Source organism: Burkholderia sp. 9775_39 (assembly GCF_015712225.1).
In the GTDB taxonomy this organism is placed as follows: Bacteria; Pseudomonadota; Gammaproteobacteria; order Burkholderiales; family Burkholderiaceae; genus Burkholderia; species Burkholderia cenocepacia.
In genome coordinates this window covers 171,261-228,568 of the sequence record NZ_JACCQC010000009.1, presented here as the reverse complement: position 1 = coordinate 228,568, position 57,308 = coordinate 171,261, and the positions used below count along the sequence as shown (strand labels likewise).

Below are 57,308 nucleotides of genomic sequence, written 5' to 3'. Positions count from 1 at the left end.
GCAAAAAGAGAATCGGGATCACGTAAGGCTTGGCAAGCACAATTTTTTCGCGCTGATCTTCCGTGGAAGTCAGTGTCGCAATGCTGTACTGGTCACCGTTTTCGTCTACCACGCTATGATGCAAAACGGATGCGGCACCCGTCATGATGTTGCTCCGAAGAATAGGTCAGCGAATTTAGTCAAGCAGCCGAATGCGAACATGCTCGGTGAAGAGACTCTTCTGTTTTGGTGTCTTACCCGACTCGTCCGTCACCACCTTGAGCACACTGCCATCGTCCCGCTTGATTTCTGCCTGCACATTGGTAAGCGGCTCGCCGGTGGACGGATTTCGCACAACATAGGAATCGTCAAACTTCGCGTGCTTCCACGTGTTCATCGATTCAGCGAGTGAACTCGGCCCCTGCCGACTGAATGCAGCTGACTTGATCGTACGATTGCCACGCGTGCCGTCCTCAATGCCCGTCGGGCCGATGCGGACGTAAGATCCACCACACTTGAGGAGCAACTCCTCCTTCGCCTCGATCGTGACCCGCCCGTTCGCACTCGTGATTCGCATGTCCCTTGCGGAGAGCAAACTCATGTCGTCGCTTTGCGCCTGAATTTCGACTTTTCCCCGAGCCGCAAAGAGCTTCAAACCAAGTCTCTGCGCGAAGAGCGATACGAGTTCGCCGGCTGCTACGGTAAACCGCTTCATGACACCGAAATCGGCATTCCCGCCGGCGGTGGCGATCAAATTGTCATTCGCGGTGAGCTGAAGATCCGTTCCGGATGTAAGGCCCATGCCGTCCGGGGCGCACACGAGAACCCCTGCTTTCTTGAGTTCCTTCAACGTCTCGTCAAGCAACACGCGCTGGCGGTCATAATCGCTCGCCACGGCCTGCGCGGCTTGAGCGGCCTCTCCGAGCCCACGCATTTGCTCGAGCGCCAGATCGAGTAATCCTTGCGCCCGCTCCATCGCAAGCTGTTGACCATTGCCTGCCGGTTGGGCCTCTGCCGTGACCAGAACACCCTTTGCACCGCGAACGGCCACGTGGCCGTCCGTTCGGAGCTCCGTGCCGCGGCCGCGCTCCTTGCACTCCCCGTCGACCATGTGCCCAAGGTTCAGCTCACTCGTCTCAAACGGCGTCGTCAGGTGAATATGCTCGACACCCTCCTTATCCTCCATCCGCATTTCATTCCGCGCGGCGGTGCGGATCAGATTCCGGGTATGGTTCCGACTGGTGACGAGATCCGGATGCAGGCTGTCATGCATCGCTCCGATGATCACAGGCCGATCCGGATGACCTTGCGTGAAAACAACCGCCACCTCCGCCCCATCGATCAGCGGAAAATGATGCCCATAGTTGTCACCGCTGTACGGCTTCGCGAACCGCACCGGCCGGCTTGTCCCACCCGGGCTCCACTCATCGAGATCGAACGGCAGCTTGATCACATACCAGCCCTGTTCGGTCAGATATGCGTACTTGTAATCCCCGGGAGATGTAATGCGCGCAGGCAGAATGCCGTCGATCGCCGGTCGCTTGATCGCATCGATCGGCGTCCGCCAAGCACGATCGGACGGAATCCCCTCGAACGTCATCCAATACGACTGATCGCGACCACCCTGCGACTCCACAGCCGTGATGAATACCCCATGCTTCGCGTCGGCCGGGTTCGGCTCGATCCGCATGACTTCACCGGCTTCGAGCCAGAACGGATTACCCGCGCCATTGAACGTGATCTGCGCGGCAAGGTGCGCCTCGTGACGCCGGCGGGCCACACCCTCACCCTCTTCCGGCGTCTCGTAGTGCTCACCCCAGCGGTAATCAACACCGCTCGTCGTCTTGTCGTCGCGCGCGGTGTTTTCCTCGACGAGCAGCGATACCCCGGCCTGTCGATGGTTGTAGTCGTGCAGACGCACGGCTTCGGGCACGCGCCGGGTTCGCTTCTCGAGCGTCTTGATCGCGTCCACACCGGAACTCTCTAGCCCCGAGTCTCGCCGGTACGACACGGTGCGTTGCTTGCGCGCGTAGGCATCCAGATCATCGCCAAATACGATCACCGCGTGATCCTTCTTCTGCTCCCAGCGGAACCAGATTCCCTCTTCCGCGCAAAGGCGCCGAATAAAGGCGAATGTCGTCTCGTGATACTGGGTGACGTACTCGCGCCGCTTGTATTCGCCGCGCAACTGAAACAGGAAATCGACCCCAGCCCGGTAGCCGTAGTGCCGCAGCGTGTCGGTCACGATCTCCTCGACGGACTGCTTCTGGAACAGCCGGCTCGTCACACCCCGGTTCAAATCGGCGAGCTTCGGCTCGAGCCGCACGCGATAGTGGGTCTGATCGGTCGAACTGCCGAACTCGTCGAACTGCGTGATGACGCCGTGGATCGTATAAGCCGGCGACATCGTGCTGAACTGGCCGGCGTTCTCGCCGAACATCCTGCGCAGATAGTCGAGGTCCGGATCGACCGGCGCGACGATGAACTTGGCGGGACGGCCGATCACCTGATCCATCGGAATACCCGCCATCGGGCTCGTGAATTCGATGTCGTAGCGATACAGCTCGCTCACGGCGTCCCGGCCCGTAAACCGCAGCACGGACGTCGGCGCCGGATGAGGCGCCAGCTTCAATTCATAAGCCTGCGACGGCAGTATCATCGACATGGATTTTCTCTCAGGTGCACGAACACAACGGCGCCGCCGGGGGCAGCCATCAGCGCCCCGGCAGGTGCATGAAACGCCGGATCAGCCCTTCGCCTTCGGCATCTGCGACACGAGCGACAGGCCGATGTCCATGCCCTCTACCTGGAAGTGCGGGATGATGAAGAGCTTGATGCGAAAGAAGCCGGGGTTATCCTCGATGTCCTCGACCGTCACCTTCGCCTCGCGCAGCGGGTGCGACGCCTGCAGTTCGTCGCCCGGATCCTTCATCTCGGTCACGAGCCCCTTGATCCAGTTGTTCAGCTCGAGTTCGAGCAGACGCCGGTCCTTGGTCGTGCCGATGTTTTCACGCTGGATCAGCTTCAGGTAGTGCGCGATACGCGACAGCAGGAAGATGTACGGCAAGCGCGCGTTGATGCGACTGTTGGCCGTCGCCTCCTTCGTCTCGTACAACGCCGGCTTTTGCGTCGAGCTGGCCGAGAAGAAGCACGCGAAGTCGTGGTTCTTGTAGAACGACAGCGGGATGAAGCCGAGATTCGCGAACTCGAACTCGCGCGTTTCCGGGATCAGCACTTCGGTCGGAATCTTCGGTTGCACGCCGGTGCCGAGGTCATACAGGTGAACCGGCAGGTCTTCCACCTTGCCGCCCGCCTGCGGGCCGCGAATCTGCACGCACCAGCCGTTGCTGACGAAGCTGCGCACCATGTTGGCCGCGAACGCGAACGACGCGTTGACCCACAGATACTTGTCGTGGTCCGGTCCCTTCACCGCCTCTTCGTAGTTGAACGCACGCACCGGCGTCGTATCCTTGCCATACGGCAAACGGCCGAGCACGCGCGGCATCGTCAGGCCGACGTAACGCGCGTCGTCGGTGTCGCGAAAACTCTTCCATTTGATGTACTCGGCACGATCGAAGTAGTTGCCGATATCCTGGATGGACGCCACCTCTTCCATCGACTTCTTGCCGAAGAACGCCGCGCCCACCGAGCCGATGAACGGCATGTGCGCCGCAGCCGCCACCTTCGAAATATTGCGCAGCAGCGCGACATCCATCGGCGAGTTCGCAAATTCGAAATCGCTGATCATTGCACTGATCGGCTGGCCACCCGGCGTGTCGTATTCCTCGATGTACGTGAGGCGATACAGGCCGCTCTGGATCAGCTCCGGAGAATCCTCGAAGTCGCGCTGCAGCGCCTCCTTCGATACATCGAGCACTTCGATGCGGGCGTTCTTGCGGAAGTCCGTGCGCGACACGAGCATCTTGAGGCCGCGCCAGCGACCTTCGAGTGCCTGGAAATCCGGCGCATGCATGACCGCGTCGAGCTGGCGACTGATCTGCCGGTCAAGCTGTCCGATGTAAAAGTCGAGCAGCGACTTGTCGAGCCGGTCGACCGGCTTGCTTTCCTTCGCGATCAGGTTGAGCAGCGCGTCCATGCCGCGTGCGACGCGTTCGTCGGCCGACGCCTCCGACAACGCATCGTTGTCGCGGAATGCTTCCAGCGGCCGCGCCTCGGCGACCGGTTTCAGGTTGATCTTGTTGCACAGCGCGGCGTAGACACTGTCGTTTTCGAGCACGATCGTTTCCGTGGCGCTCTGGCGCGATTCATTCTGGTTCATGTTTCTCTCAGTCATGTTTGGTATGGCTGCGTGGTTGCGGGAAGCGATGACGGCCGTCTTGGGCCGACCGCGCTCACGCATGACCTTCCTGTTGCAGGGTTGCCGTGGCGATTTGTCCCAGTTCGCCGCGCAGCTTGTCGGACAGGCGCTTGTCCTTCAGGATCTTCTCGAACTCGCGGCGGAACATGCCGTTGTCGAGCAGGTTCGACTTGAGATCGCGCAACAGATTGCGCATCGCCAGCATCGCTTGCAGCTCGGGAATCTGGCGAGCCACCTGCTCGGGCTCGAAATCCTTCATCGAGCGGAACGAAAGACTCACCGGCAATTCCGAGCCGTCGCCGGCCAAGGTGTTCTCGGCGGCCACCTTGAGATCCGGCGCATGGTCGGCCAGGACGGCATCGAAATTGTTCTTGTCGATATTGACCTTCTTGCGTTCGGCCAGCGGCGCCTGTTCGCGGCCCGCGCTGAAGTCGCCCGCGACGAGCAGCTTCAACGGCAGCTCGACTTTCTTCTGGGCCCCGCCCGTATGCAAATCCAGCGTAATCGAGACACGGCTCTTCGGAATTTCTCTCTGGAAGCTATCCATTTGCAATCCTTATTTAGTGATGATCAAGCATTGGGCGGGCGCGCGGCGTGTTTGGCGCGATGGTCTCTTCGATATGTCACGCGTGGCTGCGGTGCGCAGCATGCCTCGATCGATACTTCATCGCATGGTTTCTGCTCGCACGGCGAAAAACGCATCGCACTTATACACGGCAAACTCCGAGTGAGTCAAAGCGCGTCGCCCGAAAACCACAACGATCAAATGCAAAAAATCGCAAACATCCAGAAACAATTTACAAAGTCAAAAGACGCCGAATATTTTCGATATAAATGACGACCGATCCGGACGATCGCTGCTCAAAGCCATCGATCATCCAGCCCCGCGTCTTGTCACACGGTCATTCGCATCATTTCCATCGTCCGCACGCCATCTTTTTCGGCATCTCTAAAATGTGCCAACAAACCAAATATCCCGAAAACAATCATTCGACGGATTGTGAAATTTGTTCACACTTCACATCTTTCCATTAGTAAACCAAACCACATGGTCTTTATAAAATAGGTTTCACATTCAAAAAGATGTCGTGTATAGGTTACGCCCTTGAACCGAATAACGAACAGAAACACCACACGAGAGACCATGCGAATCGCGAAACCGCTATGGCACGAGGGCCTCATCCTGACGCAGCAGCATTTTCAGCAACAGGATAGGTGGGCTGAATTTGCGCTACGTCAGTACACATCCGCTGCTATCGCTCAGCCGTGGGGAACGCTCGCCGTCGAGGTCGACGAAGAAGCGCTGTCGACAGGGCGCCTGAAACTCACCCGCCTGCGGCTGGTTTTTCCAGACGGTACGCCGATCGATACGGCCGTCGCCGATACGCTGCCGTCTGCACGCGATCTGACGCAAGGCGTGCCGGCGGACCTGCAGAGTGTCGTTGTCTTCGCAGCGCTCGCGCTGCCGGATGCGAATGGCAGCAACTGCCGCTTCGACGAGGTGTCGCTCGCCCGACCGCGGCGCGCTTACCGTGAATTCGTCAAGGTCACGGACCTGAATGGAACCGGCGAGACCGAAATTGCGGTCGAACGGCATGCAGTCCGGCTCGTGTTCGACTTCGAGTCGCACGCCGACGACACGGTTTGCGCGATCGCGCGACTGACGCGCGGGTCCGGCGGCCAGTTCGAGGTCGATCGCCAGTTCGTGCCGCCATGCCTCACGCTCGGTGGCCATCCGCTGCACATCGAACGGATCAATCGCCTGACGGATATCCTGCACGCCAAGACCCTCGCGCTCGGTACGCGTCGCAGTGAACGCATTGCCGAGGTCGCGGAATACGGCGTGGCCGACGTGCAACTCTTCTGGCTGCTTCATTGCATCCACGCGGCCTGGCCGCAGTTGCGGCTGTTTGGCGCCCACCCGAGCCGCCCTCCGGAGCATCTGTATACGACGCTCGCGCAGCTGACGAGCGCGCTGATGACGTTCTCCACCGAAGTGCAGCTCACCGACATTCCGGTGTACGACCATGGGCGAGCCGACGACGTGTTCGCGAAACTGGAATCGCTGATCCGCACGCTGCTCGACGCCATCATTCCGTCACGGGTCGTGTCGATCGGGCTCACCCGCAAGGGGCCGACCACGTGGACCGCCCAGTTCCTCGACGAACGGATCGTCGCGGATGCCGCCGACTGGTATCTGTCGGTCAACGCACCGGTGCCCGCGTTCGAGCTGGTCGAACAGTTTCCACGGCTTTGCAAGATCGGCGCGCCCGACGACGTCGAACACATCATCAATTCGGCGCTTCTGGGCGTCCCGCTCAAGACTGTCCAGCGCGTACCCGGCGCGATCCCGGTACGCCTGGACAATCACTATTTCGCGCTCGATGCGTCCAGTCCCCTGCACGCGAAGATGCTCGCCGCGCGAGCCTGCCAGATCTATCTGCCTGCATCGGTACCGGACGCCTCGCTCGAACTTTACGCGGTGTTGCGTTCATGAATACCCTGACTCCCAATCGAAGCGACACCGCCCTGATGCCGACCGCGACGGGCACCAGCACCCCGCGCAGCGACGGGATGCGCGATCTGCTGCGCGACACCGCGCTGCTCGTGACGACACTCACCTCGGGCGGACAGACGCAGGACGCGGTCGCGTTGCGGGCCCGGTGCAAGCAGCTTGTCGAGCAATTCGCGAGCGCGCTGCGGCACCGGGGCTTTCCGGATGACGTGCGCAACGACGCGCTGGTGGCGCAGTGCGGGCTGCTCGACGAAGCAGCACTGCGACACCTGCCCGGCGAATCCCGGTCCGCATGGGAGCGCGAGCCGCTGCAGGTGGAGCAGTTCAACCTGCACGAAGCGGGTGAACGCGTGTTCGAGCAACTCGAAACGCGCATGCGCGAACCCGCGCCACCCGTCGCGTTGCTCGAGTGCTACTCGGCCATCCTGGGAATGGGATTCGTCGGCCGGTACGCCCGTGACGGCGAAGCCAAGCGGATTGCGCTGATCGCGTCGTTGAATGCCAGACTGGAAACGCTGCGCCCTTCCCCGGATCGGCCATTCATCGCGGATCGCGCCGGACGACGTGTGTCCGACTGGTTCTACCGGCTGTCTCCCTGGGCGATCGCCGGACTCGCGTGCGTGGGTGCCGCGATCGTATGGGGCGTCTGGTCGGTCACGCTCGACGGACAGCTCGCACATCTCGTGGCGGCAAAGGCCGTTCGCCCGTGAAATCCGATCTGCCTGTTGTCTCCACGGAATCGCAGCGGCCGCCTGATCGCGGGCATGAAGGACTCGGGTATCCGTCCCGGTTCATGGTCGCGTTCGCAACCGTGCTGGGGCTCGCGCTGATCTGGCTGGTGCTTCCGCTGGGTCCCGGCGTCGCTTGGACACTCTCGATCGCCGTCGTGATTGCCGCGCTCGCGCTCATGGTGTGGTGCACGTGCAAGCTTGCCCGAGCGCGCCGCCAAAGCGCGCACGCGCTGACCGCACTGGGCGCCGCGACGGCCGACATTCCGGTGAAGCTGCGCACGCGCATGCCGCTCGTACTGGTGACCGGCGACGGACTGCCCGCCCTGTTCGACCGTACGGAAGGCGCTCGGCACGTCCACGTCGGCGATGGCGGCGTCTGGCTGCGCGTCGATCGCCCTCAGGATCTGCCGCGCCTGGCCGTTGCGGTCCGGCAGTGGCGCGATGGACGGGCCCCGGACGGCGTCGTGCTGTCGGTCGCGCCCGCTCTGCACGCCGAAGCCGACACGCTGACGCAGAACTTGCGTGCCGTACGGCAGGCCGTCGCCGATACGGCCCGCGTACTGGGTACGCGATTGCCCGGCTACGTCGCGGTCTATCAGCGGCTCACTACTGGCTCCGTCGACTGCTCGACGCCCGCGTGGTACGGCGTGTCGTCGGCCACGCGCGTGGCCGGTGGCGAACGTTTCGAGCACATGGTTCGCGCAGCGGAAGGCGAAGTCGAGCGTGCGGCCGGCGATCGCGCCGCGGCCACACGCGCCGCCGCACTGGCCGCTATCGTCGGCTGGACGCAGCGCGCGGTGTTCGGCGCACTGGCGGACCGACAACAGCCAGCAGCACCATGCGCACCGTTCGGCATCGGCTGGATCGATTGTGGACCGGCGAGTACGTCACGAAGCCTGTGGGAACGCGATGTCGAAATGCAGACGCACGTGGCGCGTGTCACCACCACCGCCTCGCCAACGCCGTGGCCGCTCCCGCAGCCGCTGATCGAAGCGATGCCGCAGCGATACTGGATGTCGCCTCGACAGGCCGCCGCGGGTCACGCACTCGCCCTGCTCGCCTGTGCCGCGGCCGTCGCATTCTGGGGGGCGGCGAGGAACAACGAAACGCTGCTGAATCGTATCGCCGGCGATCTCGGCCGCTATTCGACGATTCCGACAACGCACGACGCCGCGAAGCGGGACGCACTGCAGGCGCTCGTGGCCGATCGGGATCAACTCGACCGCTACGCGCGCACCGGCGTTCCGCTGCGCTTGTCGTTCGGCATGTATCGCGGCGCGCGGTTGATGCCGGTACTGAACGACGCGATCGCATCCTACGAGCCGCCGGCGCCTCCCCCCGCTGTCGTCTCGCTCGACAGCATGTCGCTGTTCGACAGCGGCAAGGCACTGCTGAAGCCCGGATCGAACCGCGCGATGGTCGGCGCGCTCGACATGATCAACGCGCATCCCGACAAACGCATCCTCGTCGCCGGCTACACCGACAACGTGGGCAATCCGGACAGCAACCTGAAGCTGTCGACCGCACGTGCGGAAGCCGTGCGGGACTGGCTGGTCGACGCATCCGGCATTTCCGCGACCCGGTTCGCGATTCAGGGCTACGGCATGACCCGCCCGCTCGCGAACAACGACACGCCCGACGGGCGCGCGAGAAACCGCCGCGTGGAAATTACCCTGGTACCGGACACGGGAAAGTAGCGATTCAGGTTTAACCCCCGAAGCAACCGGCTTCGGGATTCTCAAGCTCAGGGGTGCGCTCCTGGCGAGTTTAGTAGTGCGTACAGTGAAATATAAAGGAGTAAGGCAATGGCAATTCCGGCCTATATGTGGCTCAAGGACGATGGCGGCGCCGATATCAAGGGTTCGGTGACGGTGCAGGACCGCGAAGGCAGCGTCGAACTCGTCGCCTTCGACCATGGCGTGCATATCCCGACCGACGGCAACACCGGCAAGCTGACGGGCACGCGCGTCCACAAGCCGATCACGCTGACGAAGGAAACCGACGCATCGACGCCTTACCTGTACAAGGCCGTGACGAGCGGCCAGACGCTCAAGTCGGTCGAGATCAAGTGGTACAAGATCGACGACGCGGGCAAGGAGAAGGAGTACTTCAATACGAAGCTCGACAACGTGAAGATCGTCGCGGTGAATCCGGTCATGCACGACATCAAGAATCCGGACTACGAGAAGCACAACCACCTCGAAAACGTGGAGCTTCGCTACGAAACGATCACGTGGTCGTACAAGGACGGCAACATTATCCACAAGGACACCTGGAACGAGCGGTCCTGATCCCGATCGATGGTCGAACCGCCGGCTCCCGAGCGGTTCTTTCGCCAGCCTGGCCAGTCCAGGCTGGCCCTCCTGTCCTCGCGACCGAGTCCGGCCCATGACTGCGCGTCGCCCCTTCCCCCTTCAGACATCGACATGACTCCGCGCGACACGACCCACCTGCTCCGTCGACTCAATCCGCACTGCGCGAAAGCGCTCGAAGCGGCCGTGAGCTTATGCCAGACGCGTCTCGCGGACGAGATCACCGTCGAGCACTGGCTGCTGAAACTGATCGAGGCCGGCGACGGAGACATCCCCGCGATCCTGCGTCACTACGGCATCGACATCGACACCGTCTGGGATGCGCTGCTCGCGTCGATCGAGCATCTTCCACGCAATCTTCGGGGCAAGCCGGCCCTGTCCCCGCAACTGGCGACGCTGCTGCAGGACGCATGGGTGCGCGCGGCGTCCGAGACCGACGATGCGACCATCCGGTCCGGCGACCTGCTGCAGGCGATCGTCGATCGACCCCATGTACTGCGCACACAAAACGCGTGGCCTCTGGTGTCCGTCAGCAGCACGCAGATCCAGCGCGTCCTGCCGCGCCTGGCCCATCGTTCGTGCGAGCGCGCGCGACCGGAGGATATCGAAGCCGAAGCGGACGATCATCCGATCGATCCTGCAGCCGGTCAAACGCTGGAATCGGCGGCACCCATCGCGGCAGCACCGCTCGCGCCCCGGCGCACCACGGACGGCAGCGCCCTGTCCCGCTTCGCGATCGATCTGACCGACAAGGCTCGACGCGGCGCGATCGATCCGGTGTTCGGCCGCGACCGCGAAATTCAGCAGATGGTCGACGTGCTCGCGCGTCGGCGCAAGAACAATCCGATCCTCGTCGGCGAGCCGGGCGTCGGCAAAACCGCGCTCGTCGAAGGCCTCGCGCTGCGCGTCGCCGAGACAAGCGTCCCGAACGTGATTCGCGACGTGCGCATCCTGACACTCGATTTGGGGCTGCTGCAGGCCGGCGCCGGGGTGAAGGGGGAATTCGAGCAACGCCTGAAGAACGTCATCGACGAGGTTCAGTCCTCACCCGAGCCGATCCTGCTTTTCATCGACGAAGCGCACACGTTGATCGGCGCGGGCAACGCCGCCGGCGGCGCCGACGCCGCGAACCTGCTCAAGCCGGCGCTCGCGCGCGGCGAGTTGCGCACGATCGCCGCAACGACATGGTCGGAGTACAAGGAATTCTTCGAGCGCGACGCCGCCCTCGAGCGCCGCTTCCAGATCATCAAGGTGGACGAACCCGACGACGATGCGGCGTGCCTGATGTTACGAGGCCTGAAGCGCCGCTATGCGGAATATCACAACGTGCACATTCGGGACGAGGCGCTGATCGCGGCGGTGAAACTCTCGCGGCGCTATATCCCCGCGCGGCAACTGCCGGACAAGGCAGTCGACCTGATCGACACCGCAGCCGCGCGAGTGCGAATCGGACTTGAATCGCCGCCAGCGGAACTGCAGCGCGCACACGCCACCGTCTCCGCCCTCGAACTCGAACTGGCGACGCTCGACGCGGACGCGCAGGCGGGTATCGACGAGGTTGCGCCCCGGCGCGTGACGCTGGAGCACGCGCTTTCCGACGCGCGGAACATCCTGACCGGCCTGCAGGCGCGCCACGTCGGTGAACTCGAGCTGGTCCGCCTGGTTCACCAGCATCGAGCCGAGATCGCCGAAAGCGGCTCGGCGTCCGGCCACGGCCAGCTCGATGACGTCAAACGCCGACTGGCCGACCGGCAAGGCAAGGCACCGTTGATCTCGGTCGATGTCGACGCGGCGGTCATCGCACGTGTCGTCGCGGAATGGACAGGCGTGCCGGTCGGTAACCTCGTCGAAGACGAACTGCTGAGCCTGCTGAATCTCGAACAGCAACTGGCCGCGCGCGTGGTCGCGCAAGACGATGCGCTGGCCGCGCTCGCGGAGAGCCTGCGCACCGCGAAGGCAGGTCTCAAGCATGAACATGCGCCACTCGGCGTCTTTCTGCTCGCAGGGCCGTCGGGCGTCGGCAAGACCGAAACGGCGCTGGCCCTGGCCGACCTGCTGTTCGGCGGCGAGGCCGCGCTCACGACGATCAACATGTCGGAATATCAGGAAGCACACACGGTGTCGCAACTGAAAGGGTCGCCACCGGGCTATGTCGGCTACGGCCGCGGCGGCATCCTGACCGAAGCCGTGCGACAGCGGCCGTACAGCGTCGTGCTGCTCGATGAAGTCGAAAAGGCCCACCGCGACGTGCTCGACATGTTCTATCAGGTGTTCGACCGCGGCATGATGCGCGACGGCGAAGGACGCGAGATCGACTTCCGCCATTGCGTGATTCTGATGACGTCCAATCTCGGCAGCGCACGCATCGACGAGATGACCGCCGACGATCCGCAGATTTCCCAGGCGGCGTTGCTCGAGTCGATCCACCCGGAGCTCGTGGCGCACTTCCAGCCGGCCCTGCTCGCGCGCTTCCAGTCGCTCGTCTATCGGCCGCTCGATGCCGCCGCACTCGCGTCGATCGTGCGACTCAAGCTGTCGAAGGTCGCCGACCGCCTGCGCCGGCAACACGGCGTCGAGCTGGCATGCGACGAGTCATTGATCGACGCGATGGCCGAGCTTTGCCTCGCGCGCGAGTCCGGTGCACGCAGCGTCGATGCATTCCTCAACCAGCGGATTCTGCCGAACGTGTCGCGTGAACTGCTTGCGCGAATGGCTACCGGGGCCGCCCCCGAGAGGATCGTGCTGTCGAGCTCATCCGAAGCCAGCGTGACGATCGATTTCATCGACCGGAGCCACGTCGTGGCGGGCACGGCGGAGCCGACACGCACGACCGCGTAACCAGAGGCCATGATCATGCAGGCGCGTCCCTCTCTCCATGACATGCTGCTCGGCCAGATCGGCGGCGACCCGCTCGATGCTTACGACGACCGGACACTCGAGTGCATGAGCGTCCAGCAAAATGTGCAGCACATCCTGAACTCGCGTGCCGGCGCGCTGAAGCATCTGCCGGACTATGGGCTGCCGGATCTGACGAACATCTACAAGGCGCTGCCCGCGTCAGCCCACATGCTCAAGCAGCAGATGGAGGCGACGCTCCTGAAATATGAGCCCCGCATCCGCTCCATCGACGTCGCCATCCTCGAAAATGACGACCCTGGCGTGCTGGTGAGTTTTGAAATGACGTGCCATCTGAAGAAGGCCGGACTCGTGCGGTTCGGTACGTATTTCGAGCCTCCCGGGCGCATGTGGCTGAAACGCCGGAGTGCGGGGCACGATTAAAGTGCTCCCCGAAGTCCGGACCAGGTTGCCCAACTTGCGAATCCCGGTCCACCGATATCGATGCCAGATGCCGGCTACCTGCGTCACACCCGCGCCGCATGCGCGCACACCAGCACAGCAAGCGCCTCCTCCAGCGTCGTCGTCCCGTAAACCCGCTCCGACACACCGGCCTCCACATCGATGCGCCCCGCGTTGTGCACATCGTAGAGATCGACGATCAGCTGCGCATGGCGTTCGCTGAGCCCGGCGCGCAGCAGCGTCGCGCTCCACGTATCGCGCGGCAGCTCGTGCGCGACGATCGCGCGCCCCGCCGCCGCGCCCAACGTCTCCGCGATCGCCGTCACGCTCACTCGCCGCGCACCTTCGACGCTGACGATGCGCGGCCCGCTGCCGCCTTCCGGCGCATCGAGCAGCAGCCGCGCCGCGACGACGCCCACATCGGGCGCCCAGACCGTCGGAAACACCTTGCCGACCGGATGGTGAAAGCTCGGCAGCACGCCGGTGCCCAGCGCGACCGGCAGCACGCGCGCCCAGTTCTGCAGATGCTCGGCCGAGCGCAGCAGCGTCAATCGCGTCGGGATCGTCTTCAGCCGTGCCTCGAAGTCATGGAACAGACGCGTGATACCCGTATTGCCTGCAAGCTCCGCGCCGTAATCCGACAACGCGAGCAGCGCCGGCGGCGGATTCGCGGCGAGCGCGGCAGTCGCTGCGTCGATTGTCCGCGTCATCGTCGCGGCCGGATCGGGGTCGGCCGCCGGCACCGGGCACAGCATCTGCACGGCCCGCGCGCCGTCGATCGCCGCGGCGATCGCGTTCGCGTCCGCCAGGTCCGCGATCGCGACATCGCAGCCAAGCTGCACGAAACGTTCACGATGGCGTGCGTCGCGCAGCACCGCGCGCACGGAATGGCCTGCGTTGCGCAAGGCCGTTACGGTCGACAAGCCGACGTTGCCGGATGCTCCGAAGATCACGAACACGATCCGCTCCCGAGGGATGAAAGTGCTGTGATTGTCGGCAAGCGCGGCCGGAAAGGCGCACACGGGAGGATGAATCGAGCAGGAAAGGATGACGGGATGCGAGCGCGGGTACGGCCCGCGCGTCCGTTGGCGCGCTAGCGACGCGGAGGTTTCGCGCCATCCTTACCGTCATACGCCAGCCGCAACCCACTCCGCACGCCCGACCGCGCGATCTCCGTCGGCGTCGCCCCCAGCACGCGGTTCATCCAGTTCGCCATATGGCTCTGATGCGCAAACCCGGCTTCCAGCGCGATCTGGCTGATGCTGAGTCGGCCTTCGAGCAGCAGCGCCTTCGCGCGCTCCACCCGGCGCCGCACGACGTACTGGTGCACGGGCATCCCGAGCGTTTCGCGGAACAGCACCTTGAAATGCGGCACGCTGATCGACACGAGCGCCGCAAGCTCGGCCAGCGTCATGCGCCGGTCGAGATTCGCTTCGACATAGTCGATCACACGCGCCGCGGCCTTCGGCGCCAGCGTACGCCGGCGTTCGCGAAACGCGGGCTGGGCGTCGACCAGCCGCGCGACGAGCGCCGTGCACAGGCTTTCCGCGTAGAGCGGATCCGATGCGTCTTCCGCTTCGAGTTCGGCGGCCATCGCCCACGCGATGTGCTGCAGCCGCGGGTCGCGCACCTGCAGCCGCCGGCGGATCTGCGCGTGCGACGGCTTCAGTTCGAGCTGCTCGACGGTGCGCCGCACGAAGGTGTCGCTGAGCGCGATGTGCAGGATCCGGCAGTCGGCGCTGTCGGTCCACTGGCCGGGCAGGCCGGCCGGAATCACGTCGACGTCGCCGTGCGCCTGGATACGGGACACGCGCTCGCCGTCGCATACGCAGTCCGCCCGCACCGGCGCACCGATATGCACGCCGATCCGATGATGCTCGGCCGCCGGAATCCGGTACGTGCCCGCGCGAATCTCCAGCAGCGACGCGCCGAAGCCGCGCCAACCCAGCCCGCGGCTGGAGCGCAGGCTGACCGGGACGCCGTTGTCCGTCGGCGCGGCAAGAATCGGATCGCTCATTGATGGTCTCCACCAGATCAGGTGCCGAATGCGCATTGTGACGCGTTTCGGGCCGGCGTGCCGGCCGTGCGCGAGCGCCGCCGGATCAAGCAGAAAAAGATCATCCGTTTCTGCTCGGGACGATCCTTGCGTGCGCGCCGGCGGGCGCCGCGCCGCTTACGATCCGTTCATCCGACACCTACGGAGCCCGTCATGCCCCATTCCTGCCCGCAACGCGCGGCGTTCATCGCGCGTTCGCCGTCCACCGTTCGCCCTTCATCCGGCCCCGACATCCGCAATACACGCACCGCCATCGCCGCGTGGTGCCTGCGCGTGGTCGGCTGGTACAGGCTGGAACGGCTGCTCGCATCGATTCCCGACAGCAACGACGATTTCGGGCTCGCCTGACCGCCGGTCGCGCCTACTTGCGTCGCCGCTCGTGCGACGCCACCGTCGCGCCGTCGATCACCGGCGCACCCTGCTTGATCAGGAAGTCGCGGAACAGCCCCGTCACTTGCGAGATCCGCCGGTCGGCGAGCGTCACCACATACCATTCGCGTTCGATCGGATTGCCGGGAAACGGCAGTTGGCCGAGCAGCCCCGTTCGCAGTTCGAGCGCACACGCGTGCAACGACAGGAACGCGACGCCGAGGCCCGCTTCGGCCATCTGCTTGATCGCCTCGTTGCTCGACAGTTCGGAACCCACATGAAAGCGATGGCCCGCGTTCTTGAACAGGCTCTCGACGGTCGAGCGCGTGCCCGCGCCGCGCTCGCGCACGAGCAGGTGCGCGGATTCGAGATCCTTCAGCGCGACGCGCTTGCGCTGCATCAGCGGATGGCCGGGCGCCGCGACGAACACCATCGGATGCTTCGCGAACTCGACCGCGTGCGTGCGCAGTTCCTTCGGCGCGCTGCCCATCACCGCGAGATCGATTTCATGCGTCGCGAGCATGCGGATGATGTCGTCGCGGTTGCCGACCTTGAAATACGTCTTCACGTGCGGACGCGTCGCGGTGAATTTGACGAGCAGCGGCGGGATCAGGTATTCGGCCGTCGTGATCGCGCCGATCCGCAGCGTGCCACCAAGATCGCCCGTCAGCGCGGCCACTTCGTCGCCGGCCTCGCTCCACAGATGCAGGATCTCGCGCGCGTAGCGCGCCACGATCTCGCCGGCCGCGGTCAGCTGCACGCCACGCCCCACCCGCTGCAGCAACGCGGCGCCCACGGCCTCCTCGAGCAGGCGAACCTGCAGCGACACGGCCGGCTGCGTCAGGTTCAGCTCCTCGGCCGCGCGCGACACGCTGCCGAGCCGCGCGATCATGTCCAGCGCCTTCAGCTGCCGGAACGTCGCGGTCTTTCCTATAAGTGAATACATATGAGTCGCTTATAAACATTAAATTGTTCGAGTGGGTTCGAAACTATATCGTCGGTTCTTGAGCAATGTCATCCGAATCGTCATTCAGCGGGAGCCCAACATGGACAACACCACGCCCACCCTTGCAACGGACCGCGCACCGCGCGTGCCGCGCATCGTGATCGTCGGCGGCGGCGCCGGCGGCCTGCAGCTCGCGACGCGTCTCGGCGATACGGTCGGACGCCGCGGGCAGGCCGACGTCGTGCTCGTCGACCGCTATCCGACGCACTTCTGGAAGCCGCTGCTGCACGAAGCCGCATCGGGCCATCGCGATCCGGCCTCCCACACGATCGAATACGCGGCGCAGGCGAAGCGTCACGGCTTCCGTTTCGTGCAGGGCGCGCTGCGGCGGGTCGACCGCGCGGCACGCACGGCGACGATCGCGGCCGTGCGGGATGCGGATGGCACGGAAATCCTGCCGCAGCGGGAACTCGACTATGACGATCTCGTGCTGGCGGTCGGCAGCGTGACGAATTTCTTCAATGTGCCGGGCGCCGAGCGTCATGCGCTGCCGCTCGAAAACCTCGACCAGGCCGAGGATTTCCGCCGCAAGTTCCTCGCTGCGTGCACGAAGGCGAATCACCTGGCCGAGCAGCAGCCCGCGCGGCGCGGCGCGCCGATCTGCATCAACGTGATCGGTGCGGGCGCGACGGGCGTCGAGCTGGCCGCCGCGCTGCGGCACGCGATCCAGCAATTGACCACGTACCGCTTCAAGGCGCTGGTGTCCGCACGCGACGTGCACATCCGGCTGATCGAAGGCGGCCCGCGCATCCTGCCGGCGCTCGACGAACGGCTGTCCGGCAAGATGCACGCGCAGCTTCGCGCGCTGAACGTCGACGTGCTGACCGATACGCGCGTGGCGGAAGTCGGCGCGGATGCCGTGACGACCGCGGCGGGCGAACGGCTCGCGAGCGACATCACGATCTGGGCGGCCGGCGTCGCCGGCCCCGCGATGCTGCGGGACATCGGCGACATCGCGCTGAACCGCTCGAACCAGGTGATCGTGACCGACACGCTGCAGACGCCCGACGATCCGCACGTGTATGCGTTCGGCGATTGCGCCGCGTGCCCGTCGACCGGTGCCGGCGGATTCCTGCCGCCGCGCGCGCAGGTCGCGCACCAGCAGGCCGTGTATCTGGTCAACGCGTTCGCGCGCCGCGTCGCCGGCAAGCCGGTGGCCGGCTTCACGTTCCGCGATGCGGGCACGGTCGTGTCGCTCGGGCATGCGGGTGCGGTGTACCAGGCGGACATCGGCGTGCGCTCGCGCTCGCTGATCGTCGACGGGTTGGCGGCGATCGGGCTGTACAAGTTCCTGTATCGCAAGCACCTGTTCAGCGTGGTCGGCGTGAAGCGCGCGCTGTTCCAGTCGCTGAGCCACTGGCTGCAAAGCCGTAACCAGCCGTCGATCAAGCTGCACTGATCGCGCCTGTTCGCGCGCACCCTCGCAACGCGGCATATCGGGCGGGCATCGCTCGATATGCCGTTTCCTTATATGCATATGCGTGATGCATCCAGAATGTGCGCCATGCTGGTGCATCACATTGAAGGCCGTCGATGCGCTGCCATTCGCGCGGAAAATACCGTGCGACACGTGTCCCGCGCCCGCTCTGGCTTGCCACCCCATTCATTAGTCGAATCGTATGAGTCGGCTAAAAATATTAATTGGTCGCATTTTCCGGATCGACGCTAAGGTGTGTGGCATTCCCGTCGGCGAACGGATCATCACGTTTCTGAAAAGGAATCACCGTGGTCATCGAAGCCATCGTCACCCGTCTCGACGCAGCATTCGCCCAGATCGAAGCAACACCGGATTCGCGCGAATCGCGCCATCAGCGCGACGCGATCATCCAGTGGCTCGACCGGGCATCGGAAGAAGGATATCGACTCGGTCTCGTCACGACGCTGCCGGCCGCACGGCTCAGCGACATGTTCGAAGGCCAGTTCGGCCGCGCGAACCTCGACCGCTTCTCGGTCGTCGTCACGGATTCGGATCAACAGGACTCCGGATCAAATCAACATCCGTTCGATGTCGCGTTGCAAGCGCTCGGCGTGCCGCCGGAGCGCGCGGTCGGGATCGCGAGCAGCGAACCGGAACGCCGCGAAGTCGAACATTTCGGCCTGTCGCGCTGCGTGAACATCACCGATACGGTGCGCTCGATCGCATCGGCCGGGCTGCACTGAACGCCCGCCCCCGGGCCGGCCGCAGCCGGCCATCATCGTCGATCCGGCGGCAATCCGACGATTGTCCGACCGCATCCTGACATTCTGCTGTCAAAGTCGCTTGCAACACTCCGGGGCTCGACCACATTGCCCCGGAGACGGTACGACGCGCATGCGCATCGTGCCGTCCGTTGCCCGCCACGATGACACGCCCGACCCGCACCGCCGCCGCCCTCACGATCGCCTGTCTGTTGCTCGCCGCCTGCGGCGGGGATGATGACCCGACGCCGCCCGCCACGTCGGTCGACAACAACGGCACGGCGCCCGCACCGCAACCGCAACCTCAGCCCACGCCTGACCCGGCGCCCGCGACCTACTACCAGACGAAGACGCCGTACCGCCCGCAGCAGGACGCCGCGACCTACGAAGCGCCGCCGGCCGGCTACGCGCCGGTCTACACCGAACTCGTCGCACGGCACGGCTCGCGCGGGCTGTCGGGCTTCAAGTACGACGGCGCGATCTACGCGATGCTGGTCAAGGCCGAGGCCGACGGCGCGCTGACCGCGCTGGGCGCGCAACTCAAGGCCGACACGTACGCGATGATGAAGGCCAATGCGCTGCTCGGCTACGGCGTGCAGGGCATCTCGACACCCGGGTACGGCAACCTCACGCAAACCGGCATCCGCGAACATCAGCAACTCGCCGCGCGTCTCGCGCAGCGGCTGCCTGCGCTGTTCGCCGCGGGCAACCGGCAGGTGGTCGTCGTCAACTCGGGCCAGGATCGCGCGGTCGACAGCTCGACGTATTTCTCGGCGGCGCTCGTTGCCGCGCAGCCGGCACTGGCGCCGGCCATCACGCTGCCGGCCGCACCGGCCGGTTATCCGGCGAACGCACCGGTCGCGCAGCCGGCCGGCACCAATCGCTTCCTGCTGTATTTCCATTCGCTGAAGCCGGCCACCGATCTCGTGACCGACACGAGCGATCCGTACTACGCGACCTATCAGGCGAGCCAGGCATACCAGGCCTATGCAAACGACGCGACGGTGGCCGCGAAGCTGAAGGCGATCAAGGCCGCGCCCCAAGCGGCCGACGTCGCGCAAACGGTGCTGTCCGCGCTCGTGTCGCCGGCCTTCATCGCGAAGCTCGGCACCGACGGCTACACGTTCGCGAACACCGGCACCTATGCGTTTACATCGACGGACGGCAAGTTCACCAACACGCTGAAGGGCGACGGCAAGACGAAGATCGCGACGGCCGTCGATGCGGTGAACGTGCTGTACAACCTGCTGCAGGTTGCGCCGGCCATGACCGCGGAAACCGGCGGCGTCACGATGGAGAAATACATCGGTGCCGAGCAGGCGCAGTATCTCGCGTACCTGCAGGACGCCGAGGACTACTACCAGAAAGGGCCCGGCATCCAGGAAGCGAACCCGGTGACGTACCGGATGGCGAAGGTGCTGCAGGACGATTTCTTCGGTGAAGTCGATGCGATCGCGCGCGGCGACCTGACGCATGCCGCGAAGCTGCGCTTCACGCACGCGGAGATCGTGATTCCGTTCGCGTCGATCATGAACCTGAAGAACGTGTTCGTGCCGACGCCGCAAGCGCAGACGTACACGTATGCGAACAATCCGTGGCGCGGCGACCAGGTGTCGCCGATGGCCGCGAACATGCAATGGGATGTTTATCGCAACGGGACGCGGCTCATCGTGAAGATGCTGTACAACGAGCGCGAAACGGATTTCCAGGCCGCGTGCGACGGCGCGAAGATCGCGCCGACCAGCCACTTCTACGACTACGCGGGGCTGAAGCAGTGTTACGGGTATCAGTGACGTGAGGCGGCAAGGCATTCCGGCCGGACGCGCGCCTTGAAACCCGGACGACGCAGACCGTCCGGACTTCGTCATGCGCGCCGCGGCTCGCTAGACTTTGCGCACGCCGTTCTGAAGCAGCATTCGATGCAGGAATGCGGCTTGTTCCTCGTCCAGCACGCGCTTCGGTACCACTCGAAACATCACCAATGACTGATAAAGCAGGATCAGTTGACGATCCTCGCTGAAGTGGATGAGATCCGCATAGCGAATTTCGTCGCGCGAAGTCGGCGTTTCGACAACGAAGCGGTCGCCTTGGAAAACGACCGTGTGAAACTGATGAAGCGTCCTTTGCTGGTCGTAAATCTTGCGCGCTGCGCGCGGCAATACCAGATGATTCAAGAACGGCACACCGATAGCAACGACGGCCGCGATTCCCGCGGCCATCCAGACATAGCGCCATTCCGGCAAGTTTCCGCTTGCTATCCGGACGCCGACGACGAGCAGGACGACGTACGCGATCGCAACGATTGAAAACGATTTGAGCAGGTATTTCCCGTTGTACCTGCGCCAAAGGTTCTGGCGGTATGCGTGGACGAGATCATCCACGGTGACTTGAAAAACAACTTTGGTATCGCTCATAGGCGGGCTCGGAACGTTCTCTGATTCTTGTACTTGCTCTGAATTCTTCATCGCGAGCACCGCGTTCCGGACGGACAGTAGTGCGGTGCGCGCATGGCGACGTGCAAACGAAGCCGCGCGATATCGGCGGCCAGGCGATGCACGGCGACAATATACATGCGGGGAACAATACCTGTGCGAAACGTTGCATCGGCGACGTCACCTGGCTTTTCGTACCGGTGCGCCTGAAGGTCAGGCGCCCGGGCCACCCCAATGCCCGCCCGCCACCATCTGCGGCTCGAGCAGCATCACCTCGATCCGCTCCTTGCCCTTCCCGGTGTTCTTTCGCTTGAGCGTCAGCATGCCGATCTCGCCGGTCGACGCCGGATGCGTGCCGCCGCACGCCATCGTCGCGAAGCCGTCGACCGTCCAGAACCGGCGCTGCGCATCGATATCGCTGAAATCGGTCACGATGCGCAGGTCGCGCTTCGACAGATCGGCTGCGGCCGATTCGATCTCGGGGAACAGCGGCGCGAGGCTCGCCTCGCTCGCGAAATCGATGCGCGCCTTGTCCTGCGCAATATGCGCGCCGATACGCTCGATGCCCGGCCGGAGCCGATAGACCAGTTGCAGCACCATTTCGGCCGCGAAGTGCAGCCGCATCAGCCGGTAGCGTCGCGCCCAGTCGATGCGCCAGGTCACGCGATCCCCGACGCGCAGCACATGGTCGTGCGCAAGTGTATAGACGATGTCGAGGCCCTGCTTGTCGGCCCGGATGACCGGATGGTCGCCCAGCGAACCCGCATCGCTTTCCTGGCCGCCTGAAAACGCGAAGAAGATCGTCGCCTCCACCTGCACGCGGTCGCCGTCGACATGCTTGACGACGGTATCGAGCGTGGTCCGGTACGGATCGTCCCAGAATACTTTTTTCGTCATCGCCAGCCTCGCCTTTTGCTGAGGAAAACTGGCAGGCTAGCCGGAACGCGTGCGGGCGGCTTGTACGATCTTGCGCCCGGCGGCCGGTGCCTCTTCGTCGGGCGCGGCCCGCGGTATCGCGGCGGCAGCTTCCTCCCCTTTCCGCTCGACGCTCCACGTATGGATCGGCCGATGCCCGGGCCGCTCCCACTCGGGCGGCATCCACAGATGCTTCAAGCGCTGCAGAACCGGCCCGGGTGCGAGCACATCGCGCCACATGTCGACGAATTCGTGAACGTTCAGAACAAGAAAGTTGTACGAACGAATCTGCTGCGTGATGCCGTAGTCGACCGGCTCCGTTTCCTCGACATAGGTGCCGAACATCCGGTCGAAGATGATCAGCACGCCGCCGTAGTTGCGGTCGATGTACCGCGGATTGCGGCCATGATGCGCGCGATGGTTCGACGGCGTGTCGAACACGTACTCGAACCAGCGCGGCAGCCGGCCGATCGCTTCGGTATGCACGAAGTACTGGTACGCGAGATCGACGGCAAGCAGGAACAGCACGACGGCGGGCGGAATGCCGAGCCACACCGGCGGCAGATAGAACAGGAACACGCCGACGAACGCGTTCAGCAGCGACTGGCGCATCGCCGTCGTGAAGTTCATCACCTCGCCGCTGTGATGCGGCACGTGTGCGGCCCAGAACCAGCGCACGCGGTGCGACGTGCGATGAAACCAGTAGTAGCAGAACTCGACGACGACGAAGATCGGCACGATCGTGAAACCGTTCACCGGCACGTCGAACAGCCGGTGTCGATAGACCCACGCGAAGATCGCACCGGTCAACAGCAATCCCGTCACGGTCTCGGCCACCTGATAACCGGCGCCGAGCGACAGGTTCGCGACGATCTCCTTCCAGCGAAACGGCTCGCGGCGGCCGCGCCGGGTCATTACCGCGTACTCGACCGCAAATGCGATCAGGAACACCGGCGTCATGCCGATCAGCAGCACCTGCTTCCAGTCCACGTCGTTACCCAGGAACGCATGGAGCCACGTCATCAACTCGGTCGGCATGTCGGCAGCCTCGATCGGGAACTGCCGCGCAGTATGGTCGCGCACGGGTCGGCCCGCGTTGACACTTGCCGACGATTACTTGACACTTTCCGCCATGCCCGCCGCCTCCCCGCTCGCGACCCAGCGCATCTACTACTCGAGCACGTACGTGCGGCTGCTGTTCGACTATCTGTCCGGGCAGGGCAAGGATGCGGCGCGCGTGCTCGGCGAGGCACGGCCACCCGAGGACGACCGCGGGCTGACGCTGTACGCGAGCGCGCATTGGCGGCGTCTGCTCGAACGCGCGGCCGATGCGCTCGACGATCCGCTGCTCGGCCTGCACGTCGGCCAGCGGATCACGCCCGCGCATCTCGGCGCGCTCGGCTATGCGCTGCATGCGTGCCGCGACGCCGGCGCGGCGCTCGCGCGCTGGCAGCAATACGAACACTTGATCGCGAACGTCGCGCGCATGGAAGTGCGCGTCGAGGCAACGTCAGTGGCGATCGAATGGCACGATGCACCGGAACCACTCGGCCCGCTCGTCGACGAAGTCGCGCTGACCGCCATCGTGCAATTCGCGCGCAATATCACCGGCACGCGCACCGGGCCCGACGAAGTCTGCTTCGTGCATCCGTCGCCCGGCGACGAACAGCCGTACCGCGACTACTTCGGCTGCCCCGTCCGGTTCGGCCAGCCGGTGAACCGGCTCGCGTTCCCGTTGCGCTTGCTCACGCAGCCGCTGCAGCGGCCCGACGACGCGCTGCGGCAAATGATGGAACGCCAGGCGAGCGCGCTGCTCGCGGAACTGCGGCAGACGGACGATCTCGAACAGTCGGTGCGCGAGGCCGTCGCGCGTCTGCTGACGCAGGGTGAAGTGAGCATCGAGCAGATCGCGTCGGATCTGCATGTGTCGTCCCGCACGCTGCATCGCCGGCTGGCCGGGCTCGGGCTGAACTTCCGGCGCCTGCGCGAGGATACGCGGCGGCGGCTCGCGATCGATCATCTGAACGATCCGCGGCTCACGCTCGCCGAAGTGGCCTGGTTGCTCGGCTATTCCGAACACAGCGCGTTTACACGCGCCTTTCGGCGCTGGACCGGGGAATCGCCGCAGCAGTGGCGCAGCCGTCAGCCGGCGCGGGCAGCCAGCGTCGCGCGCGGCTGAGCGGCTGTTGGGGCGGGCGCACGCATCGCGCGCGGACGAACTCGCATCGGCTCGCGTGGTCGAACCCGCATCGCCGGAGAACCCTCATGAAACGCGTCGCCCTTGCCGCCGCCCTGACCCTGTTTGCCGCCTTCAACGCGCCGGCCATCGCCGGTGCGTCCTCCGGCGCTGTCGCGCCGGTTCCGGCTCAGGCCCACGCGAAAAATTGCGTGCCGTCGCGGGATGCCGCGCCAGGCGCCCGTTCGCCGTCCGGCGCACCGCCGATCCGCGTATGCGTCGGCGACGCCGACACGCAACTGAACCTGCCGTGGTTCCTGACCGACGTGCTCACCGCGGTGGACACGCATCAGTCGCCAAGCGGCCTGCTCCACAAGATGCGCAACGATTTCTGAAGCGCAGCCGCCCCCATCGTTCATGGCCCGTCGGCGCGCTTCAGCACCTCGATGAACGTGCCGACGATGCCGGCCCACATGGCAGGATCGGCAATACGCTCCAGCAGCACCCGCAATGCCCGTCGTTCTTCGTTCGACAGCACGCCATGCGTGCCGCGGATGCTGTCGTAGCGCGGCGTGCCGCGCGACGCGAGTGCGCGATCGAGCGAGTAGTCGCGCGCCTGTCCATCCACTGCAATCCTGATCCACAGCGAACCGCCGTCCGCCACGGCGGCGCCATCGGTCACGATGACCGTGGGTCCGGCATTTTCTTCCATCGTCACGCTCCGGTTTGACGCCCTGGCAGGAGTCTGCCGCCGGCCGCGCCACATGGAAATGTTTCTTTTTGAGACACAATCACAAAACCACATCAATATTTAAACAACAATATTTCGTAATATCGCGCCGCGTCTTATACTTGCCGCGCACCATCCTCGTGCCAAGAGACGGTGTTTTTTGTCCCGGCTGCACACACTGTGCGGCCGGGGCTTTTTTCGGTACGCTGCGTCGATATACATGCTCAATGCGCGCATGTTATTGAGGAATGCTGCCAGATGAAGGGTCGATCGCGACAGGCCGAGCCGATGCCGTCGCGCCGGCCGAATCGACCGGCGTCCCGAAACCGGCGCGCGAGCCGCATGGCCCGAATCGGGCATGCGGGATGCGCGCCGTTGGCGCATCGACCGGTTCGACTTGCCACGCCATGCGTACAACACCAAAGGCAACCGCGGGACTGTGGGCGCTCACGCCCGGCTCGAAGCCCCTTTTCCATCGCCGCGGCGCGTGGCCGCGCGTCGTGTTTTTCGCCGCCGTGATCATTTGCGTGCTCGTGCCCGCGTTCGCGATCGTGCTGGCCGACCGCTACGCGCGCGATGCCGTCACCGCGCATGAGCGCGTCGTGGCAAACGACATCGTGGCTTCCGTGGACCGCATTCTGGACGGCGTGCGCCTTCGACACGCGGACGAGCTGACCGCACTGGTCGGGCGGCCGTGCGCGACGGTGTTCCGGACACTCGCCGAAGTGGGCACTCGCCTGCGCTATCTGCGGGCGGTCGCGCTGGTAAATGACGGGCGCGTGATGTGTTCGTCGGCGCTCGGCTCGATCGACCTGCCGCTCGCCGCATATGCGCGCGAACCCGAACCGGGATCGATGATCGTCACGCTGCTGCGCCAGACGCCGTTCCAGCATGGCATTCCGGTACTGTCCGCGTTCCGCGCGACCGCGCGCGGCGCGGGCGTCCTGTACCTGATCGAAGGCGACTACGTCGCCGACGCGCTGAACCACGGCACCGGCGATGGCGCGGAAACGGCCACGCTGTCGATCGCGGGTTCGGGCCGTCTCGATCAGCACGGCAAGTTCGCGCCGAAAACGGCGGCCGGCCCCGTCGGCGGCAGCACGATGGCGTCGCAGCGCTGGCCGTTCACGGTGTCGGTCATCGCCTCGGCGCGCTACGCGGCACAGGTGCAGCGCCACTACCGGCTGATCTGCGCGACGATCGTGCTGCTGGCCGACAGCCTCGTGATGGCCGCCTACCTGCTCGCGATGGCCCCGCGGCGGCTGTTGCTGAAAGCCGTGCGCCACGCGCTCAGGCGCAACGAATTCCATGTCGTGTACCAGCCGATCGTCGACGTGCAGACGCGCAGGACGGTCGGCGTCGAAGCGTTGCTGCGCTGGCACCATCCGAAGTGGGGGGCCATCAGCCCGGCCGCATTCATCCCGCAGGTGGAATCCAGCACCGTGCTGCCGAAGGTCACCGAATTCGTGCTGCGCACGGCCGTGTCCGAACTGACCGCGCTGACGCCGTCCGCGCCGCTGCGCATCGCCGTGAACGTTGCGCCGCAGGATCTCGAGCGCGGGCGGTTCGTGGCCGTCGTCGAGGAGGCGATCCGCGCGCTGCCGCCCGGCTTCACGCTGGTGCTCGAAGTCACCGAGCGCATCCTGCTGGAGAAGAACGCGCGAACCACCGAGATCTTCCAGACGCTGCGCTCGAAAGGCGCGAAGTTCGCGATCGACGATTTCGGCACGCATCACAGCAATCTCGACATGCTGTCGCGCTTTCCGTTCGACTACGTGAAGATCGATCGGCAGTTCATCTCGCAACTGGACGGCGGCAGCGCGAGGCTGATCGAAGGGATCGCGGCCGTCGCGCACCACTACGGCCTGAAGATCATCGCGGAAGGCGTGGAGACGGAAGCGCAGCATCGCGCGCTGCATGCGGTCGGGATCCAGTATGCGCAGGGATATCTCTACCAGCGGCCGCTGCGCGCGGAGAACCTGAAGCGCGATTTCGCCTGGGCGCCGGTGTAGCGGCGCCGCCGACGGCGACTACTGCGCGCCGTATCGACCGTCGAGGCGCACGCGGCCCTGCTCGACCCATCCTTCGAAGTCGTCGCCGGTCTTGCCGTTCACGTACATGATGTTGTACCAGCGCCCGTGCGACTTGTAGACGGTCACCGAATCGCCGGGAACGATGAAGGTCTGCTTCGTCATGCAGTGCGCGTCGGGCGCCGAGTAGAAATACGCGCGCCCCGTGCCGATCACCGTACCCGACGCCGGCGGCCGGAAGTTGTCGTCCGGGCCGCTCGTGGCCGCATCGAGCTGCCCGCAATCGACCGCGCGCGTCGCGTGCGCGCCGCTCGCAGCCAGGCTCGCGCCGAGCACCAGCATCGCGATGCCCATGCGCATCGTCATTTTCATCTGCATGATCAAGTTCCGTATGCCGTCTGGTTGTTTCGGCGTGCCGGTTCGCGCCCGGCACACGCTCAATCCTGCGCGATGGTCGTCGCTTCGACGCCCGCCGCTTCCGGATGATGCCCGAGCCGGGCGGAAATCGCCTGCCCGGCCTCCTTCAGCAACGCGACATAATGCGCCTTCGTGTCCGCGCCGCACCGCATCGTCGGGAACGACAGCGACAACCCCGCGATCACGCGACCGAAACGGTCGAACACCGGCACCGCGAGACACAGCAGACCGTCTTCCTGCTCCTCGTTGTCCTCGCCGTAGCCCTGCTGCCGCACGTGCGGCAGGATGCTCATCACCGCGTCCGCCGACGCCAGCGTCTTCGCGGTCGACTTCCTGAACTCGATGCCGGCCAGCACCGCACGCGCGTCGCCGGGCGTCATCCATGCGAGCAGCACCTTGCCGATCGCGGTGCTGTACAGCGGATTGCGCCGGCCGATCCGCGACTGCATGCGCAGCCCGTAATCGGCGTCGATCTTGTGGATGTAGATGATCGCGTCCTCGTCGAACGCGCCGAGATGCACGGCTTCGCGCGTCAGTTGCCCGATGCGGCGCATCTCGAGATCGGCCTCGCGCACGAGGTCCACGCTTTCCAGCGCCTTGCTGCCGAGCTCGAACAGCCGGATCGTCAGCCGGTAGCGGTCGGTCTCGCCTTCCTGCGCGACGTAGCCGAGCGTCTTGAGCGTCTGCAGGAAGCGATGCACCGTCGTCTTCGACATGCCGAGCTGGTGCGACAGTTCGCTGATGCCGATCTCGCGGCGCTCGCCGAGCGCGGCGAGGATCGTGAAGACCTTGCCGACCGCGGCGACCGAATCGGGCTTCTCGACGCTCCCTGCCGCCGACGGGTCGGCCCCCGGTTGGCCGCCACCGGTTTCCTGGTTCGCCTGATCGCGCTTGCGCTGCCTGGGCGTTGCTGTCATGTCCGTGAATCCGTGAGATGCGAATCGGGAGAGCATAACGCGTTCATCGCGCGAGCCGGTCAGCGCGCGAGCCAACCGCCGTCGACGGCCAGCGTATGGCCGTGCACGTAGTCCGACGCGCGCGACGCGAGGAACACCGCCGCGCCCGCGAGATCGTCCGGCACGCCCCAGCGGCCGGCCGGGATGCGGCCGAGGATTTCGTCGCTGCGCCGGCTGTCCTCGCGCAACTGCGCGGTGTTGTCGGTCTCCATGTAGCCGGGCGCGATCGCGTTCACGTTGATGCCGCGCGCGGCCCATTCGTTCGCGAGCAGCCGCGTGAGGCCCAGCACGCCGCTCTTCGACGCCGTGTACGACGGCACGCGAATGCCGCCCTGGAACGACAGCATCGACGCGACGTTCACGATCTTGCCGCCGCGCCCCTGCCGCACCATCTGCCGCGCGACGGCCTGCGACAGGAAGAACACGCTCTTCAGGTTCACGTCGATCACGGCGTCCCAGTCGGCTTCGGTGAACGCGAGCGCATCGCAGCGGCGAATCATGCCCGCGTTGTTGACGAGGATGTCGACGTGGCCGTACGCATCGACCGCATCCTCGACGATCCGCTCGACCGGCTCGAGCGTCGACAGATCCGCGCGCACGTCGACGAAGCGCCGCCCGGCGGCCGCGACGCGCGCCGACGTTGCATCGGATGACGAACGATTCGCACCGACGATGTCGCACCCGGCCGACGCGAGCGCGACGGCCATCGCCGCGCCGAGCCCCGTGTTGCAGCCGGTGACGATCGCGACCTTGCCGTTGAGGTCGAACAGGCGGGCGAGCGCGGCATGCGCGCCGGCGGCGGGAAGTTCGGGCGTTTCGCGTTTCATGATGTCAGCGCAGGTCGGCGACGGCGATGTGATCCATGTCCTTGAACACCTGGTTCTCGCCGACCATCCCCCAGATGAACGTGTATGCCTGCGTGCCGACGCCGGAATGAATCGACCAGCTCGGCGAAATCACGGCTTGCTCGTTGTGCACCACCACGTGACGCGTCTCCCTCGGTTCGCCGAGCAGATGGAACACGGCCGCGTCGGCGGCGAGATTGAAGTAGAAATACACCTCCATCCGCCGCTCGTGCGTGTGACACGGCATCGTGTTCCACAGGCTGCCGGGCTCGAGTTTCGTCATCCCCATCGACAACTGGCAGGTCGGCAATACGTCGGGCACGATGAACTTGTAGATCGTGCGACGGTTGCTCGTGGCCGCGTCGCCGAGCGTTTCGGGCGATGCCTGCGCGAGCGTGATCGTGCGGGTCGGATAGGCCGTGTGCGCGGGCGCGCAGTTCAGGTAGAACTTCGCCTGCCGCGCGTGATCGTCGCTGCCGAACACGACACCCTGCCCGCCTTGCCCGATATAGATCGCCTCTTCGGTGCCCACCGCATGACGCTGCCCGTCGACCTCGACCCAGCCCGGCCCGCCGATGTTGATCGCCCCGAGTTCGCGCCGCGCCAGCAGATGGCTCACGCCCATCGCGGCGCCGAGCGACGCCGGCACCTCGACCGGCCGCGTGGCCGGCCACGCGCCGCCGACGATGATGCGGTCGATATGGCTGTAGGTGAGCGACAGCGCGTCCGGCGCGAACACGTTCTCCACCAGGAAATGCCGGCGCAGGCCGGCCGTGTCGAGCGCCTTCGCGTGTTCGCTGTGTATGCCCTGTCGCACGTCCATGCCGGTTCTCCGTTGGGGAATGGGCAGGCCGCCGGCACCGTCGCCGCCGCTCGCCCTGATGAAGATTGAAGCACACATTTATCAAATTCGGAACGTCGATCCGGATTTTCGACCCAGCTTCGTCGGTCGATCAATTCCTTTGCTGCCAAAGCCATCGCGTCTTACGGGTATACGACTACCGATGAAATTCACAAAAACGGACCATCGTTCCGAATCCTGTCCTATAGTCAGTCAGCAGACATCATTCGACAACGGGACGCATCGACGTCCACGGAGGAGACGTGAAGCTGAAACAGGCCATCGACCGCATTCCGGGCGGGCTCATGCTGGTCCCGATGCTGCTGGGTGCGTGCGTGCATACGTTCGCCCCGAACGCCGGAAAGTACTTCGGTTCGTTCACCAACGGCCTGATCGCCGGCACGGTGCCGATCCTCGCCGTCTGGTTCTTCTGCATGGGCGCGACGATCAACCTGCGCGCGACGGGCGTCGTGTTGCGCAAATCGGGCACGCTGCTCGCGACCAAGATCGTGGTCGCGTGGCTCGCGACGCTGATCGCCGCGCAGTTCATCCCCGACGACGGCATCCGCACGGGCCTGTTCGCGGGCCTGTCGCTGCTCGCGATCACGACGTCGATGGACATGACCAACGGCGGCCTCTATGCGGCCGTGATGCAGCAGTACGGCAGCAAGGAAGAAGCCGGCGCGTTCGTGCTGATGTCGATCGAATCGGGGCCGCTCGTCAGCATGCTGATTCTCGGCGCGGCGGGCGTCGCGGTGTTCGAGACGCGGCTCTTCGTCGGCGCGGTGCTGCCGTTCCTGATCGGCTTCACGCTCGGCAACCTCGATGAAGACCTGCGCGAGTTGTTCGGGCGCTGCGTGCATCCGCTGATTCCGTTCTTCGGCTTCGCGCTCGGCAACGGCATCGATCTGAACGTGATTGCGAAGAGCGGGCTGCCGGGTATCGCACTCGGGCTCGCGGTGATCGTCGTGACGGGCGTGCCGTTGATTCTGGCGGACAAGTTCGTGGGCGGCGGCAACGGGACGGCCGGACTTGCCGCGTCGTCGACGGCCGGCGCCGCGGTCGCGAACCCGGCGATCATCGGCGAGATGATTCCGAAGTTCAAACCGATGGTGCCGGCGGCGACGGCGATCGTCGCGACCGCGTGCCTCGTGACGGCGATCCTCGTGCCGATTCTGACGGCGATGTGGGCGAAGCGGGCGGCGAGGGTGTCAGGGGTGCCGGTGAGGGTCGCCGCGCGGGTCGGGAATGGCGGGGCGATCGAGCATGAGGGGCATGTCTGAGGAGGGACAGCGATCGCCCGGTGATTCGCCGCCTTCGGCTTCTACGACGACGGCATTCCGTGGGACGTTTCCGCCGTGTCGCGGCTCACGGGAGCGTAGAACACGCGGCACCACACCCGGTAAACCACACAGGCGCCGCCGAGGGTCACGATCGCCATCGTGATCGGCAACACGCGCATGCCGATGTGGACTCCGGGATCAATCAGTCGTCAGGTGCGCGATGCCGGTTGGCCGGGCGGGTGGTCGACGGACGGCGATGCGTCGTCCTGGTGAAAAGGTGCTGCGTATCGTCAATCTGGTCGGTTCGGGTGTCGTGCAACCTGCGCCGTCTTGCGGGCAGGGTTGGCAGTCCGCGCGCGCGTAGCATTCTCGCTCTTCGAGCACGCGGCCAGCAGGCACGAAACAAGCAAGGCGATAGACGTTCTACACATGATCAATCGAGCCTGCTGCGCGTGGCCGCAATCGAACGAGCGGGTTGGGCACGCAGCCTTGATGCATGAACCGGTCAAGCCTGCTCAAGGTACGCAACGAGTTCCCACGCAACTTGTTCAACGTGCCGGCGCGTCCCCATCATGCTGTCGAGCACCGCCAGCTTTCTCGGTTCATGCACGACGACAGACGGTAGCGCGTCGCCCTTGAGGAATCGGCGCTGCGTATCGCCAAACTGACCCGCACCGAGTTTCGCGCACCATACGCCGTCTTCCGGGCAGGGCTGGCCCGTGTGAGCAACCGTACCCAATGGCAGACGGGATGCGACGTTTTCCGGTTGCTCGGCCTGCGAAGTCTTGTCCGCGGATCCTGGGAGCGGTAATCCTGTCGCGGGATCGAGATGTTTGGCTTTCGCCATCTCGTTGATGAACTCGTCTGAAGGCTTCTGCGGTGGCATCGCTGCGTCTTGTTCCTTTTGCCATTGGAACGTTCCGTCCCACGGCGGCAGTTTTGCCGGCGGCAGCGGAACAATCTTGTCGAGGTCGGGAACCTTCGGGTTACGGCTCTCGTTGCTATCGAGAAATTTGCCGATCAACCGATAACGACGCGAGCGTTCTGGATCGTGCGCGAGCGCAAGGTACGAAAGACGATTTGATGCCTCGGGGCCGTTGAATCCCTCTTCGAGTGCCAACGCAGCTTGAGCACTCCCCGCCTTCACACCTTTCTGAAAGGATAAAACGGCATCCGAATATTTTGAGTCGTTTTTAAAATTAATTCCCAAATAATTGGCAGCATCTCCGTAACCTTGATTGGTCGCACACTGCCTCATTTGACGTGCAATCTCGGGAGCTCGATCGTGTGGCGCCAGCTGCTCGGCAACATAAGTTTGTGCCTCAGGACTACCCATGTCCGCAGCCTTCCTGAAATACCGCAAGGCCATCTCGGCATCCTGCTTTACCCCATAGCCAGCTTCGAGATAGTGCCCGATGTCGTAATAGCCACCAGGAACTCCGTCATCAATTAACTTCTTTGCCAGCGCAATGGTTTCCTTTGCCCCGTCAGGGGAGTTAGCCAACCCTTGGGAAATCAGCTTCTGTGCGTTAGTGTTAGCTTTGTAGTGACCATACGCTGCAGCTATTCGATAGTAGCGGACGATTTCATCGAAATCCTTTGGACCATCGATTTTCTGCAAATAGCGACCATACTGAAACAACTGATCTGCCCGCGGATCCAAAGGCGGAAGATGTTCACTCTCGTGCACACACGTAAATGCGAGATTGGCTCGTACGGCCGACATATCGGGTAAATTCGAGTCCACTGAGTCTTCCTTGTTGGTGCAGGCGCACACTAGCAACACGACCGTATAAATTACAAGCGACTTTCTCATTTTTCAGTCTTTGTAGGTGCGTTCGTTTGACATGCGCATGAAACGAATAATCGAAGCGACGGGTGAATGCTTTCCTCCACCCTGCAGGTCGGCGTTATTGTTAAGAATCATTTCCCATTTATTAAAAGCTTGCCCTGGATCATCCTGCGCCCCCTCCTTGTTCGTATGCAGACTCCACAACTGCTGCCGTAACCTCTTGATCACGTCACCATTCTCGTGACAGATATTGAGTTCGCTATCCGCCTCCATGCTGCGTGTGTTGATGTTGGCCGACCCCAGCGTCGTAAACACATCGTCGATCGTCATCAAATCAGTCGTCAGGTGCGCGATGCCGGTTGGCCGGGCGGGTGGTCGACGGACGGCGATGCGTCGCCCTGGTGAAAGGGGTGCTGCGTATCGTCAATCTGGTCGGTTTGGGTGTCGCGCAACCTGCGTCGTCTTGCGGGCAGGGTTGGCAGTCCGCGCGCGCGTAGCATTCTCGCTCTTCGAGCACGCGGCCAGCAGGCACGAAACAAGCAAGGCGATAGACGTTCTACACATGATCAATCGAGCCTGCTGCGCGTGGCCGCAATCGAACGAGCGGATTGGCCACGCAGCCTTGATGCATGAACCGGTCAAGCCTGATCAAGGTACGCAACGAGTTCCCACGCAACTTGTTCAACGTGCTGGCGCGTCCCCATCATGCTGTCGAGCACCGCCAGCTTTCTCGGTTCATGCACGACGACAGACGGCAGCGCGTCGCCCTTGAGGAATCGGCGCTGCGTATCGCCAAACTGACCCGCACCGAGTTTCGCGCACCATACGCCGTCTTCCGGGCAAGTCTGGCCCGTGTGAGCGACCGTACCCAACGGCAGGCGGGATGCGACGTTTTCCGGTTGCTCGGCCTGCGAAGTCTTGTCCGCGGATCCTGGGAGCGGTAATCCTGTCGCGGGATCGAGATGTTTGGCTTTCGCCATCTCGTTGATGAACTCGTCTGAAGGCTTCTGCGGTGGCGTCGCTGCGTCTTGTTCCTTTTGCCATTGGAACGTGCCGTCCCACGGCGGCAGTTTTGCCGGCGGCAGCGGAACAATCTTGTCGATATCCGGGACCTTGGGATTGCGGCCGTCGTTGTCTCTCAGAAACACTCCGATAAGGTTATAACGTCGGCTTCGTTCCGCATCCGGCTGCGCGCCTAGTGCATACAACGGATTCCTCCCGGCCTTCGCGTCAAACGACTCTTCAAGGAGTAGTGCAGACTGGCTGCTTCCTGCCTCGACACTTTTCTGAAATGCCTGAGAAGCTTTCATAAAATCTTTGTCATTCTGAAAAGTCACCCCAAGATAGTTCGCGGCATCCGCGTGACCTTGATCCGCAGCACATTGAAACATTTGACGAGCAATATCAGGCGCTGCATCAGCAGGATCAAGCAAGTTTGCCACGTAATACTGCGCGTCGGCATTCCCAAGGTCAGCAGCTTTTCGGATATACCGTCGCGCTGCGTCTTCATCATGCTGGAGACCGTAGCCACTCAACAAATAGTGACCAATGTCGTAGTATCCGCTCGGCACGCCAGCCTTGATAAGTTGCTCCGCAAGATCAACGCTTTCCTTTTCGGGATCAGGCGATGATGCCGCTCCGGATGAAATCAGAATTTGCAAATTGTGATTAGCCTTATAGTGCCCATGCGCGGCAGCGATCCGATAGTAGCGCGCAACATCACCAAAATCCTTTTCACCCTCCTTTTTCTGAAGGTATCGACCATACTCAAACAGCTTATCTGCCTCCGGATCGAGAGGCGGCAAATGATCGACCTCATGCGAACAAGTGAAAGCCAGATTCAGGCGCACAGCATTTACATCAGGTAACGAGTTCATGGCACTCTCATTCTTCGAGCAAGCCGCCAGTAGGCATGAGATCAGTAGGATGATAGAAATTCTTCGCATACTTAGTCGAGCGCGCTTCGCGTGGTCGTCGCAGTCTGAAAATTGACAATTGAAGCAAATGGCGGTTGCTTCTTTGAATTCAGGAAAGTTTGATTTTTAGAAAGAATCATCTTCCAAGCATCATAAACCCGCCCAAAGTCATCGCCAACTGAATCACTCAAAACATCACCAGCATCCTTTACCCCCTGTCCCGGACTCGGCTTCGTATGAATAGTCCACAGCCGCTTCCGAAGCGACTTCGTTATATCGCCATTCTCGTGAGCTATATTCAGCTCACTATCCACTTCCATACTGCGCGTGTTGACGTTTGCTGATCCATGAGTTGTAAACACATCATCTATCAGCATGATTTTGCTATGTACATATGTATTCATCCAATTCCCGGCCGGGGAGTCTGGCGCAACCAACGTACATATTAATGCCTTAAGCCCGGGAATGTCCCCTGGAACAATTTTTCCATGATTATTATTGTCAATCTTAGAATCCAGTTCCTTCAATTGTTGTTGTAATTTCTTTTTTTGTGTAGCCAGTTTCGCGTAATACGCCGCCATTTGCTCCGGTGTCCCTGTACCGTACACATTCGCCCCCTGCACGGCACTGTCCACGCCGTCGATCTGAGTCATCAGATTCCAGCGTTGCTGCTGCATTGCGTCATTGCGCTCCAATCTGGTGACGTTCGGCATCGTATCCGCATGGCCCAGCGACTCCATCATGCGATACGTCGATACCTGTCCGTGGTCCAACGCGTCATCGCTAGAATTGGTCACCACGAACAGATAAAGCGGTCCGTGCTTGCCCACATCTCTGCCACCGCTGGTCTGCTTGTTGATAGCGGCCTTAATGTGGTCGACCAGCGGTGGCCAGCGAAAACCCGCAGCTTGCACGACGACACGGTTCCACCGTCACCGATCCCACCGCGCGATGCCCGAGCCGACCCACCCCGCGGCCCTGCTATGATCGTTTGCCTCGCGCCCGTTGCCCGCCTTTTCACAAAAGGTGCCGGAACAAACGCTACGCCGACGCGAGCCGCTGCAAAAGCCTAAAAAGAGCAATAGAGAGGCGACGGGGCGCCCCTGGCATACCCGCCGCGGATTTCCGATCCGGCCGTGCGGGCTTCGGTCCGCCATCAGGAGACATCTCCATGAATTTCATCTTGCGTGTCGGGCGCACCTGGGACACCCAGATCGATGCCATTCGCGACGCCGTTACCGAACACACGAACCTGATCCGCTACGACAACACGTACTACCGGATCTGTTCGAATGCGGCGCCGCCTTCGTTTACGATCAGCCTGCTTCCCAGCACCGGCGGCACACCGCTCGTGCTCAACATGCGTACGCGCGACCTGTACGTCGAGTTGATCGGCGGTCATCCGTTCGAAAACTACTCGCACAATCTCGACCGGATGCCGTTCGATGCGATCGCCACCAGTGGCAGCGACGCGGTGCGCGGCTTCTCGCTCGATAGCGCGATTCGCGGCCTGCTGCGCACACCCGACGGCGACAAGCGCATGCTCACGCCCGATGATCGCTTCCTCGCGCAATCGCTCGTCGTGTTCTGCGTGGCCGAGTCGCTGCGATTCGACAAGATCGCGACCGAACTCGGGCAGTACTTCCGGTCGTCTTACGATCCGAATCATCCGGAAATCACCAGCTTCCTGAAGGGCGCCACGCCGATCCGGTATCTGCAGTCGTGGTTGAAGATGGCGAAGAACTGGGAAAAAACGACCCGGGACGTATTCGACGGCATCCCCGACAAGATGCGCGAGATCGTCGTCCAGCCGCGCGACCGGTTGTCGCCGGCCGACCGGCAGGCGTCCGCGCGCGTCGACACCACCGCGTTCGGCGAAGTCACGCAGAAGATCGCGCCGGGCATGCGCGTGCTGATGCGGCCGTCGTGACGCTCCGGCTTCCTGCCACCTGGTGCCATCGACCACCGCCGGCGCGAAGCGCTTCCAGGCGCTAAAATCCGCCGCCTGAGCATCCACGACGAGCAAGCGTTTTGACGGCGTTCGAGCAGGGCTTCATCCTTACCCGCCACTGGCGGGACACCGCATCCGGCATCGAGATCGAGTTCTGGCTGGCAACCGGACACGGCCCGCGCCGCGTGCGGTTGCGCCCGCAGGAAGCCGTCGCGTTCATCCCCGCCGAGCAGCAGGCGCTCGCCGAGCGCACGCTGGCCGGCGAGCGCGACGCCGAGTTGCGGCCGCTCGCGCTGCGCGACTTCCGGCAGCGCCCGGTCGTCGGCCTCTATTGCAAGCGCTACCGCCATCTGTCCGGGCTCCAGAAACGCCTGGCCGCCGCCGGCGTCGACGTCTACGAAGCCGACGTGCAGCCGCCCGACCGCTACGCGATGGAGCGCTTCATCACCGCCTGCGTCGAGTTTCGCGGCCAGCCCGGCCGCGACGGCACGCTGACCGGCGGCGAGCTGAAGCCGGCGACCGGTTACCGCCCCGCGCTGCGCTGCGTGTCGCTGGACATCGAGACCAGCGTCCACGGCGAGCTGTACTCGATCGCGCTCGAAGGTTGCGGGCAGCGCCAGGTCTACATGCTCGGCCCGCCGAACGGCGACGAACGCGATGGCACCGGCACGCTCGATTTCAATCTCGACTACTGCGACAGCCGGCCCGCGATGCTCGCGCGGCTGAACGACTGGTTCGACGAGCACGATCCCGATGCGGTGATCGGCTGGAATCTCGTGCAGTTCGACCTGCGCATCCTGCACGCGCACGCGGAGCAATACGGCGTGCCGCTGAAACTCGGGCGCGGCGGCAGCGTGCTCGACTGGCGCGCGCACGGCCAGCAGCCCGACCACTTCTTCGCGGGCGCGGCCGGCCGGCTGATCCTCGACGGCATCGACATGCTGAAATCCGCGACGTGGACCTTCCCGTCGTTCAGCCTCGAATACGTGTCGCAGTCGCTGCTCGGCGAAGGCAAGTCGATCGACAATCCGTATCAGCGGATGGACGAGATCCAGCGTCGCTTCGATCACGACAAGCCCGCGCTCGCGCGCTACAACCTGAAGGATTGCGAGCTCGTCACGCGCATCTTCGACAAGGCCGACCTGCTGTCCTTCGCGCTCGAACGCGCGAGCGTCACGGGCCTCGCGGCCGATCGCACCGGCGGGTCGGTCGCGGCGTTCACGCACCTGTACCTGCCGCGCATGCATCGGCTCGGCTATGTCGCGCCGAACCTCGGCGACGTGACGGGGCAGAACAGCCCCGGCGGCTTCGTGATGGATTCGCGCCCCGGGCTGTACGACTCGGTGCTCGTGTTCGACTACAAGAGCCTCTATCCGTCGATCATCCGCACGTTCCTGATCGATCCGGTCGGGCTGATCGAGGGGCTCGCGCACCCCGCCGACGACACATCGGTGCCCGGTTTTCTCGGCGCGCGTTTCTCGCGCACCGCGCACTGCCTGCCCGACATCGTACGGCGCGTGTGGGAAGGCCGCGACGACGCGAAGCGGCAGCGCAACGCACCGCTGTCGCAGGCGCTGAAGATCATCATGAATTCGTTTTACGGCGTGCTCGGCTCGACCGGCTGCCGCTTCTTCGACCCGCGCCTCGCATCGTCGATCACGATGCGCGGCCACGAGATCATGCACCGCACGCGCAAGCTGATCGAAGCTCAGGGTTACGAAGTGATTTACGGCGATACCGATTCGACGTTCGTATGGCTCGGCCGCGCGCATGACGACGACGAAGCCGGCGCGAAGGGTCGGGCGCTGGTCGAGCACGTGAATCGCTGGTGGCAAGCGCACCTGCGCGAGCAGTTCGGGCTCGACAGCGCGCTGGAGCTGCAATACGAGCGGCATTACCGGCGCTTCCTGATGCCGACCGTGCGCGGCGCGGAAGAAGGCAGCAAGAAGCGCTATGCGGGCCTCGCGGCGACGGCCGACGGCGGCGAGGATCTCGTGTTCAAGGGGCTCGAAACGGTGCGCACCGACTGGACGCCGCTCGCGCAGCAGTTTCAGCGCGAGTTGTACCGGCGCGTGTTCAGGCGGGAACCGTATCAGGATTTCATTCGCGACTACGTGCGGCGCACGCTGGCCGGCGAATTCGACGATCAACTCGTCTACCGCAAGCGCGTGCGCCGGCCGCTTCGCGAATACGAGCGCAACGTGCCGCCGCACGTGCGCGCGGCGCGCATCGCCGACGAGTTCAATCATGCGCAGGGCCGGCCGCTGCAGTATCAGCGCGGCGGCTGGATCAGCTACGTGATGACGACGGCCGGCCCCGAGCCGCTCGAAACGATGCGCTCGCCGATCGACTATGCGTTCTACCTGAGCCGCCAGCTTCAGCCCGTCGCCGATGCGATCCTGCCGTTCCTGCGCGACGATTTCGAACGCGTGATCTCCGGGCAGGGGCAGTTGTTCGGCGATTGACGAGTCACCCTCCAGCCCGTCCCGGTTGCGCACGCAACCGAGCCTTGCAGGCAATTCATCGTGCGTCGACCATGAGTCTGCGGATCGATCCGAAGCCGCATCGGTCGGCATTCGCACGTCCCCACCTGCCGCACGACAAGTAAAACCGATTGCCTCGATCAGGCGTCCAGCTTTGACGCCGCGCCGACCGGTCGCTCCGGCCGCATGCCGGATCATTGGCCTCGTGACCGATGCACGTACTTGCCGCTGAGCTGGGCCGTCCCGAGCGACACGATTGATGCAATCAGGGTCGCCTCACCGCGCGCGTCAGGAACGGCCCATGCGGCAAGCACCGTCGCAGCCATCGCCGATGCGTGATCGCCCCGGCATGCGCATTGCGCACTCTCACGCATTCTGGAACACAGCTCGCCAGGAATCGCCGTTTATCCGGCCGTTCCGGGTTCCTAAACTTGCTCCATCGGTCTGGCGGCCTGCCGCAGGTACGCCGAATCGCAACGAAACCGTCTGAGGAAATCGTGAAATCGCTCATCGTTACCATCGCCGCCGTCACCACTACCGCCACCGCGCTGCTTGCCGCACCGACCCTGTCGTACGCGCAGTCGTCGTCCCACTCGACGCTCACCCGCGCGCAAGTGCGCCAGGAGTTGCTGGACCTCGAATCGGTCGGCTACAACCCGTCGATCGGCGACGGCGACAGCTATCCGGACGACATCGTCGCCGCGCAGGAACGCCTGGCCGCGAAGCGCCTCGCCGAACACAAGAATGCCGAAGCGGGCTACGGCCCGAACGGCGCACCGGGTTCGGATTCCGGCGCGCCGGCAGCGGCGGCCGTGGCGCACTGACGCGCCGCCGGTCACCGGGAGGAAGCCCCCCGTTCCGCGCCGCCCCGCGGGCATGCGGCTAAAATACCGGCCTGCCGCGCGTCCCGCCGCGGCCGGAGGACACTCATCATGACCGCACGTCGCGGTGCCGCGGTCGCCATCGCACCCGGCCACGAGACAGCCAGCCTGTCGAAAGCCCAGCAAACGTTCAATACGCTCGTCAAGCAGATCGAGACGCGGCGCGAGCGGCTCGGCGCGTGGGAAGCCGTGATGCCGGCGTTCCAGAAGAAGTTCGTCGACGCTCTGCTGCCGCTCGAACAGGAAGCGACTGCGCTGCGCATCCGGCTGATCCATCTGCTCGACGACGCGTTCCTGCAGAAGGGCCTGAGCAAGGCCGAGCAGCGCACGCTGTCGGACCTGATCGTCGACATGGCGCGCGATTTGCTCGACGTCAGCGACGACGCGACGTTGAAAATCATCTACGACCGGCATGCCGGACCCGCGCACACCGGCCACGCGGCAGGCGCTCCCGAGCCCGCCAAACCGGGACGGGAACGGGAACCCGAGCCGCAACCGCCAGAAGATCTCGACACGCTGTCGCCCGACGAACTCGCGGCACGCATGCAGGCTGAACTCGACGCCCAGTTCGAGCGCGACATGGCCGCCCATGCGGCCCGCGAGGCGCAGCGCGCCAAGCGCAAGAAGGCACCGAAGCAATCGGCTGCGCAGGCCCGGATCGAAGCCGAGCAGGCCGAATCGAGCAAATCGATCCGCGAGATCTATCGCAAGCTGGCCAGCGCGCTGCACCCCGATCGCGAACCCGATCCGCAGGAGCAGCAACGCAAGACCGTGCTGATGCAGCGGGTCAACCGTGCCTACGAGAAAGGCAATCTGCTCCAGTTGCTCGAACTGCAGCTGGAAATCGAACAGATCGACCGGCGTGCGATCGACGGTCTCGGCGAAGCGCGGCTCACGCGCTACAACGGCATCCTGGAGGAACAGCTGCGCGAACTCGATCAGGAGATCGTGCACGTCGAGCACGACTTCCGGCGCACGTACGGGATCGCGCCGTCCACCAAGGTCGCGCCCGATACCGTGCTGCGCATGCTTGCGCGCGACATCGCCGGCATGCAGCGGAGCAACCAGGATTTGACCGTCACGCTGCGCGAGTTCGAGGATCCGGATCAGGTCAGGAACTGGTTGAAGGACATGAAACGCCGGCCCGCATCGTCACGCTTCGACGACGAATCGTATTGAGCCGCCTGCGCGCACGTCACCGCACCTCGCCGATCCCGCCCATCAGCGTCATCAATTGCTCGCGCAGCCACTGGCTGCCCTGATCCTGATCGGCGCTGCGATGCCAGTAGCAGAAGTAGTCGAGCCCCGGCATCTCGAACGGCAGTTCCAGAATGCGCGCCGGATAGCGCTGCAGCAGCCGCAGCGGCGCCGTCAGCGCGAGATCGCTTCGCATCGCGATCAGCGGCGCGACCATGTAGTGCTGCACGCGCATCTGGATATTGCGGCGCAGCCCGAGCCGCGTCAGTTCCGCGTCGACGTGCCCGCTGCCCTTGCGGCGGCTCGACACGTGGATGTGGCCCATCGACAGGTAGTCGTCCATGGTCAGCGTGTCGCCGTTGAACGGGTGATCGTCGCGGATCATGCATGCGTAGCGGTCCTGCACCAGCAGCGCCTGGTGCAGATGCGGATCGCCGATCAGCGGCGCGTCGATCGCGATGTCGACCGAGCCGTTCGCGAGCGCGGTCGCGACTTCGCGGCGGTCCATCGTATAGCTGCGCACGTGCATGCCGGGCGCATGCGTCTGCAGCAGTTCGCCGAGCGCGGGCAGCAGCAGCGCCTCGGTCAGGTCGCTCATGCTGAGCCGGAACACGCGCTCGGACGAAGCCGGGTCGAACACGTCGCCTTCATGCGCGCTCGAATCGAGCAGTTGCAGCGCCTCGCGCACGCGGCCGACGATGTTCTCGGCCATCGGCGTCGGCATCATCCCGGCCGGCGTGCTGACGAACAGCGGATCGTTCAGCGTCTTGCGCAGCCGCGCCAGCGCGTTGCTGACGGCCGGCTGCGTGAGGTTCAGCACCTCGGCCGCGCGCGTCAGGTTGCGCTTGTTGTAGATCGCCTCGAATACGACGAACAGGTTCAGATCAATCTTCGAAAGGCGCATCGCCGGATCTCCTTGCCGGCATCTTAATACGGCGTGCGCCTCCCGTTCGCCCACGTCGCTCTCCGGCGCGCCGCTCAGCCGCGCGGCGGCGGCGTCAGGTACGGCGCGGTCGCGCCGGGTTCGCCGTCCTTGATCTCCATCCGCGCGATCGCCTGCAGGTGCACCTCGTCCGGGCCGTCGGCGAAGCGCAGCGCGCGGCCCCAGGTCCACAGGTCGGCCAGCGGCGTATCGGGGCTCAGGCCCGCCGCGCCGAATACCTGCATCGCGCGGTCGCACACGTCCGTATAGACGGTCGGCACGAGCGCCTTGATCATCGAGATTTCCTTGCGCGCGGCCTTCGCGCCGACCTTGTCGATCATCCACGCGGCCTTCAGCACCAGCAGGCGCGCCTGGTCGATCTCGATGCGCGAGCGCGCGATCCATTCGCCAACCGTGCCGTGCCGGTTCAGCGGCTTGCCGAACGCGACGCGCGACTGCGCGCGGTCGACCATCAGCTCCAGCGCCAGCTCGGCCGCGCCGATCGAGCGCATGCAGTGGTGGATGCGGCCCGGCCCGAGGCGCGCCTGCGCGAGCGCGAAGCCGCTGCCTTCCTCGCCGAGCAGGTTGCGCGCCGGCACCCGCACGTTGTCGAACGTGATCTCGCAGTGTCCTTCCGGCGCGTGGTGATTGACCACCGTGATGTTGCGCACGACCGTCACGCCCGGCGTGTCGCGCGGCACGAGGATCATGCTCTGCTGCTGGTGCGACTCGGCGTCGGGATCGGTCTTGCCCATCACGATGAAGATCTTGCAGTTCGGATGCGCGGCGTTGGTGATGAACCACTTGCGGCCGTTGATCACGTACTCGTCGCCGATACGCTCGATGCGCGTCGTGATGTTGGTCGCATCCGACGACGCGACGTCGGGCTCCGTCATCGCGAACGCCGAGCGGATCTCGCCGCGCAAGAGCGGCAGCAGCCACTGTTCGCGCTGCTCGGGCGTCGCGAACATGTGCAGCAGCTCCATGTTGCCGGTGTCCGGCGCATTGCAGTTGAACACTTCCGACGCCCAGCTCACGCGGCCCATGATCTCGGCGAGCGGCGCGTATTCGAGGTTCGTCAGGCCCATCCCCGGCTCGTCGTCCTTCAGGTGCGGCAGGAACAGGTTCCACAGCCCTTCCGCCTTCGCGCGTTCCTTCAGTTCCTCCATGAACGACACCGGATACTGGCCCGCGTGCACTTCGTCGTTCCACTGGCGGATGCGCGGCACGATGTGCGCATCCATGAATGCGCTCACGCGTTCGCGCAGTGCTTCCACTTTCGGGGTGTAGCCAAAGTCCATGATCGACTCCTCGAGATTCCGTGTTTCCGTTCGTTCGGTTCAGAAGGCCGAGACGCCGCCGTCGACGGCGACGGCCTGCCCGGTCAGATACGTGTTTTCCTTCGCGCACAGCATCAGCATCGTCGCGACGATTTCGTCCGGACGGCCGAGCCGCTTCATCGGCGAGCCCTGCGCCAGAAAATCCTGGCGCTCGCCGATCTCGCTGTCGGTGACCATCGGCGTCGTGCTGTAGAACGGGCACACCGCATTCACGCGGATGCCGTGGCGCGCGTATTCGAGCGCGGCCGTCTTCGTGAGCCCGACCACCGCATGCTTCGACGCCGCATACGCGGCGAGCTTCGGCGCGCCGCCGAGGCCGGCCATCGACGCGACGTTCAGGATCACGCCTTCGCGCTGCGCGAGCATCTGGCGGATCTGGTGCTTCATCCCGAAGAACACGCCTTTTGCATTCACCGCGAAGTTCAGGTCGAGATCGGCTTCGTCGGTGTCGATCAGCGCCTTCATCGGCGGCGCGATGCCCGCGTTGTTGATGCCGATGTCGAGCCGCCCGAAGCGCGCGACGGCTTCCTGCACCAGCGCGGCGACCTCCGTTTCGACGCGCACGTCGCAGCGCTGCGCGATCACGTCGGCGCCGGCCGCGCGCAGCGGTTCGGCCACGCGTTCGAGCGCATCGCCGTTCAGGTCGCCGAGCGCGAGCCGCGCGCCCATCGCGGCGAGTTCGCTCGCGAGCAGCGCGCCGAAGCCGCTCGCGGCGCCGGTGATCATCACGGCCTGGCCGGCGTAGCTGTCGAGTCTCATCGCGCGCTCAGATCGTCAGGCCGCCGTCGACGACGATGCATTCGCCGTTCGTGTAGCTCGCCGCGTCCGACACGAGATACAGCACGGTGCCGGCCATTTCGCGCGGCTCCGCGTGGCGGCGCAGCGGGATCTTCGTCATCCAGGTTTCGTAGATGTCCTTGTCCGCGAACAGCGCGCCCGCGAACTTCGTCTTCGTGAGCCCCGGCAGCAGCGCGTTCACGCGGATGCCGAGCGGCCCGCATTCCTTCGCGAACGCCTTCGTCATGTTGACGACGGCCGCCTTCGTGATCGAATAGATGCCCTGCCGGTCGCCCGGCTGCAACGCATTCACCGATGCCGTGTTGACGATCGCGCCGCCGCCGTGCGTCTTCATCAGCTTGCCGGCTTCGACCGACATGAAGAAGTACCCGCGGATGTTCACGTCGACGGTCTTCTCGTACGCGGCGAGATCGGTATCGAGGATGTGCCCGAAATACGGGTTCGCGGCCGCGTTGTTCACGAGGATGTCGAGGCGGCCGTGCTTGCCGCGGATGTGCTCGAACGTCGCGGCGATGTCCTCCAGACGCCCGACGTGGCACGCGAGCGCCTCGGCGCGGCCGCCCGTCGCGACGATTGCGTCCGCAACCGCCTGGCAGTCGTCGATCTTGCGGCTCGACACGATCACGTGCGCGCCTTGTTCGGCGAGCAGCTTCGCGATTTCTTCGCCGATGCCGCGGCTCGCGCCCGTCACCAGTGCGATCTTGCCCGTCAGGTCGAACAGGTTCGTTGCCATGTTGCTATGCTCCTCCATTGATTGGTTGTCGTGTCGCCGCGCGGCGAGCGTGACGCTTCGCGGCGATATCAGCGATGCGCGTCGATCACGCCGACGGCCAGTTCGGCCAGCCGGCCGGCCATTTCGCCGACGCGCAGCGCCTGCTCGCTCGATGCGTTGCCCTGCAGCGCGCGCGCCTTCACGCCCTGCGCGATCGCCGCGAGCCGGAAGAAACTGAAGGCGAGGTAGAAATGCCAGTCGCGGATCGGCGCGATGCCGCGCAGCTCGCAGTAGCGCGCGACGATCGCCGCTTCGTCCGGAATGCCGAGCGCCGCGCGATCCTGGCCCGCGAGCCCGCGCACCTGGCCGCCCGACGGCAGCCGCAGGCACATGCAGAAATACGCGAGATCGGCGAGCGGGTTGCCGAGCGTCGACAGCTCCCAGTCGAGCACGGCCTGCACGCGATAGCCGTCGCGCGCGAACATCAGGTTGTCGATCCGGAAATCGCCGTGCACCAGCGCCGGCCGGCCCGTGTCCTCGGGGCATGCTTTCGGCAGCCAGTCGATCAGCGTCTCCATCGCGTCGAGGCGGCCGGTTTCGGCCGCGCGATACTGCTTCGTCCACACGCCGATCTGGCGTTCGAAGTAGTTGCCCGGGCGGCCGTAGTCGGCGAGGCCCACCGCATCGACATCGACGTCGTGCAGCGCGGCCATCGTCTGCAGCAGCGCGTCGTAGCAGGTCGCGCGCTCGGCCTTCGGCAGTTCGGGCAGCGCGGGATCCCAGAAGATCCGGCCATCCTCGAAACTCATCACGTAGAACAGGCTGCCGATCACGTCGCGGTCTTCGCACAGGTGATACGGGTGCGCGACCGGCACCGCGGTGCCCGACAGCGCGGTCAGCACGCGGAATTCGCGGTCGACCGCGTGCGCGGATTTCAGCAGTTCGCCCGGCGGCTGGCGGCGCAGCACGTAGCGGCCGCTCTTCGCATTCAGCAGGAAAGTCGGATTCGACTGGCCGCCGGCAAACTTCTCCGTGTCGACCGGGCCTTCGAAGCCCGGCACGTGCGTTTCCAGATAGCGCGTGAGGCGGGCTACGTCGAGTTGCTGGGAAGGGTTCGTCATCGTCGCGATCGTTCGTGGGTCAGCCGTAGGTGCGCAGCGCGTGTCGTTCGGGATCCTCCAGATGCGGGATGCCGTTGAACGACGCGAGGTGGAACGCCTCGGCGTTGAAGAAAAACTGCGAAAGACTGCTGTTGCGGATCTGCAGGTTCAGCGCGATCGCGCTCGACGGCGGCGCCGCAAGCACCTGCTGCACGGTGACCGCGATCGGGCCGCCGGAGCTCACCGCCAGCACGCGCTGGCCGCCGCCGTGGCGGATCGCGGCGCGCGCGTCGGCCACGCGCTGCTGGAAATGGGCCCAGGTTTCGGGAGCCGCATCGCCGAGCTTGTCCTCGGTCCACAGCTGCAGCACCTGCCGGAGCGCGCGGAAATGTTCCTTCATCGAGCCGGCCGCGAGCCGCGCGATTTCCGGGTAGTCGCTGGCGGCGGCCGCGAACAGCCCGTGGAAATCGTATTCGTTCAGGCCCGGATGGCGGTCGACCGCGACGCCTTCGCGGCCCATCCCGCGCAGAATCGCGGCGACCGTCTGCGCATGGCGGTTCATCGTGCCGCAGATCACGCGGTCGAACGTCAGGCCCTGCCGCGCGAAATATTCGCCGAGCCAGACGCCCTGCTGGTCGCCCGCCGCGGAAAGCCGGTCGTAGTCGTCGGTGCCGAATGACGCCTGCCCGTGCCGTACCAGAAAGAGTTCAGCCATTGCGCTCGCCTGAGGGAAAACCGAAGGCCCAGCATAGCGACCGGGCCCGCATTTTTGAAATTTATTTTCTGAATCAGTCGGTATTCATCGCATGAATTTCGCCGATTCAGACGATGCGCTTGCGCCGGTTTTCATCGGCCCCGCATCGCGGCACGCGAATTGCGACAGCCGACACCGTGTCGAATCAATCCAGGAGGGATGCGATGCTCGGTACGATCCTCATCATCGTTCTGATTCTGCTGCTCATCGGAGCATTTCCTGCATGGCCGCATAGCCGAAGCTGGGGCTACTGGCCATCGGGCACCGTCGGGCTGATCGTCGTCATTGTCGTGATACTGGTGCTGCTCGGTCGCATCTGAGTACGGACGCGCGTGCCTGCGGCGCAGACACGCGCGTTTCCGATCGTGCCGTCGTGCCTTCTTTACACGCGAAAGTAGGCCGGAAAGAAAAACCCAACGGCATCGCATACGCTCACTCGCGCGTCCGCTCCAATACACTCCGGCCACTCACGGACACGCGCGAGCATGGCGCGTGATCGCGCACGCCATTTCCAGCGGACACAACCTCTCAGTGATCCGCAGGTGCGTCATTGGATAGTCCATCTGCAACGCGCCACGCGGCACGTTGCGCACCGGTTCGCGCGCCCGCTCAGCCTCCATTCGATCGTCCGGGCCGTACGGTAGTATGGCGATTCGATGGAACCCCGCTGAATCCGAACGAGTGGCCATGCCCGAATTTCCTTCCTCTCCCGGCGCCGGCCAAGGCGCGCAGGCGCTCGTCCTCATCGCCGAGGACGAACCCGAGATCGCCGAGATCCTGATCGCGTATTTCGCGCGCAACGGCCTGCGCACCGTGCACGCCGCCGACGGCCGCCGCGCGCTCGAACTCCACCTGTCGCTGAAGCCCGACCTCGTGCTGCTCGACGTGCAGATGCCGCACGTCGACGGCTGGAAGGTGCTTGCCGAGATCCGCCATCGCGGCGACACGCCGGTCATCATGCTGACCGCGCTCGACCAGGACATCGACAAGCTGACCGGGCTGCGCATCGGCGCCGACGACTACGTGGTCAAGCCGTTCAACCCGGCCGAAGTCGTCGCGCGCGCCCAGGCCGTGCTGCGCCGTTCGATGGCCGGCGCGCGCCAGGAAGAGCAGCGCGTGCTGCGCGCCGCGCCGTTCGAGATCGATCTCGAGCACCACGAAGCGACGGTCGAAGTCGACGGCGTGCGCTACACGCTCGTGCTGACGCTCACCGAATTCAAGCTGCTCGCGCAGCTCGCGCGCGCACCGCGCCGCGTGTTCAGCCGCGCCGAGCTGATGGCCACCTGCCTGCCGGAAGGCGACGCGCTGGAGCGCACGGTCGACAGCCACGTCAGCAAGCTGCGCAAGAAACTCGACGATCTCGGCGTCGCGGGCGTGCCGGCCAGCGTGCGCGGCGTCGGCTACAAACTGTGGAGCGGCGAGTGAGACTCGACGGCCTGAGCCGCCAGATCGCGCTGACGATGGGCGCAATCGCCTTCGGCATCACGGTGCTGATCGTCGTGACGGCCTACGTGTTCTACTACCTGCTGTACCAGTACTCGCCCGAGTACTTCAAGCCGCAGAGCTGGGTCCCGAGCGGGCCCGAGTGGGTGTGGATCATTTCGACCACGCTGGTGGGCCTGCTGATCGCGGTCGTCGTCGCGGTCAACCTGTCGCGCCGCATCCTCGTGCCGTTGAATTCGGTGACGGACAGCATCCGCCGCGTCGCGCGCGGCGATCTCGGCGCACGCGCGGTCGCCGGCGACCGTTCGCTGAAGGAAGCGGCGCTGCTCGCCGACAACTTCAACGCGCTCGCGAGCGAACTGCAGCGTGTGACCGACGAGCAAACCTTCTGGAACGCGGCGATCGCGCACGAGCTGCGCACGCCCGTGACCGTGCTGCGCGGCCGGCTGCAGGGGCTCGCCGAAGGCGTGTTCACGCCGAGCGACGCGCTGTATCGCAGCCTGCTCGCGCAGGTCGAAGGGCTGACGCGGCTGATCGAGGATCTGCGCGTGGTCAGCCTCGCCGATAGCGGCCACCTGAGCATCGAGATCCGCGACACCGACCTCGCCGCCGAGGTACGCGCCGTGGTCGACGCGTTCGCCCACGCGCTGCAGGCCGCCGGTCAGCATCCGGAATTCGATCTCGACCCGCGGCGCATGCGCTGCGACCCGGTCCGGCTCCGCCAGGCGTTGCTCGCGCTGCTGGAAAATGCGCGCCGCCATGCGGTGCCCGGTGCGATCCGGATCCAGACGCGCATCGAGAACGGGACGTGCCGGCTGCGCGTCGAGGACGACGGCCCCGGTATCCCGGCCGAGTTCGCGCCGCACGTGTTCCAGGCGTTCCGGCGCGTCGACGAGACGCAACCCGGCGGCACCGGCCTCGGGCTCGCGGTCGTCGCGGCGATCGCGCATGCGCATCGCGGCGAAGCGCTGTGCGTGCCGACCGGCGTGGGCGGCACGCGGTTCGAGGTGCGGTGGCCCGACGATCTCACGCCGGCGCCCGACAGCGAGCGCTTCCCGGCGTAACGCGCCGCCGCTCCCCCCTTCACGCGCGCGGTTCGCGCCCGACCTGGTCGAGCGGCGGACTGAACCCGAGCACCGTGTACTCCATCACCGATACCGTCCCGGTTCCGGCCGCGCCCTGCACGATCACCGCGCGCACCGCGCCGGCGCGGTCGAATTTCAGCTGCGTGCCGACGGTCGCGTGACGCAGCGCCTCCAGCTCCTCGATCCGCGCGATCGCCAGCTTGCGTACCGCGCCGGACACGTACACGGGCAGGAACACCAGCGCGATGAAGATCGACACCGCGTCCTTCGACACGCTGTCCAGCACCGGCCGGCCCGACATCACGAGCGACAGCGAGGTCGCCGCGACGAAGATCGCGAGCACGGTCGCACCGACGCCGAGCGACGCAAGCCGCTCGGCCGCCTTCTTCATGCGGGCCTTCACGAGCGCGCGGGCGGGCGCGGCCGTCATCAGCCATTCGCGCCGCGCCCCGTGGAATCCGGCGATACCGAGAAACAGCGTCGCGACCGCGCTGACCGCGATGCTGGTGTACAGCGCGCCGGCCATCACGCAGACGAATTCGAGCACGAACACGATCGCGAGCGGGCACAGCAGCAGGCGGAACGAATAGCCGTCGCGGCCGTGCCCGCGGATCCACCATCTCACCGGCGCGAGCTGCCAGAAGCGGCTCTCCGGGCGGAGCGAAAGTTCGTCGTCGGTCAATGCTTCACCTGTGTGTCCGTTGCACCCATGCGCCCGGTGCGGCTGAAACCGGAATGAACACCTGGGGTTATCGATTGATCCCAAAGATTCATTGGACAGTGTCTCCGCCGCCGCGCGATGCTGGGCCGGCCCGTGAACGCAGCGTCATTGCAACGCCGCGCACGAACATGGAGTGAGACAGATGCCCAACGACCACCGTCAACGGCGCCACACACTGTGGCTGCTGTGCGCGCTTTCGTTCATCCTCTACGTCGATCGCGTCAATCTCGCGACCGCCGCCGGCGCGATCAAGGCCGAACTCGGGCTGTCGAATACCGAGCTTGGCGTCGCATTCTCCGCGTTCGCGTATTCGTATGCAATCTGCCAGATCGGCGGCGGCTGGATCGCCGACCGGTTCGGCGCGCGCATCACGCTGATCGGCTGCGGATTGATCTGGGTGGTCTCCACGTTCACGACCGGGCTCGTGCACAGCCTCACGCTGCTGTTCGCCGCGCGGCTGCTGCTCGGCATCGGCGAAGGCGCGACGCTGCCGGCCCAGGCCCGCGCGATCACGCACTGGTTTCCGCGCGAGCGGCGCGGCGTCGTGCAGGGCTTCACGCATTCGTTCTCGCGGCTCGGCAACGCGGTCACGCCGCCGATCGTCGCCGCGTTGATGACGTGGCTGTCGTGGCGCGCGGCGTTCTTCGTGATCGGCGCGGTCACGCTCGTCTGGCTCGCGTGGTGGATCGTCGGCTTCCGCGAGCATCCGGCGGGCGACGACGACGGCCGCCCGCGCGCCGCGCGCCCGGTCACACCGTCCGGCCCGACGCCGTGGGGGCCGCTGTTCCGGCGCATGGCGCCGACCATCTTCGTCTACTTCTGCTACGGCTGGACCGCGTGGCTGTTCTTCACGTGGCTGCCGACCTTCTTCCTGAACGGCCAGGGCCTGAACCTGAAATCGACCGCGTTGTTCGCGTCCGGCGTGTTCTTCGCGGGCGTGGTCGGCGACACGCTCGGCGGCTGGCTCTGCGACCGCATCTACCGGAAGACCGGCAACCTCGCGCTGTCGCGGCAGAGCGTGATCGTGACGAGCTTCGTCGGCGCGCTCGCCTGCCTGCTGCCGCTCGCGTTCGTGCACTCGACGGCCGGCGTCGCGCTGTGCCTGTCCGGGTCGTTCCTGTGCCTCGAACTGACGATCGGGCCGATCTGGGCCGTGCCGAGCGACATCGCGCCGACCCATGCCGGCATCGCGAGCGGGATGATGAACGCCGGTTCCGCGATCTCGGGAATCCTGTCGCCGATCCTGTTCGGCTATCTCGTCGATCGCACCGGCAGCTGGACGGTGCCGTTCATCGGCTCGGTCGCGATGCTGCTGATCGGCATCGTCGCCGCGCTGCGGATTCGCCCGGACCGCGCGCTGTCCGAATCGATGCCGGCGCTCGCCGACGCGCCTGCCGCGCCGTCGGCGCACTGAAGCGGTTCGCTCGGGTTCGCCTGCGTCGGCCGCCTCGCCAGCGTCGCCATCACGCTTCACCGCGCTCCGCGGTGGCGGTGACTCGGCTGGTTCGGCTGGTTCGGCTGGTTCGGCTGGTTCGGCTGGTTCGGCTGGTTCGGCTTGATCGGCTTGATCGGCTTGATCGGCTTGATCGGCTTGTTCGGCTTGTTCGGCTTGTTCGGCTTGTTCGGCTTGTTCGGCTGGTTCGGCTTGTTCGGCTTGTTCGGCTTGTTCGGCTGGTTCGGCTTGTTCGGCTTGTTCGGCTTGATCGGCTTGATCGGCTTGATCGGCTTGATCGGTCGCATCGGTCTGATCGGCTGGCGCGGCTGGCTCGGCCGCCTCGGCTGGCAAACCGCGCCATTACGCATCGCCGTCATCCCCCGCGCCGTCCCGGTGAAACAGCGCGAGAAACTGCTGCGCGGGAATGCTCAAAGGCCGGTCGCGCCGCACGAGGCTGCCGTACGACGGCAGCTTCTGTTCGAGCGTGTAATCGATGATCGCGACGAGCCCGTGCGCCGCGTTGCGCTGCGCGACCGTCAACGGAATCACGCCGAGCATCGACGAACGGTCGACGAGGTTCATCGTGGTCAGGATCGAGCCCGTTTCGACGAGCCCGCGCGGCATCGGCTGGTGACGCGAGCGGAATTCCCGCTCGACGACCTCGCGCGCCGGGCTGCCGGTCGGCTGCACGATCCACGCATAGTCGAGCAGCGCGTCGAATTCGACCGGCCCCGCGTCCGCGAGCGGATGGTCGCGGCCCGCGATGATCGCGAGCGCCTCGTCGTCGACCACGCGGAAGTCGCAGTCGGTCCCGACGTGGCGCCCGATCACCACTTCGAGCACGCCTTCGCGAAGCTGCGGCATCAGCCGGTCGCTCGTATCGACCGCGATGTCGATCGCGAGCAGCGGATAACGCGCCTTCAACTGCACCAGCGCCTCGGTCAGCCGCCCCGGCGACGCCGCCATGATGCTGCCGATCGCAAGCCGCCCCGCGCTGCCGAGCTGCAGTTCGCCGAGCTCGCGGTTCAGCGCCTCCATGCTGCCGCGGATGCCGCGGAAATAGCCGAGCACGCGCTCGCCGGCCGGGTTCAGCACGAGCCCGCGCCCGATGCGGTCGAACAGCCGCTGGCCGAGCGCACTCTCCAGTTCGGCCAGCATCTTCGTCGCGGCCGGTTGCGTGAGGCCCATCTGCTCGGCCGCCGCGCGCAGCGTCGAGCATTCGTCCACGGCCAGCAGCAGCGCGATCTGGCGCATGCGCAGCCGGTTCAGCAGTTGCGGGGTCGAGTCTCGTCGGTCGATCGAGCCCATTTTTGATTACTCCAGGTTATCGATTCATCAAGAGTTTTCAATTTACCGACTCATTCCGTCTACCTAGCATCAACCCCATAGACCAACGGCCACGCGCCGCCACCGGAGACACCGCATGCACCTCCCCTCGACCGCCGCCACGCAGCCCGTCGTCGCGCTGACGCTCGGCGACCCCGCCGGCATCGGCGCCGAACTGATCGCGAAACTGCTCGCCCGCCCCGACGCGACCGCCCGCGCGAACCTCGTGCTGATCGGCGATCGCTGGCTGTGGGAGGCTGGCCAGCGCGTCGCCGGCGTCACGATCGACGTCGAACCCGTCGCGTCGCTGGCCGCCGTGCGCGGCCGGCCGTCGACCGCGCGCGCCGCGTTCGTCGCGGTCGATACGATCGACGCCGCGCAGGTCACGGTCGGCCAGGCGGATGCTGCCGGCGGCCGCTCGACGCTGGCCGTGCTCGACCAGTGCCTCGACGCCGCGCTCGCCGGCGACATCGACGCGATCTGCTTCGCGCCGCTGAACAAGTACGCGATGAAGCTCGGCGGGCTGCGCCACGACGACGAGCTGCACCACTTCGCCGAGGCGCTCGGCGTGACCGGCTACTTCTGCGAATTCAACACGCTCGGCGAACTGTGGACCGCGCGGATCTCGTCGCATATCCCGCTGAAGGACGCGGCCGGCTGCCTGAGCATCGAGCGGATCGAACAGGCGTCCGAGCTGATCTACCGGTCGCTGCTCGCGAACGGCGTCGCCGCGCCGAGGGTCGCGATCGCCGCGTTCAACCCGCACGGCGGCGACGGCGGCAGTTGCGGCCGCGAGGAAGTCGACATCATCGAGCCGGCCGTGCGCCGCTTGCAGGCGCGCGACTGGCCGACCGACACGCCGTTCCACGGCCCGTTCCCGGCCGACACGATCTTCCTGAAGGCGCAGGCCGGCGATTACCAGGCGATCGTCACGATGTACCACGACCAGGGGCAGATCGCGATCAAGCTGCTCGGCTTCTCGCGCGGCGTGACCGTGCAGGGCGGCCTGCCCGTGCCGATCACGACGCCCGCGCACGGCACCGCGTACGACATCGCGGGCCGCGGCACGGCCGACGTCGGCGCGACCTGGCAGGCGCTGCAGATCGCGTGCCGGATGGGCGCCGCGCGCCGCACCGCCGCCGTTTCGGCGTGACGCTCGCACGCCTTCTACACACGACAACCCCGATTCTGGAGACACCATCATGAAGATCCGCTCCGTACGCGCTCGCGTATTCCAGTGGAAAGGCAAGACCGTCCCGCCGCAGGGCAACTTCTGTTCGAACGCGATGGACCTGCTGTATGCGCCGCAGGAAACGATGAGCACGTTCCGCTTCCATGCGTGGACGGTCGTCGAAGTCGAAACCGACGACGGCATCGTCGGCCTCGGCAACGTCGCGCTCGCGCCGCAGGTCGCGAAGGTCATCATCGACCAGTACCTCGCGCCGCTCGTGATCGGCCAGGACCCGTGGGACTACGAGTACCTGAACCAGCGGATGTACCGCGCGACCCATGCCTGGGGCCGCAAGGGCATCGGCATGGCGGCGATCTCGGCGGTCGACATCGCGATCTGGGACATCCTCGGCAAGAGCGTCGGCAAGCCGGTCTTCAAGCTGCTCGGCGGCCGCACCAAGGAAAAGATTCCCTGCTACTACTCGAAGCTCTATCGCACCGACCTGAAGGCGATGCAAGAGGAAGCGCAGCAGTACCTGAAGGAAGGCTTCCGCGCGTTCAAGATGCGCTTCGGCTACGGGCCCGCGCACGGGCAGCAGGGCGTGGTCGAGAACCTGAAATCGGTCGCGGCGATCCGCGAGGTGATCGGCTACGACAACGACCTGATGCTCGAGTGCTACATGGGCTGGAACCTCGAATATGCGAAGCGCATCCTGCCGAAGCTCGAGAAATACCAGCCGCGCTGGCTGGAAGAACCGGTGATCGCGGACGACCTCGACGGCTACGCGGAGCTGAACCGGCTGACGCGCATCCCGATCTCCGGCGGCGAGCACGAATTCTCGCTGTACGGCTTCAAGCAGCTGCTCGACCGCAAGGCCGTGTCGGTCGTGCAATACGACACGAACCGCGTCGGCGGGATCACGATGGCGCACAAGATCAACGCGCTGTGCGAGGCGTACAGCGTGCCGGTGATTCCGCACGCGGGCCAGATGCACAACTACCACCTGACGATGAGCACGCTCGCGTCGCCGATGAGCGAGTACTTCCCGATGTTCGACGTCGAGGTCGGCAACGAGCTGTTCTATTACATCTTCGACGGCGAACCGGTGGCCGAGAACGGTTTCCTGCAACTGCGCGACGACGTGCCGGGCCTCGGCCTCACGCTGAAGACCGAATTCCTCGACCAGTTCGACATCGTCGAGTGAGGGCCGACATGAACGCACGCTACCAGGGCGTCTTTCCCGTCGTGCCGACGATCTTCGACGCGCACGGCGCGCTCGATCTCGACGGCCAGCGCCGCTGCGTCGATTTAATGATCGATGCCGGTTCGCACGGCCTCTGCATCCACGCGAACTACTCCGAGCAGTTCGCGCTCGGCGACGACGAACGCGATCTCATCACGCGCACCACGCTCGAACACGTCGCGGGCCGCGTGCCGGTGATCGTCACGACGTCGCACTTCAGCGCGCGGATCTGTGCGCAGCGCAATCGCGAGGCCCAGGCGCTCGGTGCCGCGATGGTGATGGTCATGCCCCCGTACCACGGCGCGACGTTCCGCGTGCCCGAGGCCCAGGTGCGCGCGTACTTCCGCGACGTCGCCGACGGCCTCGACATTCCGCTGATGATCCAGGACGCGCCGGCGAGCGGCGTCGCGTTGTCCGCCTCGCTGCTCGCGACGCTCGCGCGCGAAATCGACGCCGTGTCGTATTTCAAGATCGAGACGGCCGGCGCCGCGTCGAAGCTGCGCGAGCTGATCGCGCTCGGCGGCGATGCGATCGAGGGGCCGTGGGACGGCGAGGAAGGCATCACGCTGCTCGCCGATCTCGACGCCGGCGCGACCGGCGCGATGACGGGCGGCGGCTATCCGGACGGGATTCGCCGGATCACCGACGCGTATTTCGCCGGCCGCCGCGACGATGCATACGACGCGTACGCGCGCTGGCTGCCGCTGATCAACTACGAGAACCGGCAGTCGGGCTTCCTCACCGCGAAGGCGCTGATGAAGGAAGGCGGCGTGATCGCGTGCGACCGGCCGCGTTCGCCGTGGCCCGAGCTGCCTCCGCAGGTACGCGCGGGGTTGCTCGACACGGCGCGGCGGCTCGATCCGCTCGTGCTGCGCTGGGGGCGCTAGCGACCGTTTTTGCACCCGCAACGCGCGTGCGTTGCGCCTCGGCGTGACGGCGGCCCGACAGAAGGCTGCCGCCGCTCATCGGATGGATGGAGACACCATGAACCTGCTGAACCCCGCGACCCCGGCCTACGACGCCGGCGAAGCCATTCCGCGCCGCCGCTGGCTGCGCGTGATTCCGCCGCTGCTGCTCGCGTGCATCATTTCCTACATGGACCGCGTGAACATCGCGTTCGCGATGCCCGGCGGGATGAACGCCGATCTCGGCATGGATGCGACGATGGCCGGCCTCGCCGGCGGCATCTTCTTCTTCGGCTACCTGTTCCTGCAGATTCCCGGCGGCCGGCGCGCGGCGCTCGGCAGCGGCAAGGCCTTCATCGCGTGGTCGCTCGTGAGCTGGGCCGTGCTGTCGGTGCTGACCGGGCTCGTCACGCACACGTGGCAGTTGCTCGCGCTGCGCTTCCTGCTCGGCGTGGCCGAGGGCGGGATGCTGCCGGTCGTGCTGACGATGGTCAGCCACTGGTTTCCCGACCGCGAACGCGGCCGCGCGAATGCGATGGTCATCCTGTTCGTGCCGCTCGCCGGCATGATCACCGCGCCGCTGTCCGGCTTCATCCTCGCCGCATACGACTGGCATCACCTGTTCTTCTGCGCGGGCGCGCTGTCGCTGCTGTGCCTCGTCGTCTGGATGCTGTTCGCCGACGACGGCCCGGAGACCGCGCGCTGGGTGTCGCCGCGCGAGAAGGCGTACATCCTCGACGCGCTGCG

General features: G+C 65.1%; 54 protein-coding genes (2 of these 54 cut by a window edge). 26 read left to right on the top strand and 28 right to left on the bottom strand.

The annotated features are described in order from the left end of the window. From H0X90_RS15210 to tssB, 4 genes are all read right to left on the bottom strand, one after another. Positions 1–145, bottom strand: partial view of a hypothetical protein gene (locus tag H0X90_RS15210; protein WP_077189795.1) — the 5' portion only. 1,640 nt of this gene lie to the left of the window's left edge; the window shows 145 of its 1,785 coding nt (coding positions 1–145); the start codon lies at positions 143–145; its stop codon lies off the left edge, out of view. Positions 146–175: 30 nt separating this feature from the next. After that, entirely contained in the window at positions 176–2,644 is a 2,469-nt protein-coding gene (locus H0X90_RS15205) for a type VI secretion system Vgr family protein (protein ID WP_077189796.1), read from the bottom strand. 81 nt (positions 2,645–2,725) lie between these two features. Continuing rightward, positions 2,726–4,258 (bottom strand): type VI secretion system contractile sheath large subunit, encoded by a 1,533-nt coding sequence (gene tssC / locus H0X90_RS15200; RefSeq protein ID WP_077189797.1) that lies wholly within the window; start codon positions 4,256–4,258, stop codon positions 2,726–2,728. A 73-nt stretch (positions 4,259–4,331) separates the two neighbouring features. Next, positions 4,332–4,844 carry a type VI secretion system contractile sheath small subunit gene (tssB, locus tag H0X90_RS15195; protein WP_006494510.1) on the bottom strand — a complete coding sequence of 171 codons (513 nt, stop codon included), beginning with the start codon at positions 4,842–4,844 and terminating at the stop codon, positions 4,332–4,334. 597 nt (positions 4,845–5,441) lie between these two features. Here tssB and tssK point away from each other — a divergent pair. From tssK to tssE, 6 genes are all read left to right on the top strand, one after another. Continuing rightward, the gene (tssK, locus tag H0X90_RS15190; protein WP_077189798.1) at positions 5,442–6,794 is read left to right on the top strand and encodes a type VI secretion system baseplate subunit TssK; all 1,353 of its coding nucleotides are present in this window, start codon (positions 5,442–5,444) and stop codon (positions 6,792–6,794) included. Beyond that, positions 6,791–7,522 (top strand): DotU family type IV/VI secretion system protein, encoded by a 732-nt coding sequence (locus H0X90_RS15185; protein ID WP_077189799.1) that lies wholly within the window; start codon positions 6,791–6,793, stop codon positions 7,520–7,522. Before tssK ends, H0X90_RS15185 begins: the two co-directional genes overlap by 4 nt. Further along, complete coding sequence (locus H0X90_RS15180) at positions 7,519–9,240, top strand: OmpA family protein (protein WP_077189800.1); 1,722 nt, start codon at positions 7,519–7,521, stop codon at positions 9,238–9,240. Before H0X90_RS15185 ends, H0X90_RS15180 begins: the two co-directional genes overlap by 4 nt. A gap of 108 nt (positions 9,241–9,348) precedes the next feature. Next, entirely contained in the window at positions 9,349–9,834 is a 486-nt protein-coding gene (locus H0X90_RS15175) for an Hcp family type VI secretion system effector (protein ID WP_006494514.1), read from the top strand. A 135-nt stretch (positions 9,835–9,969) separates the two neighbouring features. After that, complete coding sequence (tssH, locus tag H0X90_RS15170) at positions 9,970–12,693, top strand: type VI secretion system ATPase TssH (protein WP_077189801.1); 2,724 nt, start codon at positions 9,970–9,972, stop codon at positions 12,691–12,693. Between the two features lie 15 nt (positions 12,694–12,708). Next, the gene (tssE, locus tag H0X90_RS15165) at positions 12,709–13,134 is read left to right on the top strand and encodes a type VI secretion system baseplate subunit TssE (RefSeq protein ID WP_077189906.1); all 426 of its coding nucleotides are present in this window, start codon (positions 12,709–12,711) and stop codon (positions 13,132–13,134) included. Positions 13,135–13,217: 83 nt separating this feature from the next. On the opposite strand, the gene H0X90_RS15160 is transcribed toward tssE, so the two are convergent. Continuing rightward, a complete protein-coding gene (locus tag H0X90_RS15160; protein WP_077189802.1) occupies positions 13,218–14,111 on the bottom strand; it encodes an NAD(P)H-binding protein in 894 nt (297 codons plus the stop codon). A 134-nt stretch (positions 14,112–14,245) separates the two neighbouring features. Continuing rightward, positions 14,246–15,169 carry an AraC family transcriptional regulator gene (locus H0X90_RS15155; RefSeq protein ID WP_006494518.1) on the bottom strand — a complete coding sequence of 308 codons (924 nt, stop codon included), beginning with the start codon at positions 15,167–15,169 and terminating at the stop codon, positions 14,246–14,248. A 192-nt stretch (positions 15,170–15,361) separates the two neighbouring features. Here H0X90_RS15155 and H0X90_RS15150 point away from each other — a divergent pair, with 192 nt between their 5' ends. After that, complete coding sequence (locus H0X90_RS15150; protein WP_077189803.1) at positions 15,362–15,556, top strand: hypothetical protein; 195 nt, start codon at positions 15,362–15,364, stop codon at positions 15,554–15,556. A 13-nt stretch (positions 15,557–15,569) separates the two neighbouring features. Here the strand turns inward: H0X90_RS15150 and H0X90_RS15145 are convergent, their stop codons facing one another. Continuing rightward, on the bottom strand, positions 15,570–16,523 hold the full coding sequence (locus H0X90_RS15145; RefSeq protein ID WP_006483210.1) for a LysR family transcriptional regulator: 954 nt from the start codon (positions 16,521–16,523) through the stop codon (positions 15,570–15,572). Positions 16,524–16,623: 100 nt separating this feature from the next. Here H0X90_RS15145 and H0X90_RS15140 point away from each other — a divergent pair, with 100 nt between their 5' ends. The 3 genes from H0X90_RS15140 (at position 16,624) to H0X90_RS15130 (ending at position 20,554) form a co-directional block, all read left to right on the top strand. After that, positions 16,624–17,982, top strand: coding sequence for an NAD(P)/FAD-dependent oxidoreductase (locus tag H0X90_RS15140; RefSeq protein ID WP_034203041.1), 1,359 nt, complete (start codon positions 16,624–16,626; stop codon positions 17,980–17,982). Between the two features lie 326 nt (positions 17,983–18,308). After that, a complete protein-coding gene (locus H0X90_RS15135; RefSeq protein WP_006483196.1) occupies positions 18,309–18,743 on the top strand; it encodes a hypothetical protein in 435 nt (144 codons plus the stop codon). Positions 18,744–18,925: 182 nt separating this feature from the next. After that, positions 18,926–20,554: a histidine-type phosphatase gene (locus H0X90_RS15130; RefSeq protein ID WP_077189907.1), complete on the top strand. Its 1,629-nt coding sequence runs from the start codon at positions 18,926–18,928 to the stop codon at positions 20,552–20,554. A gap of 90 nt (positions 20,555–20,644) precedes the next feature. Here H0X90_RS15130 and H0X90_RS15125 read toward each other — a convergent pair whose 3' ends face one another. The 3 genes from H0X90_RS15125 to H0X90_RS15115 all read right to left on the bottom strand — a co-directional run bounded on the left by H0X90_RS15125 (position 20,645) and on the right by H0X90_RS15115 (position 23,146). After that, on the bottom strand, positions 20,645–21,175 hold the full coding sequence (locus H0X90_RS15125) for a YcxB family protein (protein WP_077189804.1): 531 nt from the start codon (positions 21,173–21,175) through the stop codon (positions 20,645–20,647). A gap of 231 nt (positions 21,176–21,406) precedes the next feature. After that, entirely contained in the window at positions 21,407–22,090 is a 684-nt protein-coding gene (locus H0X90_RS15120; RefSeq protein ID WP_077189805.1) for an alanyl-tRNA editing protein, read from the bottom strand. A gap of 36 nt (positions 22,091–22,126) precedes the next feature. Further along, on the bottom strand, positions 22,127–23,146 hold the full coding sequence (locus tag H0X90_RS15115; protein WP_077189908.1) for a sterol desaturase family protein: 1,020 nt from the start codon (positions 23,144–23,146) through the stop codon (positions 22,127–22,129). A gap of 94 nt (positions 23,147–23,240) precedes the next feature. Here H0X90_RS15115 and H0X90_RS15110 point away from each other — a divergent pair, with 94 nt between their 5' ends. Both H0X90_RS15110 and H0X90_RS15105 read left to right on the top strand, forming a co-directional pair. Further along, on the top strand, positions 23,241–24,287 hold the full coding sequence (locus tag H0X90_RS15110) for an AraC family transcriptional regulator (protein WP_006494522.1): 1,047 nt from the start codon (positions 23,241–23,243) through the stop codon (positions 24,285–24,287). 86 nt (positions 24,288–24,373) lie between these two features. Then, the gene (locus H0X90_RS15105; protein ID WP_006483216.1) at positions 24,374–24,679 is read left to right on the top strand and encodes a hypothetical protein; all 306 of its coding nucleotides are present in this window, start codon (positions 24,374–24,376) and stop codon (positions 24,677–24,679) included. A gap of 20 nt (positions 24,680–24,699) precedes the next feature. On the opposite strand, the gene H0X90_RS15100 is transcribed toward H0X90_RS15105, so the two are convergent. Then, on the bottom strand, positions 24,700–24,996 hold the full coding sequence (locus tag H0X90_RS15100) for a hypothetical protein (protein WP_058902530.1): 297 nt from the start codon (positions 24,994–24,996) through the stop codon (positions 24,700–24,702). A 425-nt stretch (positions 24,997–25,421) separates the two neighbouring features. Between H0X90_RS15100 and H0X90_RS15095 the strand changes: the two genes are divergently transcribed. Further along, positions 25,422–27,026 carry an EAL domain-containing protein gene (locus H0X90_RS15095; protein ID WP_077189806.1) on the top strand — a complete coding sequence of 535 codons (1,605 nt, stop codon included), beginning with the start codon at positions 25,422–25,424 and terminating at the stop codon, positions 27,024–27,026. An 18-nt stretch (positions 27,027–27,044) separates the two neighbouring features. Here the strand turns inward: H0X90_RS15095 and H0X90_RS15090 are convergent, their stop codons facing one another. The 4 genes from H0X90_RS15090 to kduI all read right to left on the bottom strand — a co-directional run bounded on the left by H0X90_RS15090 (position 27,045) and on the right by kduI (position 30,085). Next, positions 27,045–27,416, bottom strand: a complete 372-nt coding sequence (locus tag H0X90_RS15090; RefSeq protein ID WP_034203450.1) for a hypothetical protein — start codon at positions 27,414–27,416, stop codon at positions 27,045–27,047. A gap of 65 nt (positions 27,417–27,481) precedes the next feature. Then, positions 27,482–28,378 (bottom strand): DNA-binding transcriptional regulator KdgR, encoded by an 897-nt coding sequence (gene kdgR, locus H0X90_RS15085; RefSeq protein WP_077189807.1) that lies wholly within the window; start codon positions 28,376–28,378, stop codon positions 27,482–27,484. Positions 28,379–28,437: 59 nt separating this feature from the next. Beyond that, positions 28,438–29,244 (bottom strand): 2-dehydro-3-deoxy-D-gluconate 5-dehydrogenase KduD, encoded by an 807-nt coding sequence (gene kduD / locus H0X90_RS15080; protein WP_077189808.1) that lies wholly within the window; start codon positions 29,242–29,244, stop codon positions 28,438–28,440. Between the two features lie 4 nt (positions 29,245–29,248). Then, a complete protein-coding gene (gene kduI, locus H0X90_RS15075; protein WP_077189809.1) occupies positions 29,249–30,085 on the bottom strand; it encodes a 5-dehydro-4-deoxy-D-glucuronate isomerase in 837 nt (278 codons plus the stop codon). A gap of 281 nt (positions 30,086–30,366) precedes the next feature. On the opposite strand from kduI, the gene kdgT reads away from it, so the two are divergent. Further along, positions 30,367–31,386, top strand: coding sequence for a 2-keto-3-deoxygluconate transporter (gene kdgT / locus H0X90_RS15070; RefSeq protein ID WP_006494531.1), 1,020 nt, complete (start codon positions 30,367–30,369; stop codon positions 31,384–31,386). Between the two features lie 505 nt (positions 31,387–31,891). On the opposite strand, the gene H0X90_RS15065 is transcribed toward kdgT, so the two are convergent. The 4 genes from H0X90_RS15065 to H0X90_RS36205 all read right to left on the bottom strand — a co-directional run bounded on the left by H0X90_RS15065 (position 31,892) and on the right by H0X90_RS36205 (position 36,008). Further along, positions 31,892–33,202: a sel1 repeat family protein gene (locus H0X90_RS15065; protein ID WP_171984151.1), complete on the bottom strand. Its 1,311-nt coding sequence runs from the start codon at positions 33,200–33,202 to the stop codon at positions 31,892–31,894. A 3-nt stretch (positions 33,203–33,205) separates the two neighbouring features. Next, positions 33,206–33,508, bottom strand: coding sequence for a phosphatidylserine/phosphatidylglycerophosphate/cardiolipin synthase family protein (locus tag H0X90_RS15060; RefSeq protein ID WP_077189810.1), 303 nt, complete (start codon positions 33,506–33,508; stop codon positions 33,206–33,208). 308 nt (positions 33,509–33,816) lie between these two features. After that, on the bottom strand, positions 33,817–35,124 hold the full coding sequence (locus H0X90_RS15055; protein WP_221623833.1) for a sel1 repeat family protein: 1,308 nt from the start codon (positions 35,122–35,124) through the stop codon (positions 33,817–33,819). Between the two features lie 2 nt (positions 35,125–35,126). Continuing rightward, positions 35,127–36,008 carry a phospholipase D-like domain-containing protein gene (locus tag H0X90_RS36205; RefSeq protein ID WP_077189812.1) on the bottom strand — a complete coding sequence of 294 codons (882 nt, stop codon included), beginning with the start codon at positions 36,006–36,008 and terminating at the stop codon, positions 35,127–35,129. Between the two features lie 257 nt (positions 36,009–36,265). Here H0X90_RS36205 and H0X90_RS15045 point away from each other — a divergent pair, with 257 nt between their 5' ends. From H0X90_RS15045 to H0X90_RS15030, 4 genes are all read left to right on the top strand, one after another. Then, positions 36,266–37,024 (top strand): hypothetical protein, encoded by a 759-nt coding sequence (locus tag H0X90_RS15045; protein ID WP_006483080.1) that lies wholly within the window; start codon positions 36,266–36,268, stop codon positions 37,022–37,024. Positions 37,025–37,125: 101 nt separating this feature from the next. Next, the gene (locus H0X90_RS15040; protein WP_077189813.1) at positions 37,126–39,510 is read left to right on the top strand and encodes a DNA polymerase II; all 2,385 of its coding nucleotides are present in this window, start codon (positions 37,126–37,128) and stop codon (positions 39,508–39,510) included. Positions 39,511–40,025: 515 nt separating this feature from the next. Then, positions 40,026–40,352, top strand: a complete 327-nt coding sequence (locus tag H0X90_RS15035) for a DUF4148 domain-containing protein (RefSeq protein ID WP_006483102.1) — start codon at positions 40,026–40,028, stop codon at positions 40,350–40,352. A gap of 108 nt (positions 40,353–40,460) precedes the next feature. Next, positions 40,461–41,588 (top strand): J domain-containing protein, encoded by a 1,128-nt coding sequence (locus tag H0X90_RS15030; protein ID WP_077189814.1) that lies wholly within the window; start codon positions 40,461–40,463, stop codon positions 41,586–41,588. Between the two features lie 16 nt (positions 41,589–41,604). Here H0X90_RS15030 and H0X90_RS15025 read toward each other — a convergent pair whose 3' ends face one another. The 6 genes from H0X90_RS15025 to H0X90_RS15000 all read right to left on the bottom strand — a co-directional run bounded on the left by H0X90_RS15025 (position 41,605) and on the right by H0X90_RS15000 (position 47,193). Next, positions 41,605–42,510, bottom strand: coding sequence for a LysR family transcriptional regulator (locus H0X90_RS15025; protein ID WP_006483110.1), 906 nt, complete (start codon positions 42,508–42,510; stop codon positions 41,605–41,607). A 74-nt stretch (positions 42,511–42,584) separates the two neighbouring features. Next, entirely contained in the window at positions 42,585–43,829 is a 1,245-nt protein-coding gene (locus tag H0X90_RS15020) for an acyl-CoA dehydrogenase family protein (protein WP_006494538.1), read from the bottom strand. A 39-nt stretch (positions 43,830–43,868) separates the two neighbouring features. Continuing rightward, entirely contained in the window at positions 43,869–44,627 is a 759-nt protein-coding gene (locus tag H0X90_RS15015) for an SDR family NAD(P)-dependent oxidoreductase (RefSeq protein WP_077189815.1), read from the bottom strand. Between the two features lie 7 nt (positions 44,628–44,634). After that, positions 44,635–45,399, bottom strand: coding sequence for an SDR family oxidoreductase (locus H0X90_RS15010; RefSeq protein WP_060212249.1), 765 nt, complete (start codon positions 45,397–45,399; stop codon positions 44,635–44,637). A 68-nt stretch (positions 45,400–45,467) separates the two neighbouring features. Then, positions 45,468–46,499, bottom strand: a complete 1,032-nt coding sequence (locus H0X90_RS15005) for a phosphotransferase (protein WP_006483113.1) — start codon at positions 46,497–46,499, stop codon at positions 45,468–45,470. 19 nt (positions 46,500–46,518) lie between these two features. Further along, positions 46,519–47,193 (bottom strand): histidine phosphatase family protein, encoded by a 675-nt coding sequence (locus H0X90_RS15000; RefSeq protein WP_077189816.1) that lies wholly within the window; start codon positions 47,191–47,193, stop codon positions 46,519–46,521. A gap of 203 nt (positions 47,194–47,396) precedes the next feature. Here H0X90_RS15000 and H0X90_RS14995 point away from each other — a divergent pair, with 203 nt between their 5' ends. From H0X90_RS14995 to H0X90_RS14985, 3 genes are all read left to right on the top strand, one after another. Further along, positions 47,397–47,552 (top strand): DUF3309 family protein, encoded by a 156-nt coding sequence (locus H0X90_RS14995; RefSeq protein WP_006483086.1) that lies wholly within the window; start codon positions 47,397–47,399, stop codon positions 47,550–47,552. A 367-nt stretch (positions 47,553–47,919) separates the two neighbouring features. Then, complete coding sequence (locus H0X90_RS14990) at positions 47,920–48,657, top strand: response regulator (protein ID WP_077189818.1); 738 nt, start codon at positions 47,920–47,922, stop codon at positions 48,655–48,657. Beyond that, entirely contained in the window at positions 48,654–49,739 is a 1,086-nt protein-coding gene (locus H0X90_RS14985) for an ATP-binding protein (protein ID WP_077189819.1), read from the top strand. Before H0X90_RS14990 ends, H0X90_RS14985 begins: the two co-directional genes overlap by 4 nt. Before the next feature lie 19 nt (positions 49,740–49,758). Here the strand turns inward: H0X90_RS14985 and H0X90_RS14980 are convergent, their stop codons facing one another. Further along, positions 49,759–50,442, bottom strand: a complete 684-nt coding sequence (locus H0X90_RS14980; RefSeq protein ID WP_060212162.1) for a hypothetical protein — start codon at positions 50,440–50,442, stop codon at positions 49,759–49,761. A 181-nt stretch (positions 50,443–50,623) separates the two neighbouring features. Here H0X90_RS14980 and H0X90_RS14975 point away from each other — a divergent pair, with 181 nt between their 5' ends. Continuing rightward, positions 50,624–51,895: an MFS transporter gene (locus tag H0X90_RS14975; RefSeq protein WP_077189820.1), complete on the top strand. Its 1,272-nt coding sequence runs from the start codon at positions 50,624–50,626 to the stop codon at positions 51,893–51,895. Between the two features lie 56 nt (positions 51,896–51,951). On the opposite strand, the gene H0X90_RS14970 is transcribed toward H0X90_RS14975, so the two are convergent. Together H0X90_RS14970 and H0X90_RS14965 are read right to left on the bottom strand one after the other, a co-directional pair. Continuing rightward, positions 51,952–52,221, bottom strand: coding sequence for a hypothetical protein (locus tag H0X90_RS14970; RefSeq protein WP_230878111.1), 270 nt, complete (start codon positions 52,219–52,221; stop codon positions 51,952–51,954). Between the two features lie 55 nt (positions 52,222–52,276). Continuing rightward, on the bottom strand, positions 52,277–53,224 hold the full coding sequence (locus H0X90_RS14965) for a LysR family transcriptional regulator (protein ID WP_058902501.1): 948 nt from the start codon (positions 53,222–53,224) through the stop codon (positions 52,277–52,279). Positions 53,225–53,339: 115 nt separating this feature from the next. Here H0X90_RS14965 and H0X90_RS14960 point away from each other — a divergent pair, with 115 nt between their 5' ends. The 4 genes from H0X90_RS14960 to H0X90_RS14945 form a co-directional block, all read left to right on the top strand. Beyond that, positions 53,340–54,395: a 4-hydroxythreonine-4-phosphate dehydrogenase PdxA gene (locus H0X90_RS14960; RefSeq protein ID WP_077189821.1), complete on the top strand. Its 1,056-nt coding sequence runs from the start codon at positions 53,340–53,342 to the stop codon at positions 54,393–54,395. 49 nt (positions 54,396–54,444) lie between these two features. After that, positions 54,445–55,617, top strand: coding sequence for an L-rhamnonate dehydratase (locus H0X90_RS14955; RefSeq protein ID WP_060264175.1), 1,173 nt, complete (start codon positions 54,445–54,447; stop codon positions 55,615–55,617). 8 nt (positions 55,618–55,625) lie between these two features. Then, on the top strand, positions 55,626–56,543 hold the full coding sequence (locus H0X90_RS14950; RefSeq protein ID WP_077189822.1) for a dihydrodipicolinate synthase family protein: 918 nt from the start codon (positions 55,626–55,628) through the stop codon (positions 56,541–56,543). A gap of 97 nt (positions 56,544–56,640) precedes the next feature. Beyond that, on the top strand, positions 56,641–57,308 hold the 5' portion of the coding sequence (locus H0X90_RS14945; RefSeq protein WP_077189823.1) for an MFS transporter. 625 nt of this gene lie beyond the right edge of the window; the window shows 668 of its 1,293 coding nt (coding positions 1–668); it begins with the start codon at positions 56,641–56,643; its stop codon lies beyond the right edge, outside the window.

Coding starts and splice junctions, on each gene's coding strand:
- H0X90_RS15205 (WP_077189796.1), bottom strand. CDS start 2,644: ATGTCGATGATACTGCCGTCGCAGGCTTATGAATTGAAGCTGGCGCCT.
- H0X90_RS15045 (WP_006483080.1), top strand. CDS start 36,266: ATGAATTTCATCTTGCGTGTCGGGCGCACCTGGGACACCCAGATCGAT.
- tssK (WP_077189798.1), top strand. CDS start 5,442: ATGCGAATCGCGAAACCGCTATGGCACGAGGGCCTCATCCTGACGCAG.
- H0X90_RS15010 (WP_060212249.1), bottom strand. CDS start 45,399: ATGGCAACGAACCTGTTCGACCTGACGGGCAAGATCGCACTGGTGACG.
- H0X90_RS15145 (WP_006483210.1), bottom strand. CDS start 16,523: ATGTATTCACTTATAGGAAAGACCGCGACGTTCCGGCAGCTGAAGGCG.
- H0X90_RS15120 (WP_077189805.1), bottom strand. CDS start 22,090: ATGACGAAAAAAGTATTCTGGGACGATCCGTACCGGACCACGCTCGAT.
- H0X90_RS15030 (WP_077189814.1), top strand. CDS start 40,461: ATGACCGCACGTCGCGGTGCCGCGGTCGCCATCGCACCCGGCCACGAG.
- H0X90_RS14990 (WP_077189818.1), top strand. CDS start 47,920: ATGCCCGAATTTCCTTCCTCTCCCGGCGCCGGCCAAGGCGCGCAGGCG.
- H0X90_RS14970 (WP_230878111.1), bottom strand. CDS start 52,221: ATGCGACCGATCAAGCCGATCAAGCCGATCAAGCCGATCAAGCCGAAC.
- H0X90_RS15000 (WP_077189816.1), bottom strand. CDS start 47,193: ATGGCTGAACTCTTTCTGGTACGGCACGGGCAGGCGTCATTCGGCACC.
- H0X90_RS15015 (WP_077189815.1), bottom strand. CDS start 44,627: ATGAGACTCGACAGCTACGCCGGCCAGGCCGTGATGATCACCGGCGCC.
- H0X90_RS15100 (WP_058902530.1), bottom strand. CDS start 24,996: ATGGAAGAAAATGCCGGACCCACGGTCATCGTGACCGATGGCGCCGCC.
- H0X90_RS15090 (WP_034203450.1), bottom strand. CDS start 27,416: ATGAAAATGACGATGCGCATGGGCATCGCGATGCTGGTGCTCGGCGCG.
- H0X90_RS15060 (WP_077189810.1), bottom strand. CDS start 33,508: ATGACGATCGACGATGTGTTTACGACGCTGGGGTCGGCCAACATCAAC.
- H0X90_RS15025 (WP_006483110.1), bottom strand. CDS start 42,510: ATGCGCCTTTCGAAGATTGATCTGAACCTGTTCGTCGTATTCGAGGCG.
- H0X90_RS15020 (WP_006494538.1), bottom strand. CDS start 43,829: ATGGACTTTGGCTACACCCCGAAAGTGGAAGCACTGCGCGAACGCGTG.
- H0X90_RS14965 (WP_058902501.1), bottom strand. CDS start 53,224: ATGGGCTCGATCGACCGACGAGACTCGACCCCGCAACTGCTGAACCGG.
- H0X90_RS14955 (WP_060264175.1), top strand. CDS start 54,445: ATGAAGATCCGCTCCGTACGCGCTCGCGTATTCCAGTGGAAAGGCAAG.
- tssC (WP_077189797.1), bottom strand. CDS start 4,258: ATGAACCAGAATGAATCGCGCCAGAGCGCCACGGAAACGATCGTGCTC.
- H0X90_RS15155 (WP_006494518.1), bottom strand. CDS start 15,169: ATGAGCGATCCGATTCTTGCCGCGCCGACGGACAACGGCGTCCCGGTC.
- H0X90_RS14960 (WP_077189821.1), top strand. CDS start 53,340: ATGCACCTCCCCTCGACCGCCGCCACGCAGCCCGTCGTCGCGCTGACG.
- H0X90_RS15150 (WP_077189803.1), top strand. CDS start 15,362: ATGCCCCATTCCTGCCCGCAACGCGCGGCGTTCATCGCGCGTTCGCCG.
- H0X90_RS15130 (WP_077189907.1), top strand. CDS start 18,926: ATGACACGCCCGACCCGCACCGCCGCCGCCCTCACGATCGCCTGTCTG.
- kduD (WP_077189808.1), bottom strand. CDS start 29,244: ATGAAACGCGAAACGCCCGAACTTCCCGCCGCCGGCGCGCATGCCGCG.
- H0X90_RS14995 (WP_006483086.1), top strand. CDS start 47,397: ATGCTCGGTACGATCCTCATCATCGTTCTGATTCTGCTGCTCATCGGA.
- H0X90_RS15125 (WP_077189804.1), bottom strand. CDS start 21,175: ATGAGCGATACCAAAGTTGTTTTTCAAGTCACCGTGGATGATCTCGTC.
- H0X90_RS15110 (WP_006494522.1), top strand. CDS start 23,241: ATGCCCGCCGCCTCCCCGCTCGCGACCCAGCGCATCTACTACTCGAGC.
- kduI (WP_077189809.1), bottom strand. CDS start 30,085: ATGGACGTGCGACAGGGCATACACAGCGAACACGCGAAGGCGCTCGAC.
- H0X90_RS15005 (WP_006483113.1), bottom strand. CDS start 46,499: ATGACGAACCCTTCCCAGCAACTCGACGTAGCCCGCCTCACGCGCTAT.
- kdgR (WP_077189807.1), bottom strand. CDS start 28,378: ATGACAGCAACGCCCAGGCAGCGCAAGCGCGATCAGGCGAACCAGGAA.
- H0X90_RS15095 (WP_077189806.1), top strand. CDS start 25,422: ATGCGTACAACACCAAAGGCAACCGCGGGACTGTGGGCGCTCACGCCC.
- H0X90_RS15185 (WP_077189799.1), top strand. CDS start 6,791: ATGAATACCCTGACTCCCAATCGAAGCGACACCGCCCTGATGCCGACC.
- H0X90_RS14950 (WP_077189822.1), top strand. CDS start 55,626: ATGAACGCACGCTACCAGGGCGTCTTTCCCGTCGTGCCGACGATCTTC.
- H0X90_RS15105 (WP_006483216.1), top strand. CDS start 24,374: ATGAAACGCGTCGCCCTTGCCGCCGCCCTGACCCTGTTTGCCGCCTTC.
- tssH (WP_077189801.1), top strand. CDS start 9,970: ATGACTCCGCGCGACACGACCCACCTGCTCCGTCGACTCAATCCGCAC.
- tssE (WP_077189906.1), top strand. CDS start 12,709: ATGCAGGCGCGTCCCTCTCTCCATGACATGCTGCTCGGCCAGATCGGC.
- H0X90_RS15055 (WP_221623833.1), bottom strand. CDS start 35,124: ATGCGAAGAATTTCTATCATCCTACTGATCTCATGCCTACTGGCGGCT.
- H0X90_RS15115 (WP_077189908.1), bottom strand. CDS start 23,146: ATGCCGACCGAGTTGATGACGTGGCTCCATGCGTTCCTGGGTAACGAC.
- H0X90_RS15065 (WP_171984151.1), bottom strand. CDS start 33,202: ATGAGAAAGTCGCTTGTAATTTATACGGTCGTGTTGCTAGTGTGCGCC.
- H0X90_RS14975 (WP_077189820.1), top strand. CDS start 50,624: ATGCCCAACGACCACCGTCAACGGCGCCACACACTGTGGCTGCTGTGC.
- H0X90_RS15175 (WP_006494514.1), top strand. CDS start 9,349: ATGGCAATTCCGGCCTATATGTGGCTCAAGGACGATGGCGGCGCCGAT.
- tssB (WP_006494510.1), bottom strand. CDS start 4,844: ATGGATAGCTTCCAGAGAGAAATTCCGAAGAGCCGTGTCTCGATTACG.
- H0X90_RS15140 (WP_034203041.1), top strand. CDS start 16,624: ATGGACAACACCACGCCCACCCTTGCAACGGACCGCGCACCGCGCGTG.